Origin of the sequence: Rhodococcus sp. NPDC057297 (genome assembly GCF_042667435.1) — a bacterium.
GTDB lineage: Bacteria > Actinomycetota > Actinomycetes > Mycobacteriales > Mycobacteriaceae > Rhodococcoides.
On sequence record NZ_JBHUZE010000004.1, the window covers coordinates 315,976 to 371,489 of the forward strand.

The 55,514-nt window shown below is 65.1% G+C and carries 57 protein-coding genes and 6 tRNA genes (2 of these 63 only partly in view); 31 read left to right on the forward strand and 32 right to left on the reverse strand.

Features of this window, described 5'->3' with window-relative positions; translation table 11 throughout:
• Window positions 1-228, reverse strand: the 5' end (the start) of a protein-coding gene (locus ACFULT_RS14910; protein WP_378481906.1) for a DUF3093 domain-containing protein. Its footprint begins 243 nt before the window's first position; the window shows 228 of its 471 coding nt (coding positions 1-228); its start codon is at window positions 226-228; its stop codon lies off the left edge, out of view.
• Between the two features lie 227 nt (window positions 229-455).
• Between ACFULT_RS14910 and dut the strand changes: the two genes are divergently transcribed.
• Window positions 456-968 (forward strand): dUTP diphosphatase, encoded by a 513-nt coding sequence (gene dut / locus ACFULT_RS14915; RefSeq protein ID WP_170945370.1) that lies wholly within the window; start codon window positions 456-458, stop codon window positions 966-968.
• A 2-nt stretch (window positions 969-970) separates the two neighbouring features.
• Window positions 971-1,828, forward strand: coding sequence for a DUF3710 domain-containing protein (locus tag ACFULT_RS14920; protein WP_378481801.1), 858 nt, complete (start codon window positions 971-973; stop codon window positions 1,826-1,828).
• 21 nt (window positions 1,829-1,849) lie between these two features.
• Here ACFULT_RS14920 and ACFULT_RS14925 read toward each other — a convergent pair whose 3' ends face one another.
• Window positions 1,850-2,551 (reverse strand): alpha/beta hydrolase, encoded by a 702-nt coding sequence (locus tag ACFULT_RS14925; protein ID WP_378481802.1) that lies wholly within the window; start codon window positions 2,549-2,551, stop codon window positions 1,850-1,852.
• A gap of 175 nt (window positions 2,552-2,726) precedes the next feature.
• Between ACFULT_RS14925 and ACFULT_RS14930 the strand changes: the two genes are divergently transcribed.
• Complete coding sequence (locus tag ACFULT_RS14930; RefSeq protein WP_037113035.1) at window positions 2,727-3,104, forward strand: OB-fold nucleic acid binding domain-containing protein; 378 nt, start codon at window positions 2,727-2,729, stop codon at window positions 3,102-3,104.
• A gap of 103 nt (window positions 3,105-3,207) precedes the next feature.
• A complete protein-coding gene (locus ACFULT_RS14935) occupies window positions 3,208-3,804 on the forward strand; it encodes a DUF3159 domain-containing protein (protein WP_378481907.1) in 597 nt (198 codons plus the stop codon).
• Between the two features lie 18 nt (window positions 3,805-3,822).
• Here the strand turns inward: ACFULT_RS14935 and ACFULT_RS14940 are convergent, their stop codons facing one another.
• Together ACFULT_RS14940 and ACFULT_RS14945 are read right to left on the reverse strand one after the other, a co-directional pair.
• Window positions 3,823-4,491, reverse strand: a complete 669-nt coding sequence (locus ACFULT_RS14940; protein ID WP_037113036.1) for a TrkA family potassium uptake protein — start codon at window positions 4,489-4,491, stop codon at window positions 3,823-3,825.
• Window positions 4,492-4,534: 43 nt separating this feature from the next.
• Window positions 4,535-5,200 (reverse strand): TrkA family potassium uptake protein, encoded by a 666-nt coding sequence (locus tag ACFULT_RS14945; protein WP_026347596.1) that lies wholly within the window; start codon window positions 5,198-5,200, stop codon window positions 4,535-4,537.
• Window positions 5,201-5,392: 192 nt separating this feature from the next.
• On the opposite strand from ACFULT_RS14945, the gene ACFULT_RS14950 reads away from it, so the two are divergent.
• The 3 genes from ACFULT_RS14950 to ACFULT_RS14960 all read left to right on the forward strand — a co-directional run bounded on the left by ACFULT_RS14950 (window position 5,393) and on the right by ACFULT_RS14960 (window position 9,730).
• Window positions 5,393-7,396, forward strand: a complete 2,004-nt coding sequence (locus tag ACFULT_RS14950) for an APC family permease (RefSeq protein ID WP_378481803.1) — start codon at window positions 5,393-5,395, stop codon at window positions 7,394-7,396.
• Window positions 7,393-8,673 carry a class I SAM-dependent RNA methyltransferase gene (locus tag ACFULT_RS14955; protein ID WP_378481804.1) on the forward strand — a complete coding sequence of 427 codons (1,281 nt, stop codon included), beginning with the start codon at window positions 7,393-7,395 and terminating at the stop codon, window positions 8,671-8,673. The genes ACFULT_RS14950 and ACFULT_RS14955 overlap by 4 nt, the downstream gene beginning before the upstream one ends.
• 67 nt (window positions 8,674-8,740) lie before the next feature.
• Entirely contained in the window at window positions 8,741-9,730 is a 990-nt protein-coding gene (locus tag ACFULT_RS14960; RefSeq protein ID WP_037113401.1) for an iron-siderophore ABC transporter substrate-binding protein, read from the forward strand.
• Window positions 9,731-9,745: 15 nt separating this feature from the next.
• Here ACFULT_RS14960 and ACFULT_RS14965 read toward each other — a convergent pair whose 3' ends face one another.
• Window positions 9,746-9,898, reverse strand: coding sequence for a hypothetical protein (locus ACFULT_RS14965; RefSeq protein ID WP_170945345.1), 153 nt, complete (start codon window positions 9,896-9,898; stop codon window positions 9,746-9,748).
• Window positions 9,899-9,924: 26 nt separating this feature from the next.
• Between ACFULT_RS14965 and ACFULT_RS14970 the strand changes: the two genes are divergently transcribed.
• Window positions 9,925-10,449 carry a CGNR zinc finger domain-containing protein gene (locus tag ACFULT_RS14970; protein WP_037113040.1) on the forward strand — a complete coding sequence of 175 codons (525 nt, stop codon included), beginning with the start codon at window positions 9,925-9,927 and terminating at the stop codon, window positions 10,447-10,449.
• A gap of 8 nt (window positions 10,450-10,457) precedes the next feature.
• Here ACFULT_RS14970 and ACFULT_RS14975 read toward each other — a convergent pair whose 3' ends face one another.
• Both ACFULT_RS14975 and ACFULT_RS14980 read right to left on the reverse strand, forming a co-directional pair.
• The gene (locus ACFULT_RS14975) at window positions 10,458-11,294 is read right to left on the reverse strand and encodes an ABC transporter permease (protein ID WP_019664037.1); all 837 of its coding nucleotides are present in this window, start codon (window positions 11,292-11,294) and stop codon (window positions 10,458-10,460) included.
• The gene (locus ACFULT_RS14980; RefSeq protein ID WP_378481805.1) at window positions 11,291-12,283 is read right to left on the reverse strand and encodes an ATP-binding cassette domain-containing protein; all 993 of its coding nucleotides are present in this window, start codon (window positions 12,281-12,283) and stop codon (window positions 11,291-11,293) included. Before ACFULT_RS14980 ends, ACFULT_RS14975 begins: the two co-directional genes overlap by 4 nt.
• A gap of 125 nt (window positions 12,284-12,408) precedes the next feature.
• Between ACFULT_RS14980 and ACFULT_RS14985 the strand changes: the two genes are divergently transcribed.
• Window positions 12,409-13,149: a sigma-70 family RNA polymerase sigma factor gene (locus ACFULT_RS14985; protein WP_037113042.1), complete on the forward strand. Its 741-nt coding sequence runs from the start codon at window positions 12,409-12,411 to the stop codon at window positions 13,147-13,149.
• Window positions 13,146-13,937, forward strand: coding sequence for an anti-sigma factor domain-containing protein (locus ACFULT_RS14990; protein ID WP_378481806.1), 792 nt, complete (start codon window positions 13,146-13,148; stop codon window positions 13,935-13,937). Before ACFULT_RS14985 ends, ACFULT_RS14990 begins: the two co-directional genes overlap by 4 nt.
• Window positions 13,938-13,997: 60 nt before the next feature.
• Here ACFULT_RS14990 and glsA read toward each other — a convergent pair whose 3' ends face one another.
• A complete protein-coding gene (glsA, locus tag ACFULT_RS14995; RefSeq protein ID WP_378481807.1) occupies window positions 13,998-15,824 on the reverse strand; it encodes a glutaminase A in 1,827 nt (608 codons plus the stop codon).
• 254 nt (window positions 15,825-16,078) lie between these two features.
• On the opposite strand from glsA, the gene dxs reads away from it, so the two are divergent.
• Window positions 16,079-17,959, forward strand: a complete 1,881-nt coding sequence (dxs, locus tag ACFULT_RS15000; RefSeq protein WP_037113048.1) for a 1-deoxy-D-xylulose-5-phosphate synthase — start codon at window positions 16,079-16,081, stop codon at window positions 17,957-17,959.
• 5 nt (window positions 17,960-17,964) lie between these two features.
• Here dxs and ACFULT_RS15005 read toward each other — a convergent pair whose 3' ends face one another.
• The 4 genes from ACFULT_RS15005 to ACFULT_RS15020 form a co-directional block, all read right to left on the reverse strand.
• The gene (locus ACFULT_RS15005) at window positions 17,965-18,249 is read right to left on the reverse strand and encodes a YciI family protein (protein WP_378481808.1); all 285 of its coding nucleotides are present in this window, start codon (window positions 18,247-18,249) and stop codon (window positions 17,965-17,967) included.
• Window positions 18,250-18,269: 20 nt separating this feature from the next.
• Window positions 18,270-19,667, reverse strand: a complete 1,398-nt coding sequence (locus tag ACFULT_RS15010) for a sugar porter family MFS transporter (protein WP_037113051.1) — start codon at window positions 19,665-19,667, stop codon at window positions 18,270-18,272.
• Window positions 19,668-19,799: 132 nt separating this feature from the next.
• Window positions 19,800-20,543, reverse strand: a complete 744-nt coding sequence (locus tag ACFULT_RS15015; protein ID WP_094721720.1) for an SDR family oxidoreductase — start codon at window positions 20,541-20,543, stop codon at window positions 19,800-19,802.
• 52 nt (window positions 20,544-20,595) lie between these two features.
• Window positions 20,596-21,564, reverse strand: a complete 969-nt coding sequence (locus tag ACFULT_RS15020) for a helix-turn-helix transcriptional regulator (protein WP_378481809.1) — start codon at window positions 21,562-21,564, stop codon at window positions 20,596-20,598.
• Between ACFULT_RS15020 and ACFULT_RS15025 the strand changes: the two genes are divergently transcribed.
• Window positions 21,563-22,453, forward strand: coding sequence for an SDR family NAD(P)-dependent oxidoreductase (locus ACFULT_RS15025; RefSeq protein ID WP_378481810.1), 891 nt, complete (start codon window positions 21,563-21,565; stop codon window positions 22,451-22,453). The two genes, ACFULT_RS15020 and ACFULT_RS15025, sit on opposite strands and share 2 nt — an antisense overlap.
• A 71-nt stretch (window positions 22,454-22,524) precedes the next feature.
• On the opposite strand, the gene ACFULT_RS15030 is transcribed toward ACFULT_RS15025, so the two are convergent.
• The 4 genes from ACFULT_RS15030 to ACFULT_RS15045 form a co-directional block, all read right to left on the reverse strand.
• Window positions 22,525-24,630 (reverse strand): 3-hydroxyacyl-CoA dehydrogenase NAD-binding domain-containing protein, encoded by a 2,106-nt coding sequence (locus tag ACFULT_RS15030; RefSeq protein WP_378481811.1) that lies wholly within the window; start codon window positions 24,628-24,630, stop codon window positions 22,525-22,527.
• On the reverse strand, window positions 24,627-25,886 hold the full coding sequence (locus ACFULT_RS15035) for a thiolase family protein (RefSeq protein WP_378481812.1): 1,260 nt from the start codon (window positions 25,884-25,886) through the stop codon (window positions 24,627-24,629). Before ACFULT_RS15035 ends, ACFULT_RS15030 begins: the two co-directional genes overlap by 4 nt.
• A 70-nt stretch (window positions 25,887-25,956) precedes the next feature.
• Window positions 25,957-27,228: a ribonuclease D gene (locus tag ACFULT_RS15040; RefSeq protein WP_094721718.1), complete on the reverse strand. Its 1,272-nt coding sequence runs from the start codon at window positions 27,226-27,228 to the stop codon at window positions 25,957-25,959.
• Window positions 27,229-27,292: 64 nt separating this feature from the next.
• A complete protein-coding gene (locus ACFULT_RS15045) occupies window positions 27,293-27,889 on the reverse strand; it encodes a DUF3000 domain-containing protein (protein WP_094721717.1) in 597 nt (198 codons plus the stop codon).
• A 109-nt stretch (window positions 27,890-27,998) separates the two neighbouring features.
• On the opposite strand from ACFULT_RS15045, the gene hemE reads away from it, so the two are divergent.
• The 5 genes from hemE to ACFULT_RS15070 are packed head-to-tail and all read left to right on the forward strand — an operon-like array spanning window position 27,999 to window position 34,123.
• The gene (gene hemE, locus ACFULT_RS15050) at window positions 27,999-29,078 is read left to right on the forward strand and encodes a uroporphyrinogen decarboxylase (protein WP_037113062.1); all 1,080 of its coding nucleotides are present in this window, start codon (window positions 27,999-28,001) and stop codon (window positions 29,076-29,078) included.
• Window positions 29,075-30,436 (forward strand): protoporphyrinogen oxidase, encoded by a 1,362-nt coding sequence (locus ACFULT_RS15055; RefSeq protein WP_037113063.1) that lies wholly within the window; start codon window positions 29,075-29,077, stop codon window positions 30,434-30,436. The genes hemE and ACFULT_RS15055 overlap by 4 nt, the downstream gene beginning before the upstream one ends.
• 5 nt (window positions 30,437-30,441) lie before the next feature.
• Complete coding sequence (hemQ, locus tag ACFULT_RS15060; protein ID WP_037113065.1) at window positions 30,442-31,137, forward strand: hydrogen peroxide-dependent heme synthase; 696 nt, start codon at window positions 30,442-30,444, stop codon at window positions 31,135-31,137.
• Window positions 31,134-31,820, forward strand: coding sequence for an HAD family hydrolase (locus ACFULT_RS15065; RefSeq protein ID WP_037113067.1), 687 nt, complete (start codon window positions 31,134-31,136; stop codon window positions 31,818-31,820). Before hemQ ends, ACFULT_RS15065 begins: the two co-directional genes overlap by 4 nt.
• An 11-nt stretch (window positions 31,821-31,831) precedes the next feature.
• Window positions 31,832-34,123, forward strand: coding sequence for a molybdopterin-dependent oxidoreductase (locus ACFULT_RS15070; protein WP_378481908.1), 2,292 nt, complete (start codon window positions 31,832-31,834; stop codon window positions 34,121-34,123).
• On the opposite strand, the gene ACFULT_RS15075 is transcribed toward ACFULT_RS15070, so the two are convergent.
• The 6 genes from ACFULT_RS15075 to ACFULT_RS15100 form a co-directional block, all read right to left on the reverse strand.
• Window positions 34,113-34,574: a MaoC family dehydratase gene (locus ACFULT_RS15075; RefSeq protein ID WP_275041293.1), complete on the reverse strand. Its 462-nt coding sequence runs from the start codon at window positions 34,572-34,574 to the stop codon at window positions 34,113-34,115. The genes ACFULT_RS15070 and ACFULT_RS15075 overlap by 11 nt on opposite strands.
• 92 nt (window positions 34,575-34,666) lie before the next feature.
• Window positions 34,667-35,479 (reverse strand): polysaccharide pyruvyl transferase family protein, encoded by an 813-nt coding sequence (locus ACFULT_RS15080; RefSeq protein ID WP_378481813.1) that lies wholly within the window; start codon window positions 35,477-35,479, stop codon window positions 34,667-34,669.
• 101 nt (window positions 35,480-35,580) lie between these two features.
• Window positions 35,581-36,018, reverse strand: a complete 438-nt coding sequence (gene msrB / locus ACFULT_RS15085) for a peptide-methionine (R)-S-oxide reductase MsrB (RefSeq protein ID WP_037113069.1) — start codon at window positions 36,016-36,018, stop codon at window positions 35,581-35,583.
• A 15-nt stretch (window positions 36,019-36,033) separates the two neighbouring features.
• Window positions 36,034-37,284 (reverse strand): glycosyltransferase family 87 protein, encoded by a 1,251-nt coding sequence (locus tag ACFULT_RS15090; protein ID WP_037113071.1) that lies wholly within the window; start codon window positions 37,282-37,284, stop codon window positions 36,034-36,036.
• Window positions 37,285-37,385: 101 nt separating this feature from the next.
• Window positions 37,386-38,951: an alpha/beta hydrolase gene (locus ACFULT_RS15095; RefSeq protein ID WP_378481814.1), complete on the reverse strand. Its 1,566-nt coding sequence runs from the start codon at window positions 38,949-38,951 to the stop codon at window positions 37,386-37,388.
• A gap of 129 nt (window positions 38,952-39,080) precedes the next feature.
• Window positions 39,081-39,872 carry a pyrimidine reductase family protein gene (locus ACFULT_RS15100; protein WP_094721712.1) on the reverse strand — a complete coding sequence of 264 codons (792 nt, stop codon included), beginning with the start codon at window positions 39,870-39,872 and terminating at the stop codon, window positions 39,081-39,083.
• A gap of 34 nt (window positions 39,873-39,906) precedes the next feature.
• Between ACFULT_RS15100 and zapE the strand changes: the two genes are divergently transcribed.
• Entirely contained in the window at window positions 39,907-40,923 is a 1,017-nt protein-coding gene (gene zapE / locus ACFULT_RS15105; RefSeq protein ID WP_037113075.1) for a cell division protein ZapE, read from the forward strand.
• A 2-nt stretch (window positions 40,924-40,925) separates the two neighbouring features.
• On the opposite strand, the gene ACFULT_RS15110 is transcribed toward zapE, so the two are convergent.
• The 9 genes from ACFULT_RS15110 to ACFULT_RS15150 all read right to left on the reverse strand — a co-directional run bounded on the left by ACFULT_RS15110 (window position 40,926) and on the right by ACFULT_RS15150 (window position 43,410).
• Window positions 40,926-41,456, reverse strand: a complete 531-nt coding sequence (locus ACFULT_RS15110) for a GNAT family N-acetyltransferase (protein ID WP_037113077.1) — start codon at window positions 41,454-41,456, stop codon at window positions 40,926-40,928.
• Complete coding sequence (locus tag ACFULT_RS15115) at window positions 41,453-41,725, reverse strand: hypothetical protein (protein ID WP_037113079.1); 273 nt, start codon at window positions 41,723-41,725, stop codon at window positions 41,453-41,455. Before ACFULT_RS15115 ends, ACFULT_RS15110 begins: the two co-directional genes overlap by 4 nt.
• 60 nt (window positions 41,726-41,785) lie before the next feature.
• Window positions 41,786-42,442, reverse strand: a complete 657-nt coding sequence (locus ACFULT_RS15120) for an alpha/beta family hydrolase (RefSeq protein ID WP_094721711.1) — start codon at window positions 42,440-42,442, stop codon at window positions 41,786-41,788.
• Entirely contained in the window at window positions 42,435-42,671 is a 237-nt protein-coding gene (locus ACFULT_RS15125) for a hypothetical protein (RefSeq protein WP_037113082.1), read from the reverse strand. The genes ACFULT_RS15120 and ACFULT_RS15125 overlap by 8 nt, the downstream gene beginning before the upstream one ends.
• A 122-nt stretch (window positions 42,672-42,793) precedes the next feature.
• Window positions 42,794-42,868, reverse strand: a tRNA-Val gene (locus ACFULT_RS15130).
• Between the two features lie 21 nt (window positions 42,869-42,889).
• Window positions 42,890-42,961, reverse strand: a tRNA-Gly gene (locus tag ACFULT_RS15135).
• A 107-nt stretch (window positions 42,962-43,068) separates the two neighbouring features.
• Window positions 43,069-43,143, reverse strand: a tRNA-Val gene (locus ACFULT_RS15140).
• A 40-nt stretch (window positions 43,144-43,183) separates the two neighbouring features.
• Window positions 43,184-43,254: transfer RNA gene (locus ACFULT_RS15145), tRNA-Cys, on the reverse strand.
• Window positions 43,255-43,338: 84 nt separating this feature from the next.
• Window positions 43,339-43,410, reverse strand: a tRNA-Gly gene (locus ACFULT_RS15150).
• A gap of 254 nt (window positions 43,411-43,664) precedes the next feature.
• Between ACFULT_RS15150 and ACFULT_RS15155 the strand changes: the two genes are divergently transcribed.
• From ACFULT_RS15155 to pdxS, 9 genes are all read left to right on the forward strand, one after another.
• Window positions 43,665-43,736 (forward strand) — tRNA-Val (locus tag ACFULT_RS15155).
• A 129-nt stretch (window positions 43,737-43,865) separates the two neighbouring features.
• Entirely contained in the window at window positions 43,866-44,258 is a 393-nt protein-coding gene (locus ACFULT_RS15160; RefSeq protein ID WP_176460110.1) for a TIGR02611 family protein, read from the forward strand.
• A gap of 192 nt (window positions 44,259-44,450) precedes the next feature.
• Entirely contained in the window at window positions 44,451-46,472 is a 2,022-nt protein-coding gene (thrS, locus tag ACFULT_RS15165; protein ID WP_371828899.1) for a threonine--tRNA ligase, read from the forward strand.
• A gap of 2 nt (window positions 46,473-46,474) precedes the next feature.
• Window positions 46,475-47,017, forward strand: coding sequence for an HIT domain-containing protein (locus ACFULT_RS15170; protein ID WP_037113086.1), 543 nt, complete (start codon window positions 46,475-46,477; stop codon window positions 47,015-47,017).
• Between the two features lie 25 nt (window positions 47,018-47,042).
• Window positions 47,043-47,729, forward strand: coding sequence for a phosphatidylinositol phosphate synthase (pgsA, locus tag ACFULT_RS15175; protein ID WP_094721709.1), 687 nt, complete (start codon window positions 47,043-47,045; stop codon window positions 47,727-47,729).
• On the forward strand, window positions 47,726-48,631 hold the full coding sequence (locus ACFULT_RS15180) for a phosphatidylinositol mannoside acyltransferase (protein ID WP_378481815.1): 906 nt from the start codon (window positions 47,726-47,728) through the stop codon (window positions 48,629-48,631). The genes pgsA and ACFULT_RS15180 overlap by 4 nt, the downstream gene beginning before the upstream one ends.
• Window positions 48,628-49,752, forward strand: coding sequence for a glycosyltransferase family 4 protein (locus tag ACFULT_RS15185; RefSeq protein ID WP_094721707.1), 1,125 nt, complete (start codon window positions 48,628-48,630; stop codon window positions 49,750-49,752). Before ACFULT_RS15180 ends, ACFULT_RS15185 begins: the two co-directional genes overlap by 4 nt.
• Entirely contained in the window at window positions 49,752-50,777 is a 1,026-nt protein-coding gene (locus tag ACFULT_RS15190; protein ID WP_094721706.1) for an NUDIX hydrolase, read from the forward strand. The genes ACFULT_RS15185 and ACFULT_RS15190 overlap by 1 nt, the downstream gene beginning before the upstream one ends.
• 118 nt (window positions 50,778-50,895) lie before the next feature.
• The gene (pdxS, locus tag ACFULT_RS15195; RefSeq protein WP_052059556.1) at window positions 50,896-51,843 is read left to right on the forward strand and encodes a pyridoxal 5'-phosphate synthase lyase subunit PdxS; all 948 of its coding nucleotides are present in this window, start codon (window positions 50,896-50,898) and stop codon (window positions 51,841-51,843) included.
• Window positions 51,844-51,847: 4 nt separating this feature from the next.
• Here pdxS and ACFULT_RS15200 read toward each other — a convergent pair whose 3' ends face one another.
• A complete protein-coding gene (locus ACFULT_RS15200; RefSeq protein WP_037113407.1) occupies window positions 51,848-52,414 on the reverse strand; it encodes a hypothetical protein in 567 nt (188 codons plus the stop codon).
• 121 nt (window positions 52,415-52,535) lie between these two features.
• Here ACFULT_RS15200 and ACFULT_RS15205 point away from each other — a divergent pair, with 121 nt between their 5' ends.
• The 4 genes from ACFULT_RS15205 to ruvC form a co-directional block, all read left to right on the forward strand.
• Entirely contained in the window at window positions 52,536-53,387 is an 852-nt protein-coding gene (locus tag ACFULT_RS15205; protein ID WP_037113094.1) for an acyl-CoA thioesterase II, read from the forward strand.
• Window positions 53,384-53,986 (forward strand): pyridoxal 5'-phosphate synthase glutaminase subunit PdxT, encoded by a 603-nt coding sequence (pdxT, locus tag ACFULT_RS15210; RefSeq protein ID WP_037113095.1) that lies wholly within the window; start codon window positions 53,384-53,386, stop codon window positions 53,984-53,986. Before ACFULT_RS15205 ends, pdxT begins: the two co-directional genes overlap by 4 nt.
• 101 nt (window positions 53,987-54,087) lie before the next feature.
• Complete coding sequence (locus tag ACFULT_RS15215) at window positions 54,088-54,843, forward strand: YebC/PmpR family DNA-binding transcriptional regulator (RefSeq protein ID WP_019663995.1); 756 nt, start codon at window positions 54,088-54,090, stop codon at window positions 54,841-54,843.
• 92 nt (window positions 54,844-54,935) lie between these two features.
• Window positions 54,936-55,514 carry the 5' portion of a crossover junction endodeoxyribonuclease RuvC gene (gene ruvC / locus ACFULT_RS15220; RefSeq protein WP_037113096.1) on the forward strand. It continues 51 nt past the right edge of the window, so only the first 579 of its 630 coding nucleotides appear in the window; the start codon lies at window positions 54,936-54,938; its stop codon lies off the right edge, out of view.

Genomic DNA, 55,514 nt, shown 5'->3' on the forward strand with positions numbered 1-55,514 from the left:
CTTGCCGACGCGGAGCTCACCGTCGCCTGCTGCGTCCTTCTCGACCTCGACTCGCATGCGGCTGAGCCAGATCAGAGCCCAGATCGGGAACGGTAGGACCAATACGTAGGGGAGCCAGGCCCTCAGTCCTGGGGCGCCCATGTGTACCTCGGCAGCCAGTAGGACCCCGACGGCCATGGCAACCGGCCACCACCACAGCGGTACCCATAGTTTCTCGGAGTGCACCACGCGCCGACCGTCTCCGCGGTCGGGCGAAGCGTCGGGATGCAGGTCGCGGCGAGAGTTCTGTGACACGTACTCCAGAGTAGCTGGCGCCTGCACGGCAAGCGGTCGGTGCTCCACTCGGGAAAGTTGTCGCCGGAACACGTACGAGGCCGCGTTCGGTCGTGGGTCGGCGCGTAGTCTCAGTGCACGTGAGTGACGATTTCAGCAGTGACGGCACGTTCGGTGCCGCGATGTCGGCGGATGCGCCCCTCGGCGCGGTCCGAGTAATCCGTCTGGACAAAGAGTTACCTCTTCCGGTCCGCGCGCACGCAGGCGATGCGGGGGTCGATCTGCACATCACCGCAGACACCTCGATCGCGCCGGGGGAGCGTGTGGTCGTCGGTACCGGAATCGCGGTTGCACTCCCGTTCGGCACTGTCGGTCTCGTCCATCCCCGTTCGGGTCTGGCTGCACGGTCGGGGCTGTCCATCGTCAATGCGCCGGGCACCATCGATGCCGGTTATCGAGGCGAAATCAAGGTCTGCCTGGTGAACATGGATCCGCGCGATGCGATCGACCTGGTTCGCGGCGATCGCATCGCCCAGTTGCTGGTTCAGCGCGTAGAACTGGTCACGTTCACCGAGGTCGAGTCTCTCGACGAGACCAGCAGAGGTGACGGAGGCTACGGGTCGAGTGGTGGTCATTCCAGTCTGACGACCTCCGTGCCGGCGGCAGACACATCGAGTCGAGAGGGAGTGAGCTGATCATGTTCGGACGTCGCAAGAAGGACGCAGACGCAGCGGGTGCCCCCAACGAGGACGCCCAAGGGGCAGACGAAGCGCAGATCGGCTCCACCGGTCGGGATACCGACGACGCACTCGATCCACAGGATCGTGCCGCCGATCAGGGTCCGTTCGACCTCGATGAGCTCGACGAGGACCGCGAGACCCTGGCAGCGACTCGGTTGGACCTCGGTTCGGTTCTGCTGCCGCTTCCTGCCGGCGGGCAACTTCAGGTGGAGATGACGCAGGCCGGTGCGCCGCAGGCCGTCCACGTGGTCACCCAGTACGGCCGCATCACCATCGCGGCGTACGCCGCCCCGAAGTCGCCAGGCCAGTGGCGCGAGGTTGCCGCGGACCTCGCGGGTTCGTTGCGAGGTGATCAGTCGGAGGTCTCCGTCGAAACCGGGCCGTGGGGGCGGGAACTACACGGCGTCACGGCGAACGCGGACCTGCGTTTCATCGGCGTCGACGGGTACCGGTGGATGGTTCGTTGCGTGCTCGCAGGCCCGTCGGGCGCTGTCGGTGCCGATTCGCCACTCGTGGCGATCGCTCGCGACGTGCTGTCGCAGACGGTCGTCGACCGAGGCAGCGATCCCCATCCGGTCCGTACACCCCTCCCGGTCGTTCTCCCGCAGGCTCTGCTGGCGCAGTTGGCTGCCGCTCAACAACAGCAACAGGCCGCTGCACAGCAAGCCGGAGCACAGCAAGCCGGCGCGCAGCAAGCCGGAGCGCAGCAAGCTGGGGGTCAGGCAGCGCCGCAGGCTGGGCCGCCGAACCCCGTCGGTCCGACGGAAGGTCCCCGGCGCGGTACCTCCGGATCCGCGATGCAGCAGTTGGGTTGACGGAACGGTCGGTGGAGCGGCTCACACGCCGATGGTCGACAGCCCCTCCACCGCACGTCGACCGAGAATGGACGGATCCTCACCGATCTCGGCCAGCGTGACCGTCGCCAGCGAGGATCGGGCGATGGTGCCGTGCCAGGCGATCGCCACGTCGTGTGGATGAACTGGATCGTCGACGGCCGCCACGATGGATGTTCTCGTTGTCGATCGGGCGAGTTCGGAGAGCTCCGGGGCCGTGTAGGCAGCAGCCTCGTCGAGGGCCGACGGAAGATCCGGCCACTGCGAAGTCCACGACCGGCGCAGCGTCGATGCGAGCCAGGCAGGAGAGGTGGCCGCCATGGCGTCGACGACAGCGCCGAGCCCGTCCCTCCGCAGCGCTGTCGCGGTGTACACCGCGCTGAGAGCCGCGGGTGCGCCGTGCGCCGAACCGAGCCACGGAGGTAGCGCCGCCAGGATTCCGAAGACGTGCTCGGGATTGCGGAGAGCCCACGCCGCGGCCACTGCCGCCCCGATCGACACGCCTCCGACGATGATGGGGCCGTGCTGGAGGGCGGCCAGTTCGAGGGCGTTTTCGTACGACTCGACTACCCGCGTCGGGTCCGGTTCGACGGCGGTGGTGTGCGTCCCTGCCAAGGCGAGTGCGTCCGCGAACGCCTCGGCGGCGAACGCAGCGTCGGAGCCGGTGCCGGGCAGGACGACGGCGTGCGCGGGCCAGGTATCCATGACTCGGAATTGTCCACGTCCGTCCGGCGTTGTCGACGACCGAGGGTGCTGCACGAGTCAGGAGTCCGAACACGGCACCGCGCGCTTGGACTTAACCGTCGCGCCGGGGTTACAGTGGCCAGGAGCCACGCCGCATGACGTGGCACAACTTCGCAGATGCTTTCAGGAGCGCACCATGGCACCCGCTGCCGCAGGGTATTTCCGCAAACTCACCCGGAAATTGACCGAGGACGTCGACAGCCTCGACGCACAGGAGATGGCGGAGTCGGCGGAGGCATCCGGCGCTCAACGCGCGTGTGACTGTTCCCGCGGTGACGAAGTCACCATGCTCGGACGTCTGCGCAGTGTGGAGGCCTGCTCCAAGGCCGCGAACGCCAACATCGAAGCGGAGTTCTTCGACGGAACCGACCCGGTGACGCTCGTGTGGATCGGCCGTCGCAAGATCCCGGGAATCGAGCCGGGCAAGACCGTGCTGATTCGGGGCAGAGTAGGGGTTCGCGACGGCCGGAAGATCGTCTACAACCCGTACTACGAACTGCGCGACGACTCCTGACGCCCTTGCCGCCGTCCGCAGGTGACGGTGTGGCACCCTCGACATCGTGACCGAGAGCGACAGGCCAGAGGCCGAGGAACGCAAGCAGACCATCCTTGAACAGATGGGTGGGCTGAGCGGCGTGGTGGCGTCCACGCTGCCCGTCATCGCCTTCGTCCCGGCCAACAGTTTCTTCGACCTGACGGTCGCCATCTGGACGGCGCTCGGTGTTGCACTCGCCGTCATGGTGTGGCGACTGGTCACGAAGGCGCCGGTTCAGCCGGCGATTTCCGGGTTCTTCGGAGTCGGTATCTGTGCGTTCATCGCGTACCGCACCGGAGATGCCAAGGGCTACTTCCTGTTCGGCATCTACACTTCCCTTGCCTACGCGGGTGCATTCGTGCTGTCGATGATCGTCCGGTGGCCGCTCGTCGGTGTCGTCTGGGGGTATCTGAACGGCAAGGGCACCGCGTGGCGTCGCAGCAGTCGTGCCGTCGTCTCGTACGACATCGCGACGTTCGCCTGGGCGGTGGTGTTCGGCGCACGGTATGTCGTGCAGTCGCAGCTCTACGACGCCGACCAGACGGGGTGGCTCGCCGCCGCCCGTATCGGCATGGGATGGCCGCTGACAGGCGTCGCGCTACTGGTGACCTTCTGGGCCGTGCGGCGCGCCGACAATGCGCTCGACAACGAGTCCGCCGAGCACCGAGAGATCAAGTAACTCAGCGGGAGTGGCGCGTCACCCCAACTTGGACAGGCCGACGGCTGCGCGTAGTTCGTCCTCGACTTCTTTCGAGGCGACGAACAGCAACTCGTCCCCTCCTTCGAGCGGATCGTCCTGCTGCGGAACGATGACTCGACCGCCGCGCAGAATGGTCACCAAAGCGGCGTCACGGGGCAGCGACAGCTTGCGGACCGGCTTGCCGGCGAGCGCCGTGTTTTCCGGAAGCGTGACCTCCACCAGGTTCGCCTGACCTTTTCGGAATGTCATCAGGTGAACGAGATCGCCCACCGACACCGCTTCCTCGACCAGCGACGCCAGCATTCGGGGCGTCGACACCGCGACGTCCACGCCCCACGATGCGTCGAACAGCCATTCGTTACGAGGATCGTTGACCCGTGCGACAACACGATTGACGCCGAACTCCGTCTTCGCCAGCAGGCTCAGGACGAGGTTGGCCTTGTCGTCGCCCGTTGCCGCGATGACCACGTCGTACTGCTCGAGGTGGGAGGCCTCGAGCAGTGCCAGTTCACAGGCGTCGGCGAGAACCCATTCCGCCTCGGGAATCGCGTCGCGGTCGAGGTGATCGAGTTTGCGTTCGAGGAGCATGACGCTGTGCTCGCCGCGAATGAGTTCGCGAGCAATGGATCTGCCGACAGCTCCGGCACCGGCGATGGCAACTCTCATGGTGTCCTCAGTTTCGTGTCGAGGGCGAATGTCGGGCGAGGCGTCAGTCGTCGGACGGTGGGGGATTGGACGCGAGCGCGATGGCTTCGGCGACCGTGCCGGACACCGCGGCCACGTAGATCTCGTCGTCGGACTGGATGACGGTTTTCTTGTCCGGCAGCAGCCCGGTGCCGAACCGGATGATGAACGCAGCCCGCGACCTCGTCGACTCCTCGAGTACGGATACTTTCCTCCCGATCCACCCCTCGTGGAAATCGAGAAGCACGACGGCGACGTTGCCCGACGGGTCACGCCATTTCGTCGTCGGGTCGTCCCGCAGGAGGTTGTGCAGGAAACGGTCGGTCGCCCACGGGACGGTGGCCACCGTCGGGATCCCGAGCCGCTCGTACACCGCGGCGCGCTTGGCGTCGTAGATCCGTGCGACGACCCGCTCGACACCGAACGTCTCACGAGCCACGCGCGCGGAGATGATGTTCGAGTTGTCGCCGGACGACACTGCGGCGAACGCCTCGGCCTTCTCGATGCCTGCCTTCGTCAGAACGTCGCGGTCGAAGCCCATTCCGATGACTCGGTGGCCGTCGAACGCGGGATCGAGTCTGAGAAACGCCGTCTCGTCACGGTCGATGACGGCCACCTCGTGGCCGATTCTCTGCAGAGCACCGGCCAGCGACGCGCCCACCCGCCCGCATCCCATCACCACTACGTACACAGATCCAACTCCATTCGGATTCTTCTTCTCGGCGCTCGCTCTGCACCAACGTAACGGTCGGGGACGCACGGATCGAGCGTCGGGATGCATCGGCCGTCGCCGAGTTGGACAAATCGGGTTGCGTGTCGAGCAATTCGGCGAGTTCGGGTGCACCGATGTCGTGATTCGATTCGGACGGCTTACGCTTTCACGGTGTCCAAGCTCTCGACCGCCGCGAAGCGGCTCGTGCTCGGTAGACCGTTCCGAAGCGACAAGCTCGGTCACACCTTGCTCCCCAAGAGGATCGCGCTGCCGGTGTTCGCTTCAGACGCCATGTCGTCGGTGGCGTACGCACCGGAGGAGATCTTCCTCGTACTGTCGGTCGCCGGCATCTCCGCGTACGCCTTCACTCCGTGGATCGGGCTCGCGGTGTGCGTCGTCATGGCCGTCGTCGTCGCGAGCTATCGACAGAACGTGCATGCCTATCCGTCGGGCGGCGGCGACTACGAGGTCGCGACGGTCAATCTCGGACCGACCGCCGGACTCACGGTGGGAAGCGCGCTGCTCGTCGACTACGTGCTGACGGTTGCAGTGTCGGTGTCGGCAGCAGCGTCGAACATCGGATCCGCCATCCCGTTCGTAGCTCAGCACAAGGTTCTGTTCGCGGTCCTGGCGATCGTGCTGATCACGTCGATCAATCTGCGCGGCATCCGCGAGTCCGGAGCTGCGTTCGCCGTGCCGGTCTATGCATTCATGATCGGAATGTTCGTGATGCTCGGGTGGGGCCTGTTCCGCGTCTACGTGCTCGGAGACGAACTGCACGCCGAGTCGTCGGGCTTCGAGCTGAAAGCCGAGGATTCCCACCTCTACGGCATCGCGTTCGCGTTCCTGATAGCCCGAGCCTTCTCGTCGGGCTGCGCGGCGCTCACCGGAGTCGAAGCGATCAGCAACGGTGTGCCGGCCTTCCGTAAGCCGAAGTCACGCAACGCGGCGACGACGTTGCTCATGCTCGGTGGCATCGGCATCACGCTGTTGATGGGAATCATCCTTCTGGCCGAGAAGATCGGCATCAAGTACGCGCTCGAGCCGAGCGAACAGCTGGTAGGAGCGCCGGACGGCTACCAGCAGAAGACACTCATCGCGCAACTCGCCGAGGCGGTCTTCCACGGGTTCCCGATCGGGTTCTTCTTCATCACCGTCGTGACCGCACTCATTCTCGTCCTCGCCGCCAACACCGCGTTCAACGGATTTCCGGTGCTCGGTTCGGTTCTCGCCCAGGACCGGTATCTCCCGCGCCAGTTCCACACCCGTGGTGACCGCCTTGCGTTCAGCAACGGAATTCTCTTCCTGTCCGCCGCCGCGATCGCGTTCGTCGTCGTGTTCGACGCCGAAGTGACCAAGCTCATCCAGCTCTACATCGTCGGTGTGTTCGTGTCCTTCACCCTGAGCCAAACCGGCATGATCCGGCACTGGACGCGGTTGCTGCGTGTGGAACAGGATCCCGAACAGCGTCGCCGAATGTTTCGCTCACGCATCGTCAACGGTGTCGGACTCGGGCTCACCGCCACGGTCCTCGTCATCGTGCTCATCACCAAGTTCGCGGCCGGTGCATGGATCGCCATCGTCGCCATGTTCGCGGCGTTCGGTCTGATGAGCCTGATCCGCAAGCACTACGACACGGTCGCCCGTGAACTCGAGGACGAGGAATGGGATGGCGTGCTGCCCAGCCGCACGCATTCGATCGTGCTGGTGTCCAAGCTGCACATGCCGACCCTTCGCGCGTTGGCGTACGCCCGCGCGACCCGCCCGGACACACTCGAAGCGATCACCGTCAACGTCGACGAGCCGGACACCCGCCAACTGGTCAAGGAGTGGGAGGACAGCGATGTCACCGTGCCGCTCAAGGTGGTCGAATCCCCGTACCGGGAAATCACCAAGCCGGTCCTCGACTACGTCAAACGCGTACGACGCGACTCGCCGCGCGACGTGGTCACGGTCTTCATACCGGAATACGTCGTCGGGCACTGGTGGGAGCAGATTCTGCACAACCAGAGCGCACTGCGCCTCAAGAGTCGGTTGCTGTTCCAACCGGGAGTGATGGTGACGAGCGTTCCCTGGCAGCTGCAGTCGTCGGCGAAAGCGAAGCGCGAGAGCATCGAGAACGCGCCCGGTGCGTCCCGCCGAGGCTACGAACCCCCGAGCGGAACCGGGCGATGACCGACAGTTGGTTCGGGTCGACGATCGAGGTCACTCTCGGTGCGCCCGGGCACGGAGGGTTCTGCGTGGCCAGGCACGACGGACGCGTCATGTTCGTTCGACACGGCCTGCCCGGGGAGATCGTGCGAGCGAAGGTCACCGAGGATCGGGGTGGGTCGTACTGCCGCGCTGACGCCGTCGAGATAATTGCCCCGTCGGCCGATCGCATCACTCCACTGTGCCCCATCTCCGGTCCCGGCGGCTCGGGATGCTGCGATTGCTCCCACGTGAACCAGTCCGCGTCGCGGGCCATGAAATCGGTAGTGGTGGAGGAACAACTTCGTCGGATCGGCGGTCTCGACCGAGAGGTCACCGTCGAGGAACTGCCGAACACCGGCGACGGCACCGGCTGGCGGAGTCGTGTCCGATTGGCCGTCGACGCGGGTGGCCGCGCAGGCTTCCATCGATACCGCAGCGCCACCGTCGTGCCGGCACTGAGCTGTCCGCAGGTCGTCGCAGGCGCCTTCGACGGTCTCGCCGATTCGACATGGCGCCCGGGCTCGGAGCTGGTGGTTGCCGTCGGCAGCTCGGGAGAGCGGCACGTCGTCGAGATCTCACCAGCATCGGTGTCGCGCACGGGTCGCCGATCACCCGGTCGACGCGGTGCATCTGCTCGACGGGCCGCATCGTCGGCCCCGCGTCCGGAGCGGGCCGTCGTCGGTAGCGGACGAGTACGCGAATCGGTGTCGGGGCGTGACTGGGAACTGGACGCAACCGGATTCTGGCAGGCACACCGAGGCGCCGCGCAGATCTACTCCGACGTGGTGACCGAGTGGGCCGACGCCAGGCCCGGTGAGGTCGCGTGGGACCTGTACGGGGGAGTCGGCGTGTTCGCGTCGAGCCTGGCGACAGGAGTCGGCGCCACCGGCCAGGTCGTCAGTGTCGAGTTCTCGCGTAAGGCGTCGGCCGACGGCGCCCGTGCGCTCGCCGATCTCGAGCAGGTGCGATTCGTGCCCGGACGAGTCGAACGCACCGTCCGTGCGCTTCCCGCGCCGAACGTCGTCGTGCTCGACCCACCTCGATCGGGAGCAGGCAAAGAGGTCGTGGCAGCAGTCGCGGCGTCGGCACCCGGACGCGTGGTGCACATCGGCTGCGACCCCGCGTCCTTCGCCCGCGATGCCCGGCTGTTCGTCGACGCCGGATATCGACTCGAACAGGTGCGTGCATTCGACGCTTTTCCCCTGAGTCATCACGTGGAGTGCATCGGACTGCTCGTGCGAGAAGGTGGCACACCGTAGAGGTCGTGGGCTCGGTAGATTGAGCCGAGTGAAATCGCCCTTCCCTCGTTTCCGTCTCGTCCGTACCGTGTCGATCCTCGCCGTCGCCGCTGTCGCCGGCCTGGTCGTGTCCTGTTCGTCGACTGCAGACGAATCGACGGCCACCCCCGCAGCTGCGGGCGCCGACAATGCGTTTCCAGTGTCGATCGACACCAAGTTCGGTGACGTCACCGTGCCCGAGCGCCCGCAGCGTGTCGTCGCCCTGGGATGGGCCGACGCGGAAACCGCGCTCGCACTCGGCGTACAGCCGGTGGGCGCGAGCGATTGGCTGGCGTTCGGAGGCGACGGCGTGGGCCCGTGGGCCGACGGCCTGTACGACAGTCCCCCTGAGATCATCGGCACCCAGGAACCGTCCTACGAGGCGGTTGCGGCTCTGGAACCCGACCTGATCCTGGACACCAAGAGTTCGGGGGATCAGGAACGGTACGACAAGTTGACACAGATCGCGCCGACGGTGGCTCTGCCCGACGGCGCGGACAACTACCTGACCACCGTCGAGCAACAGGTGACCATGGTGTCGGCGGCGTTGGGTGAATCGGAGAAGGGCGCCCAGCTGTTGGCCGACCTGGACGGTCGGTTCCGGACCGCAGCGGCGGAGCATCCGGAGTTCGAGGGCAAGACCATCACTGTCGGAGCCTTCAGCGGAACCGGATACGGGGCGTACATCTCCGACAGCACGCGAGTCGTGTTCATGAAGAAGCTCGGTTTCGTATCGAGCCCCGCCATCGACGCGTTGACGGCGACAAGAACCGGCTCGACCGGATTCTCGGTGCCCGTATCGGAAGAGGAACTGAACACGCTCGATGCGGACGTCGTGGTGATCTTCCCGGTACAGCGATCGGCCGACGACGTGACGAGTAATCCTCTGTTCCAACAGATCCCTGCAGTCCGGGACGGACGGTCACTGGTGTTCGACGATCCCGACGTGGCCAAGTCCTACTCGACCAATTCGATTCTGTCGGCGACGTACGCCCTCGACACTGTCGTTCCGATGATCGCGGAGAGGGCCGAACGCTGACGGGTACATGCTCGGTCACCGAGTTTCCACGACGGCGACGGATGTGGTTGCGGCGTGTTTCGGGGCGCGGATGCGCTGGGAGCCGCAGGTGCACCGCTGGTAGGTGACGGTGCCTTCGCTGGTGTTGTGGCTGCTTTCGGTGGTCCAGGTGTGGATGTGTGCGCTCATACCCACGACTGTGCTGTAATGGTCTTGTGCATATCAACCCTTACGGAACGTATGCGGTTCAACTCGGAGTCGAATTGCTCAATTCGCCGCCGATGTCGGCGGACGAGCTCGGTCGCCGGTGCGTCGAGGCAGGACTCGTTCTCGACGCACCGGCGACCGACGCGGACGTCACCGCCACCGTTGCATTTCTCCGCGAGTGGGAGACGGTCGTCGACGCCGATACCGAACAGGCTCGGGCGGACGTCCTCAACGGCCTGCTCGCGCAGGCGTCGGCCTACCCGCGGCTGACCAACCATGCGGGCGACGGCTGGCACATGCACTACCGCGACCCGAACATCGCTCTCGGGTCCGTGGTGCGGGCGTTGGTCAGCGTCGGAACGGCGTTGCATCTGACCGGGCGTGGAATGAACAGGTTGGGCAGGTGCGCGGCGGAGGACTGCGTACGTGTGTTCGCCGACGTGTCGAGGACCGGAAGGCAACGCTACTGCGGCACTGTGTGTTCCAACCGCGACGCCGTACGGCGGCACCGAGCCAGGGCTGCCACCGAGTGACGAGAAGATCAGGTCTTGCGGTTGTACAGACGCATCGTGATCGGCCCGAACACGAGTAGGAAGCCGCCACACATCGCGGCAGTGACGGCGAGCTTGGTGGCGTCCGGTTCCCCTGACATCAACGACCGGATGGACGTGACGAGGAAGCTGACCGGATTGACCTCGACGAACGCGCGGAGCCACCCCGGCATGGTCTGGGGGTCGACGAAGATGTTGCTGGCGAATGTCAACGGAAACAGGATGAACATCGACACGCCCATGACCGCGGCCTCGGTGCGCACGATCATCGCGATCATCGTCCACACCCACGAGAGACAGAACGAGAAGATCAACAGCAGTGCGATCGAGGCGACGACGCCGAGGAGACCGCCGTCGGGCCTGAACCCGATGACGAGACCGAGGATCAGCACGATGACCGACGCCAGTGAGTAGCGGACGACGTCGCCGAGGAGCGCGCCCACCAACGGTGACGGGCGCCAGATGGGTAGTGATCGGAACCGGTCGAACACGCCCTTCTCGATGTCCTTGTTCAACGTCACGCCCGTGTACATCGTGATCATCACGACGGTCTGCACCAGAATTCCCGGCAACAGGAACTGGATGTAAGCGGTGGTGGATCCGGCGAGAGCGCCTCCGAACAAGTACGTGAACAGCAACGTGAACATGATCGGAAACATCGTCACGTCGAACAGTTGCTCGGGGACGTGCTTGATCTTGAGGAGCGCTCGCCACCCGAACGACAGCGAGCTGGCGACGGCGTTCGGCCGCGGGGGTCGTGTTGCGCCGCTTCGTAGTACGTCCGCGACCGCGGCCTGCTCGGACGCGTCCTTCGACAGCGTTGTCATGATGATGTCTCTGTTCTCTCGGTGGCGTTCGTGCGGGCGGACTCGTCGTCTGCGGGGTGGCCGGTCAGCGCGAGAAACACTTCGTCGAGGCTGGGTTGGCCGATGGCGAACGAGGCCACCGCGATTCCCGCGTCCTCGAACGCGGGCAGAGCGGCAGCCACCGAGGACGTCCGGTCCAGGCGAGCCGACAGTGCAACCGGATCTGCTTCCTCGGTCACCGACTCGGACAGGATCGTGCGAAGGATTGCTGCGGCTTCGGACCGTCGAGCGGGATCCAGTACTCGCACGTGCAGCGAGCCCGCGCCGACCGACGCCTTCAGTTCGCCGGTGGTGCCTTCCGCGATGACCTTGCCGCGGTCGATGACCGCGATCCGTCCGGCCAGTTGATCGGCTTCGTCGAGGTACTGAGTGGTGAGCAGAACCGTCGTACCGCCACCGACGAGAGCGCGGACGATGTCCCACACCTGATTGCGGCTACGAGGGTCCAGGCCGGTCGTCGGCTCGTCGAGGAAGATCAGTTCGGGAGTGACGATGATGCTCGCAGCGATGTCGATCCGACGCCGCATACCGCCCGAGTACGTCTTCACCTGGCGAGACCCGGCGTCGGCGATGCCGAACGCGGTGAGCAGTTCGTCCGCTCGGGACCGCGCCGCCGAACGCGAGTATCCGTAGAGCCGAGCCAGCAGGATCAGATTCTCGGTACCGGTCAGATCCTCGTCCAGCGATGCGAACTGGCCGGTCAGTGACACCTTGCCTCGAATGGCGTCCGCCTCGGAGGCGACGTCGTGGCCCAGTACGCGAGCCGACCCGCCGTCGATCGGAAGAAGTGTCGCGAGCATTCGGATCGTGGTCGTCTTGCCTGCTCCGTTGGGGCCGAGGACACCGTATACACCTCCACTCGGAACCGACAGGTCTATTCCGTCCACCGCAGTGTTGTCGCCGAAGCGTTTGATCAGGCCCGATGTCTCGATCGCCGGCATGTGTCCCATTCCTCCAAGATTGTCCGAATCGACCTCGAAGTGCAATCGATTATCCCGCGCAGCCATCCGCGGCGCAGGGTGTACCGAATATGTTGTGCGGCGGGAAAACGCGGAGGTTTCGGTGTGAGAGCAACATGAGCACTACTCTCTTGATCAATGAACGCGATCAGAGTCGAATTCGTTGGGACATCGTCACGGTGAGCACGGACCCCACGCCGGGCTCGCAGTACCAGGGGCCACCGAATTCAGAAGAGGACCCGTCGGCAGAACAAGGTGCGGCCTGTGCCGTGCCCAGTGCGCAGTTGCGCAACTTGCGAGCAGACGAGATGGAGCGGCTCCGCCGGCTGATGGCCGCGGTCGCCGGCGGTGATCAGCGCGCCTTCGGCGAGTTGTACGACGCCACCAGCGCACGCGTCTACGGCATGGTGCTGCGTGTCCTTCGCGACCCGGGGTACAGCGAGGAGACGACGCAGGAGGTGTTCCTCCAGATCTGGAAGTCGGCACCCAACTACGACCCGAACCAGGGAAGCCCCCTGGCGTGGATCATGACGTTGGCGCACCGGCGGGCGGTGGACCGCGTGCGGTCCGAGCAGTCCGGGACCGACCGTGAAGCTGCGTACGGGGCGATCAGCCACACCCCGGAACACGACGAGGTCCTCGAGGCCGTCACCCAGCGACTGGAATCCGACGCCGTGGTTGCGTGCCTCGACACACTGACCGATACGCAACGCGAGTCGGTACGAATGGCTTATTACAGCGGTTGGACATACCGCGAAGTGGCGGAGCGGCTCGGGGTCGCGGTTCCGACGATCAAATCGCGAATACGGGACGGACTGATCAAGTTGAAGACATGTCTGGGGGTGACACCCTCATGAGCGAAGCAACGCGACAGCGGCTGCTCGACTCCGCCGAGGTGTACGCCCTCCACGCGGTGAGCGCCGCCGAGGAAGCCGACATCGAACGTGACCGTGCGGCGGTGGACGACACCGCCCGTGTGCAGTTCAACATCCTTGTCGGCGAGATACAGGAAACTCTTGCGCTGGTGTCCGTGCTGGATGCCGCGGACCCCCCGGCGCAGCTGAGAGACCGCGTGCTGCAGGAAATTCCGCGCATCACGCAGGATGTCGCCGATCCCGCACCCGCAACGGTGACCACGCTGCGCGGACACCGAGATCGGCGCGCCAAGCAGGAGTGGAGCCGGCGGAACGGCCCAGGGGTGGGTCGGTGGCGTACCACGATGCTCGCCGCCGCGGCAGCAGTCGTCGTGGCAGTCGGCGGCGGAGTGGTCGCCACCCAGGTTGTGGGCAACGATCCGGCACCGACCCAGGCGGAACAGATCGTGGCAGCGCCGGACGCACGTGAGACCACTGCCGAGTTCCCCGGTGGCGGCACGGCGAACATCTCCTACTCCCGTGAGTCGGGTTCGCTCGTCGTCACGCTCGACGGCGTTTCCGCACCGGCGGCTGGCCAGGACTACCAGATGTGGTTCGTCGACGGCACGCCTCGGTCGGTCGGTCTGGTGACGGCCGAACAGTTGGTCGACAGCGACGGCACCGTCATCGACGGCATGGGCGCGGCAACGAACTTCGCGTTCTCGCTCGAGCCCGCAGGCGGATCTCCGCAGCCGACGGAGGTTCTGACGATGGTGACACTCGACGCGTGACACTCGACGCGTGACATTCGACGCGTGACACTTGACGCCGATCGAGTTCGATGTGGGGCCTCAGCGCCCCACATCGAACTGCCCGAGAGATTTGATCGCGGTGTTCATCTGCATGTAGGCACCGGTCGCGAGGGTGGTCAGGAGCTCCAGTTTCACCGACGGTGCAGACACGGACAACGCGTCGAAATCTCGAACCGACATCACGGCGACCGACAACGGGGTGTCCGCCCGGAAATCGAGTAGGAACTTCGTTCGGGCCAGAAGGGGCATCTCGCCGAAACTCATCCCAGGAGAGAGCGTCGAGATTCGGTGATGTCGACCTCCCGGTGAGGTGAACGACGACGACACTTGCCCGGCCAGTACGAGAAACAGCCCGGCGGCCGGTTGTCCGCTCGTCACGACGGTGTCTCCCCTGGCGTAGGTGTGCACGGTGAAGGCGGGTTCGACAGCGGCGAATTCAGCCGGGGACAAGCCGTCGAGCACCGGGTGGTCTCGCAGGGCTATGCGGTCGGGTTGTCGAGGTCCGACGCAGTACTTGTCGAGCAGAATTTCCTCGGCCCACTGAATCGCGGAACCCAGGTCGGCGAAGACGCGTCCCGATGCGCCACCGGGGTCGATGCTGGAACTCGTGCGACCGAGAACTCCCGAAGGGTCGACGAGCGATGCTCGGCAACCACGGCTGGACAAGTGGGCAAGCACTCTGTCGAACATTCCGCGTGCCACGTCGCTGACCTCGTCGACGCCGCGGACGTCGATGACCAACGCATCGAGCTGTTCGTCGAGATTGCCGATCTCGCGCACTGCCGTTTCCGCGCCGGAGAACAACAGATCTCCGTGCAGCTCGTACACCCGAGCGCGGCTGCCGAACCGAGCGAGTGCAGCTTGCTCGATCTCGCTTCGTCGGCGCCGTGAGGGGGCCTCACCGACGGTGTACTTGCCGCGGATCGCGGACCGGGCCGCACGAGTGACATGGAGAAAATGCAGTTCGAGCTTGCGCGAGAGTTCGCGGCACGCCGCGACGCCGCGCACGCTGTTTCCGTGCGGATCGAGTCTGGGGGAGTAGACCGCAATTCCCATCTGACCGGGCAGGACGGCCAGAATGCCGCCACCCACCCCGCTCTTCGCGGGCATCCCCACTCGCGCAACCCAGTCGCCCGCACCGTCGTACATTCCGCACGTCGTCATCACACTCAACACACGTTCGACGAGCGCCGGAGCGAGGGCACGTTCCTTGGTGCGTGGGTTGAGTCCGTTGTTCGCCATCGTCGCCGCCATCATGGCGAGGTCGACCGCGGTGACGTCTATCGAGCACTGACGGAAGTACAGATCCACTGCGGCATCGGGATCGTCGGTGATGATGTCGAACGAGCGCAACATGTACCCGATCGCACGATTCCTGTTGCCGGTGCGGGCCTCGGAGAGATACACCGATTCGTTGAATGTCAGCGAGCGACCGGCGTACCGGGAGTAAGCCTGACGGATTCGTTCGAAACGATCCGCCGCCGACTTCCCGGCGATCAGCGACGCCGAGGTGATGGCTCCGGCGTTGATCATCGGGTTGCGTGGGCGTTCGGTGATCGGATCGAGACTGATCTCGTTGAACGGTTCACCCGACGGCTCGATGTCGATCTTCTGCGCGACGGCGTCCTCGCCCCGGTCGGCAAGGGCCAGTCCGTAGGTGAAGGGCTTGGAGATCGATTGGATCGTGAAGGGCGTCGACGTGTCGCCCACCTTGTACACGTATCCGTCGCTCGTCGCCAGGGCGATTCCGAATCCGTCGGGCGCGACCGCGGCGAGTTCCGGGATGTAATCGGCGACGCTGCCCGAGGTGTCGTCTCGGCACGCGTCGAAGACGTGCTGGAGTATCTGATCCACGACGCTCGACATGAGGCAACCCTATGCTCCGACCTCGGTGTTCGGTGTGATCATCGACGCGTGGACGTGATGGTCGTGTTGCCCGAAGGTCACAGTATTGTCGGAGTCGGTACACGATTCGGCGGTGGTCGCGGTACGGCATCGACGGTGTCGGTACGGCGTCTACGTTTCGCTACGTAGACTGTTCTGATCGAAGAAGTGTCGAGCCATCGACATCGAAGTACCGCACGTGTTGCCGAAGTTTCCGGCCGGAGGGAGCGATCTCGTTGGGTGTTCTAGCGCGCGTTCAGTCGCCTGAGGACCTGCGCCGTCTTTCACCGGCGGAGGTGGTGGATCTGGCCGAGGAGATCCGTGAGTTCCTCGTCGAGACGGTGTCGGCCACAGGAGGTCATCTGGGTCCCAACCTGGGTGTCGTCGAGCTGACGTTGGCCGTCCACCGCACGTTCGATTCTCCGCGTGACCCGATCATCTGGGACACCGGCCATCAGGCGTACGTGCACAAGATGGTCACCGGCCGCACCGCCGAGTTCGCGTCGCTTCGCAAGCAGGGTGGACTGTCCGGGTATCCCTCGCGCGCCGAGAGCGAACACGACTGGGTCGAGTCCTCGCATGCGTCCGCGTCGTTGTCCTATGCGGACGGGCTCGCCAAGGCTTTCGAGCTGACCGGTCAGAGCGACCGCCACGTCGTCGCCGTCGTCGGTGACGGTGCGTTGACGGGCGGGATGTGCTGGGAAGCACTCAACAACATCGCGGCCGGCAAGGATCGTTCTCTCGTGATCGTCGTCAACGACAACGGTCGCTCCTACGCGCCCACCATCGGTGGACTGGCCGAACATCTGGCAGCCCTACGTCTGCAACCGGGTTACGAGCGCATTCTCGACAACGGACGCCGTATCGTCCGCAGGATTCCTTTGTTCGGGAAGACGGCGTACGCGATGCTGCACGGCATGAAGGCGGGCGTCAAGGACGCGATCAGCCCTCAGGTCTTGTTCACCGACCTCGGCATCAAGTACCTCGGACCGGTCGACGGTCACGACGAGCAGGCCATGGAGTCCGCGCTGCGCAGAGCCAAGGCGTACGGCGGTCCGGTGATCGTGCACGCTGTCACTCGCAAGGGCATGGGATACGCCCACGCCGAGAACAACGTCGCCGACCAGATGCACGCGACCGGCGTCATCGATCCGTTGACCGGGCTCGCCCGCAAGCAATCGGCTCCCGACTGGACGTCCGTGTTCTCGGCCGAATTGATCGACCGTGCGGCCGAGCGTGAGGACATCGTCGCGATCACCGCGGCCATGGCAGGCCCCACCGGCCTCGCGGCGTTCGGGGAGAAGTACCCCACCCGTATGTTCGACGTCGGGATCGCCGAACAGCATGCAATGACGTCGGCTGCAGGCCTTGCGCTCGGTGGCCTGCACCCCGTCGTCGCCGTGTACTCGACATTCCTCAATCGCGCCTTCGACCAACTACTGATGGACGTTGCGCTGCTGAATCTTCCGGTCACGCTCGTTCTGGACCGTGCCGGTGTCACCGGGGCCGACGGCGCGAGTCACAACGGCATGTGGGACATGTCGTTGCTCGGGATCGTCCCCGGTATGAGGGTTGCCGCGCCGCGCGACTGCGCCTCTCTCCGTGAGGAACTCGGGGAGGCGCTCGCGGTGAACGACGGGCCTACTGCGCTGAGGTTCCCGAAAGGCGCCGTGACGGAGGACATCCCGGCGCTCCGGCGTCTCGACGGCGTCATCGACGTGTTGTCCGAGCCGGATTCTGCGGGCCGAGACGTCCTGATCGTTGCCGTCGGCGCCTTCGCAGGACTGGCACTCGAGACCGCGACCGCCCTGGCCGAGCACGGTGTGTCGGTGACGGTCGTCGATCCACGGTGGGTGCTTCCGGTCCCGGAGGCCCTGCTGAAACTGGCCGAGGAGTACAAGCTCGTCGTGACGCTCGAGGATTCGGGGGTGCACGGAGGCGTCGGATCGACTGTGTCCGCGGCTATCCGTGCGGTCGGCGTGGACACCGCGTGCCGCGACATCGGAGTTCCACAGCGCTTCCTGGATCACGCGTCTCGGGAGCAGATCCACCGCGAACTCGGGCTCACATCGGAGGACCTGACTCGCCGAATCGCCGGGTGGCTCGGGTCCAACTGACGGCGTCAGTCGGAGAGTTCACCGACGGTGGGCGCCCACTGACTGATCCGGACGTCGGCCACCAAGCCGGCACGGTTGAACGGGTCGTGCGCGAACAACCGGGCGACTGCGTCGCGGTCGGGGCATTCGACGATGAACATTGCGCCGCTGTGGTCGGCCAGCGGCCCGGATGACCTGATGGTTTTTCGGCGAACCATCTCGTGGATCCACGCCCGGTGGTCGGTTCGGTGGTCGTCTCGGCCGCCCGACGTTTCCGGCGTGTACGTGTACTCGACGACGAACATCGGCATGACGTGCCTCCTGACCGGAGTTACAGAACCATGTCCTCGAGCTCCATGCCCTTCGTTTCGCGGATCTTGAACTTGACGAAGAAGAAGGACACCAGCGCGAAGAACGCGAAGAACGAGTAGATGAAACCGAGGCCGATCGACTGAGTGAGCGGCGGGAACGCCAACGTGATCGCGAAGTTCGCCACCCAGTTGGCTGCGGTACTGATACCGAGAGCAACTGCGCGCATGTTGTTGGGGAACATCTCTCCCAACATCACCCACATGATCGGACCCCAGGTGGCGGCGAAGAAGATGACGAACAGGTTGGCTCCGATCAGCGCGATCGTTCCCCACGGCGTCGGAAGTGTCAGGTCGTCTCCGGTGCCGACGGCCTGAGTGAACGACACCGCAGCGAGTACCAATCCCACGAACATTCCGACGGAACCGATCTGAAGCAAGTTCTTGCGGCCGAATCGGTCGACGAACAGGATCGCCACGAACGTCATGGTGACGTTGATGACGGACGTGATCACCGAGGTGACGAACGACTGATTCTCGCTGAAGCCCACGGACTTCCACAGCGTCGTCGAATAGTAGAAGATCGCGTTGATGCCCACGAACTGCTGCAGGACCGCCATCGTGATGCCGACCCAGACGATCGGCTGCAGACCGAACTTCGGGCCGCGGATGTCGCCGAAGGACGACTTCGCTTCGCGCCGCAGCGTGAGCCGGATTTCCTTGACTCGCTCATTCGGGTTCACTTCGCCGGAGATCTCCCCGAGAATTCGGGCTGCCTCGTCATCGAGGTGCTTGCCGACCAGATATCGCGGAGACTCGGGAATCAGCGTGGCCAGGAAACCGTAGACGAGTGCGGGTACGACGCCGACGAGGAACATCCAACGCCAGGCCTCCATCCCGAACCACAGATCGTTCGACGGCCCGCCTGCGGCGTTCTGCAATACCGCATCGGACAGCAACGCGGCGAAGATACCGACGGTGATGGCCAACTGCTGCAGCGATGCGAGACCACCGCGATAGCGTGCGGGCGCGATCTCGGAGATGTAGGCAGGCGCGATGACCGATGCGATTCCGATTCCGAGTCCGCCGAGCACTCGCCACAACATCAGGTCGGGGATCGAGAAAGCGAAACCGGAACCCACCGAAGAGATGGTGAACAACGCCGAGCCCAACAGCATGACGCGTTTGCGTCCCCAGCTGTCGGCGAGCCGCCCGGCGAACCATGCACCGACTGCGCATCCGAGCAGCGCGATCGCGACGGCGAATCCAGTGACGAACGAACTGAGCCCGAAGTTTTCCTGGATCGAGTCGACCGCGCCGTTGACGACCGACGAATCGAAACCGAAGAGGAAGCCACCGACCGCTGCCGCGACGGTGACTCCGATGACTTTCGCGGTATGGCGTTCTGCAGGTTGCGTCATGACGAACCCAGCTTTCTGAAGGGCCAGCGTCGGTGGTGGTCAACGACATCATGGACCTGTTCGGGGCAACCGGTGGCTGAAATCAGGGGATTTCATCCGAAGGGTTACCCCGGCGCGCGAGCTCGGGTCCGCTCACCCGAGCCGATCCGCGAAGGTGGTCGACGAGTGGTCCGCACCGGCTCCCGGCACGAGGGTGCCGTCGCGCATGGCTTTGCCGTAGGCGCCGGGCAGGGGGATCTCGACGACCCAGTGTCTGCCGTGGAGTGTGGCCACATGGGCGCGGACCATGTCCACCATGCGTTCTTCTCGTGGTCCGCCGAGGTCCGGGACCTGCCCTGCGGGTGTACCTTCGGCCAGTTCGAGGAGACGCTGCGCAACGTCGCGCGCGGCGACGGGCATGCATCGCATACGTGGTACGACGACGAGAGGGCCGAGCGTGGTTCGCTCGACGAGTTGCTCGGCGAATTCGTGAAACTGTGTCGCGCGCAGGATGGTCCAAGGGATGTCGCCGTCCGCGATCGCATTTTCCTGCGCGACTTTTCCCGCGTAGTACGAGTACGGAGCCTCGTCGACGCCGACGATGGAGAGCGCCACGTGGTGCCGCACGCCTGCAGCTTTCTCCGCACGCAGGAGATGTGCGGTGACACTCGTGAAGAACCGGACGGATTCCTTGGCGGACATGGTTTGCGTCGAGGCAACGTCGACAACGACGTCGACTCCGACGAGGGTGTCGTCGAGGCCGGTTCCGCCGACGAGGTCCACACCGTTGGAGCGGGTGAGCACGAGGACGTCGTGACCGCGTTTTCGGGCGAGGTCGACCACGTGCCTGCCGACGACACCGGTTCCACCTGCCACTGCGATCTTCTTTGGGTTCATGTTCCTCCCGACGGCACAGCCCGCCGAAATGTATCGCGACGTGACGGCAATCTCAGTGTTCGGGTACGGCGGCTCCTGCCGTGACCCGAAGAAAGTCGAGCTTGTCTGCATCTGCCGTGCCCGTCGCAGCGGTGTAGACGACGAGCCGGAGGTCGGTGCCGGGGGCGGTGAGAACGTCGCAGTCGAGGGTGATGTCCCCGACGGTTGCATGGTGGATCGTCTTGCGATCGGTGGCATGCTCGGCGGCGGTCCCCGAGCGCCACAGTGCATCGAAGTACGAGTTCTGCGTCCGTAATTCGGTGATCAACGCAGACAGCGGTGCGTCGCGTGGGAACCGGACGGCTGCGATTCTGAGGTCGGCGACGAGTGCCGTCGCGAGATGCTCCAGGTCTGCCGTCGACGAGGCGGGTGGATAGGCGGCTCGGCCGCGATCGTCGCTGCCGAACATCACCCGGACCAGGTTTCGGTGCGTTACGTCGATCGCCGTCGGATTGCCTTGCAGTGCGCTCCACATAGGGTTCCACGTCAGAAGGTCCCAATCCGCCGCGAACACGGCCACAGGCGTGTCCGCCAAGCGGCCGACGAGGCGCGCAATGCCGGGACCGACGTGTCGATCGATGCTTCCCGGGCCCGGTGGCAACAGGCCCGCGCAGCGGTACAGGTGATCTCGCTCGGCGCCGTTCAACTGCAAGGCTCGTGCCAAGGACGCGGTGACCTGCACGGACGGCGTCGTGGCGCGGCCTTGTTCGAGTCGGATGAGGTAGTCGACGGACACTCCGGCCAGCTGTGCCAACTCTTCACGGCGCAGACCCTCGGTCCGCCGCCTCGGGCCCGTCGGGAGGCCTGCATCGACAGGTGAGAGTCTGTCCCTCCACCCTCGCAGGACTTCACCGAGGTCGGATGCCGTGTCGCTCATCGGTCCATCATCTCCCGCTTCGGCGGATGCATACTGGTACTGCTGATCCCACTGTCTCACCGGGTGCTGGTTGTACTCCTGTGCCGGTACCAGCGTGGGTGCCATGACCCACAGTTCCGCACACACCATCGTCATGACCGGAGTCAGCCAGGGGATCGGCGCCGTAGCAGCCTCGAGGTTGCTTGCCGATGACCCTCACGCACACCTCGTCGTGGTCGGTCGAAGACCTGGCCCGACCTCTCCTCGGGTGACGTTCGTGGACGCCGACCTCGCTGACATCGAGGCGACGAGGACGGCGGGCCGTCACATCGGCACGCTGGCGCAGAACGGTTCGATCCCGAGACTCGACAGGTTCGTCGGAAACGCGGGCATCCAGTACACCGATGCAATCACGACGACGGTCGACGGTCTCGAAGCGACTTTCGCGGTCAACGTAGTTGCCAACCACGTACTTCTGACCCAGCTCCGGTCCCACCTGACGGATTCCTCGCGCATCGTGATCACCGTCAGCGACACGCACTTCGGGGATCTCCGGCACAATCTCGCGCTGGTTCCGGCGCCCGCGTGGTCGGCTCCGGACGTGCTCGCGCGTCCCGGTGCCTTCACCGAACCGGAGTCGGCCGCAGCCGGGAGAACCGCGTACTCGACCAGCAAACTTGCGGCGGTCCACCTCGTTCATGCGTGGGTCGACGCCCTCGAACCGGGAGTCGACATCATCTCGTTCAACCCCGGTCTGGTCCCGGGGACCGGCCTGGCCAGACATGCAGGCAGGGGAGCGCAGCTGATGATGCGAGTGCTGGGTCCTGTGCTTACTCTGACGCCACTGGCCACCACGTCCACGCAGGCAGGTGCGGAACTCGCTGACCTGGTGTCCGGCCGAAAGCTCGCTCGCAGCGGCGACTACGTCGACCGCAACCGCGTTGTGTCGTCTTCCGCGGAGTCCTACGACCCGGCACGCGAAGCGGAGCTCATGGCTTTTCTGGACACGCTGTAACTGACGGCGAGACCGAAGTTGTGTACCGGATTCACGGTGACGACGTACACAACTTCGATCTCGGACGTACATCAGACGTTCGCGACGCCCTGCGTGAGGAACCGCTTGCCTGTCACTGCTTCCGAGGTGCCGGTTCGGTCGAGGTACGGAGTGATTCCGCCGTTCCAGAATCCGAAGCCGCCGCCGAGAAGCAGGCAGAGGTCGATGTCCTCCGCCGCGGCTACGACGCCCTCCTCCAACATGATGTTGATCTCGTCGGCGAACGCTCGCCGGGTTCGATCCAGAACCTGCTCTGCCGTCGACGGTGAATCACCCTGTGGCCACAGTGCTGCCACCTCGGGGTCGACGATCTGGCCTTCGGGTCCGTAGGTCCAGACGCCGGGCTTCTTGGCGTCGACGAGCGCGCGGAATCCGGCGGAGTCCTTGAACCGCTCGGGGTACGCCTCGGCGAGGGTCTCCGCGGTGTGCAGGGCGACGGCCGGTCCGACCAATGCCAGCAGGGTGAGCGGGCTCATCGGCATGCCGAGCTCGGCGACGGCCCCGTCCGCGACGTCGAAGGGCGTGCCCTCGTCGATCGCGGCGATGATCTCTCCAGATGCGCGGGTGACGAGCCGGTTGAAGACGAATCCGGGCAGGTCGGCAGAGAGTACGGCCGACTTCTTGAGCGTCTTGGCCGTGGCGAATGCCGTTGCCAGCGTGGCATCGTCGGTCTTCTCGCCCTTGACGACCTCCAGTAGCGGGAGGACGGCGACGGGGTTGAAGAAGTGGAAGCCCACCACGCGTTCGGGGTGCTTCAGATCGGCTGCCATCTTCGTGATCGACAGCGACGAGGTGTTGGTGGCGAGAATCGTTTCCGGAGAAACGAATTCCTCGACCTCGGCGAACACCTTCTTCTTCACGTCGAGGTTCTCGAACACGGCCTCGATGACGAAGTCTGCCTGTGCGAACGCCGCCTTGTCGATGGAGCCCGACACCAGTGCCTTGAGACGGTTGGCGGCATCCGGGGACAGACGCTTCTTGCCGAGCAGCTTGTCGATCTCACCGTGAACGTAGCCGACGCCCTTGTCGATGCGCTCCTGGTCGATGTCGGTGAGGATCACCGGCACCTTCAGCTGCCGGACGAAGAGCAGAGCGAGCTGGCTGGCCATGAGACCTGCCCCGACGATGCCGACGCCGGAAATCTTGCGCGCCAACGACTTGTCCGGTGCGCCGGCGGGTCGCTTTGCCCGCTTCTGTACGAGATCGAACGCGTAGAGGCCTGCACGCAGTTCGTCTTTCACGAGCAGGGTGGACAGTGCCTCGTCCTCGGCAGCGAACGCGGTGTCCAGAGAAGCCGAGTCGGTGATGTCTGTGTTCTTGGCGAGCTCGATCAGCTCGACAGCGGCGACCGGACCGGGGGCGAAGTTGCCGGTCTTGCCTGCGACGATGCCCTTCGCGCGGGCGACGGCGTCGTCCCAGGCCTGGCCACGGTCGATCTCGGGACGAGCGGGGGTGATGTCGCCCTTGATCACCTGAGCTGCCCAGGCCAGCGACTGCTCGATGAAGTCGGCGCCGCCGAACACGGCGTCGGCGATACCGAGATCGAGAGCCTGCTGAGGCTTGAGCGTTCGGTTCTGGTTGAGCGAGTTCTCGATGATCACCGTCACGGCGTTCGATGCGCCGATGATGTTGGGCAGCAACTGAGTTCCGCCCCACCCTGGAACGAGTCCGAGGAACGCCTCGGGAAGGCCGAGTGCCGCCGCGTTGTCGGCAACGGTGCGGTAGTGCGAGTGCAGCCCGACTTCGAGGCCGCCGCCGAGTGCAGCGCCGTTGATGAACGCGAACGTCGGGATCTCGGACTCGCGCAGGCGCCGGAACACCTTGTGGCCGAGCTGGCCGATCTGAAGTGCCTCGTCCTTGGTCTTGATGTTCGGTACACCATTGAGGTCGGCACCGACCGCGAAGATGAACGGCTTGCCGGTCACTGCGATCGCGACCGGGTTCGCGGCGAACGCCTCGTCGAGTGCGGCGTCGAACTGGGTGAGGCCGCCGGGGCCGAACGTCGACGGCTTGGTGTGGTCGTAGCCGTTGTCCAGCGTCACGAGGGCGATCGAGCCTTCGAGGCCGGGGACGGAGATGATCTTGGTGAATGCGTTCGTGACTACCTCGTCGGTGAACGCAGTGGTGATGTCGCTCATTTGGCTGCTCCTGCCGTCTCGGTCGTTCCTGCAGGCTTCACTCCCGCGTAGTCGGAGTGGTTCGGGTTCTCCCAGATGACAGTTCCGCCCATGCCGAGGCCGATGCACATGGTCGTCAGGCCGTAGCGCACGTCGGGACGCTGCGCGAACTGACGCGACAGCTGCGTCATGAGGCGCACACCGGAGGATGCGAGCGGGTGGCCACACGCGATGGCGCCGCCCCACTGGTTGACGCGGGGGTCGTCGTCGGCGATGCCGTAGTGCTCGAGGAACGCGAGGACCTGAATGGCGAAGGCTTCGTTGATCTCGAAAAGGCCGATGTCGGAGATGCTCAATCCGGTTCGTCCGAGCAGCTTTTCGGTGGCGGGAACCGGTCCGATGCCCATGACGGCGGGGTCGACGCCTGCGAACGAGAAGCCGACCATCCGCATGCCGATGTTCAGCCCGAGCTCGTGCGCAGTGTCTTCGCCCGCCAGAATCGCGGCGGTGGCACCGTCGTTCAGTCCTGCTGCGTTTCCGGCGGTCACGCGGCCGGCAGGGCGGAACGGAGTCTTGAGCTTCGCCAGATCTTCGACGGTGGTGCCCGGACGAGGTGGTTCGTCCTCGGTGGCCAGGCCCCATCCGGCGGCGGACTTCGTGGCGACCGGGACGAGCGTGTCGGCGATGTAGCCGGCCTTCTTGGCTGCGTCGTACTTCTCCTGGGACGCGACGGCGTACGCGTCGGTGCGGTCCTTGGTGATCGACGGGAATCGGTCGTGCAAGTTCTCGGCGGTGTTGCCCATGACGAGGGCGCTCGGGTCGACGAGCTTGTCCGCGAGGAAACGCGGGTTCGGATCGACACCCTCGCCCATCGGGTGACGACCCATGTGCTCCACCCCGCCTGCGATGACGACGTCGTACTGGCCGAAGCCGATGCCCGAGCCGGTGGTGGTCACCGACGTCATCGCACCTGCGCACATGCGATCGATGGCAAAACCGGGGACGCTGCGAGGGAGTCCAGCGAGCAGGGCGGAGGTGCGGCCGATGGTCAGGCCTTGATCGCCGGTCTGCGTGGTCGCAGCGATCGCGACCTCGTCGATTCGTTCGGGAGGGAGGTTGGGGTTCTTGCGGAGCAGTTCGCGGATGGCTTTGACGACGAGGTCGTCGGCGCGAGTGTCGGCGTAGATGCCCTTGGGGCCTGCCTTGCCGAACGGTGTGCGGATGCCGTCGACGAACACGACATTCCGCTGTGAGCTGGTGGACGCGGGTACAGACACGCTTCGATCCTCCCGACAGATGCGGACATAGGCCCGGCCGACGCCGGGCTGACGCCCACTGTAGCCGGTATTACCCGTCGGTAACTTGAGGAGGGGTCAAAGCGGCCGTGAGCACGGGGACGACGAGCTCACGCTGCCAGGGACGGGCGCCGCCATCGGCCAGCTCGTTCTCGATCACCGTGACAGCGTCCTCCGGGGTGGCCGGTTTCCAGTCCCACACGAGTCGGCGCAGCAGATCGGGTAACAGCAGGTTCTCGACGGGGACCGAGACGCGTTCGCTGAGCTCGGTCATCGCGGCCCGTGTCGCGGCGAGACGATCGGCGGCATCCTGGTCGCGGCGAGCCCACCGGTTCACCGGGGGTGGACCGTCGAACGGTGCTGCCTTGGGCGGCAGGTCCGAGGCAGGCAGTGCGCGTGCCCGGCCGAGCGCGCCCAGCCACACTTTCGCGGACCGGCGCTGGCGGGGGCCGCCGAAGACTGGCAACGCCTTCAACTCGTTCTCGTTCTTCGGGTCCGCCGTGGCGGCGGCGACGATGGCCGAGTCCGGCAGAATCCGTCCGGCGGCGATGTCGCGGCGGCGAGCGAGCTCGTCGCGTGCCTGCCACAATTCACGCACCGCAGCGAGGACACGCTGAGATTTCACCGCATGAATACCCGATGTCCGGCGCCAACGGTCGGTCTTCGGCTTCGGCGGACCCAGGGTCAGAATGTGTGCGAACTCCTGCGCCGCCCACTCCGTCTTGCCTTGGCTCTCGAGTTCGGCGGCCATAGCGTCACGCAGCTCCAGCAGTACTTCCACGTCGAGTGCGGCGTAGTTCAACCACGTGTCCGGGAGTGGCCGCGTCGACCAATCGGCAGCGCCGTGCCCTTTCTGCAACGACAGGCCGAGCGTTCTCTCGACGATCGCGCCGAGTCCGACGCGCTCGAAGCCCGCCAGACGGCCGGCAAGTTCGGTGTCGTACAGCGTCGTCGGGACGAGGCCGAGTTCTTCGAGGCCGGGAAGATCCTGGTCGGCCGAGTGCAACACCCACTCCAACGGGTTGATCACTTCAGCCAAGGCGGTGAGCTGCCCGGTGACCGGTATGGGATCCAGCAGTACTGTTCCCGCACCGCGGCGTCGGAACTGCAGCAGGTACGCACGCTGTGAGTAGCGAAAGCCCGACGCACGTTCGGCGTCCACGGCGAGCGGACCGTGACCGCCCGCGAGTGCAGCCGCGGCCTCGGCGACGCCGGCGACGGTGTCGACGACAGGGGGGACACCGTCGGCGGGCGCGAGCAGAGGAACGGCAGGCGGAGGACCGTCCGTTACATCCGACGGTTCACTGGAACTTGTCGCTGACATGAGAGGTGACTCTAAGCCCAAACGAGCGGACCGCGTGCGAACTCACGATCCAGTTCGGGTCGCGTCACCGTTTCTCGGCTGTACTCCGTAACTCGGTGATCCCGGCCGGAGGCAGTCCGGCGGCGTAGGCCAGGACCTCACAGAACGCCTCCACATGTGACGCGAGCTCCACCGAGCCCGCCGTCCACGACGCGCGGAGCTCGAGTTGATGCGCCTTCGGGGGCCCGGCGATGTCCCCGTACCTGACCGAACTGGTCGATGTGACAGTCCCACCCAGCGCGGTCACCGGCTCGGCACGATTACCGAGAGCATCGACCAACCAGCTCCACCCGACCTCGGGAAGCAGTGGGTCCGACGCGAGGGTCTCGTCGACGTCGGCCTGAATGTAGGCGACGAGGCGCATGGTGCCGTTCCACGCCTCGTCACCGTCGGGGTCGTACAACAAGATGAGTCGGCCGAATGCGTCACCGTCGGACTGCTCGCCGACGTCCTCCCCGACGGTATGCTTGACCTCGGCGCCCACCGCATAGCTGTAGGGCGCGAGACGCTGCGGCGGTCTGATCGGGCCGACTTCGATCGAGGGGTGCACGACTGCCCGGTGCATCGCCTCGACAGCCGATCGAAACGGCGCAGGCTCGGCAGCGGATCCGGGTGTGGTCACGTCATCGGACGTTAGACTTCTCACGTTCCCGTTCGTCGGAGGCGCGCCGAAGTACCAGCACGGACCTGCGTAGAGGCGTCGACCGTGAGGCGTGGCAGCATGGACGGCAATGAACACCGTCACGCCCAGCACCGACACGCCGTCCTCGCGCCGCCACCTTCCCGATGCGCCCTTGCTGGCCGCTGCCGCGGGCCGCGTTCCGACTCGTCGACCTGTCTGGTTCATGCGGCAGGCCGGGCGGTCGCTGCCCGAGTACCGCAAGATCCGCGCCGGGATCGGCATGCTGGAATCCTGCTTCGATGCAGAGCTGGTCACCGAGATCACGATGCAACCGGTCAGGCGGCACGGTGTCGACGCCGCAATTCTGTTCTCGGACATCGTCGTGCCGCTCAAGGCCGCGGGCATCGACCTCGACATCGTCGCCGGCACGGGCCCGGTCGTGGCGAACCCGATTCGATCGCGTGCCGACGTCGATGCGCTACCGCATTTGAGCACCGAGCAGGTACAGCCCGTTGCGGACGCGGTTGCTCTGCTGACGAAGGAACTAGGTGAGACAGCGCTGATCGGCTTCGCCGGTGCTCCGTTCACACTCGCCTCGTATCTGGTCGAGGGTGGGCCCAGCCGAAACCACGAGAAGACGAAGGCGTTGATGCGGTCCGACCCGCAGACCTGGCACACGTTGCTGGACACACTTGCGGACACCACCATCACGTTCCTGAAGGCGCAGCTTGCGGCCGGAATCGATGCGCTCCAGCTGTTCGACTCTTGGGCAGGGGCACTTTCGCTTGCCGACTACCGCGAATTCGTCCTTCCGCACTCGACCAAGGTGTTCGACGCGGTGAGCTCGGCCGGTGTACCGAAGATTCACTTCGGAGTCGGTACGGGGGAACTTCTCGGCGCGATGGGCGACGCGGGTGCCGACGTGGTCGGCGTCGACTGGCGGATCCCACTCGACGACGCAGTCACCCGCGTCGGGGCAGGAAAAGCCCTGCAGGGCAACCTCGACCCGGCCGTGCTGTTCGCGGGCTGGGACGCCGTCGAGACCGAAGTACGGCGAATCGTCGGCGAGGCGGATCGGGCGCTTGCGGCGGGGGCCACCGGGCACGTGTTCAACCTCGGTCACGGGGTACTGCCGGATACCGACCCCGATGTCCTCACTCGTGTGGTGGAGCTGGTGCATTCGCTGTGACGGTGTCGGCGCCTCGCGCCGCGGTGGTCGGCGGCGGAATCACCGGACTGGTCGCTGCCTACAGGCTGCGCCGTAGCCTGGGCCCGGACGCGGAGATCACTGTCGTCGAGGCATCCGAGCGGCTCGGCGGAACGTTGCGAACGGCGCGCATCGCAGGCGGTCCACTCGACGTGGGTGCGGAGGCCTTCATCGGGCGACGGCCCGAGGTTCCCGCCCTGCTGAACGAGCTGGGCCTGTCCGAGCAGTTGGTGCATCCGGCGGGGCGGCGACCACTCTTCTACGCGGGCGGTGCGGTGCATCCGATGCCACCCGGCACGTTGATGGGAATCCCGTCGGACGCCGCCGCGCTACGCGGGATGGTCGACGACGAGACCGTGCAGAGGATCTCGGCCGAGTCCGACTCGCCGATGACCTGGCGCGTGGGCGGTGACGTCAGCGTCGCGGAGTTGGTGGGCGGTCGGTTCGGTGAGCAGGTGCTTCGTCGATCCGTCGACCCGTTGCTCGGCGGGGTCTATTCCGGTCTGTCGGACTCGATCGGCGTACGTGCCGCGCTGCCGACATTGGCCGCAGCACTCGACGCAGGAGCGAGCAGCTTGACGGCCGCAGTGACGCGGGCACTGCCCCCGCCCAGCTCCGGACCGGTGTTCGGTGCGCTCCGCGACGGGTACGGAGTACTGGTCGACGCGCTGGTATCGGCGACGAACGCCAGAACTGTCCTGGGTACCGAAGTCGTGTCCATCCGAGGTGAGCGGCGTGGCTGGCGCGTCGACCCCATCGGTCACGTGGATGTCGTGGTCCTCGCCGTACCTGCCCCGGCTCTCGCACGCATCCTCGCGGACACAGTTCCTGACGCCGCGGACGCCGCCGCGGACATCGAACTCGCGTCGTCCGTCGTGGTGGCCATGTCCTTACCGCCGGCCACCGAACTTCCGGACAACTCGGGTGTCCTCGTCGCCACGGACGCGGGACTCTCGGTGAAAGCGTTCACACTCTCGAGTCGTAAGTGGACACACCTGGGCGACCGGGAAACACCGCTGCTGCGTGCGTCACTCGGCCGCTTCGGCGACACCGCAGCGCTGGAGATGACCGACAAGGAACTCGTCGAGGTCGCCACGCAAGATCTGTGTACGGTCACCGGCCTGGACGTCGCACCCGTCGAGACCGTGGTGCAGCGCTGGCGAGGCGGGCTACCGCAATACGCGCCGGGCCACGTCGAGCGAGTCTCCGAGATCGAAGCCGCAGTTCGTGGCGTACCCGGGCTCGCCGTCGCCGGTGCATGGAGCCACGGCGTCGGAGTCCCCGCTTGTGTCGCATCCGCCACCAGAGCGGCCGCCGCCGTATCCGAGGTGGCACGATAGGGCGCATGGCACGCCTCGACTACTCAGCGCTCAACTCCACACTTCGCTACCTGATGTTCTCGGTGTACAAGGTCACCCCAGGAGTTCTGGGCGACGACCGCGCCGCAGCATCGAAGGAAGCCCGCGTGTTCTTCGAGAGCCAGGAAGAGAAAGGCGTCGCGGTGCGCGGCGTCTACGACATCGCCGGAATGCGCGCCGATGCCGACTTCATGGTCTGGACACACGCCGAGCGTATCGAGGACCTGCAGGCCACGTACTCCGACTTCCGCCGAACCACGGCTCTGGGTAGGGCGAGCACTCCGGTGTGGAGCAACTCCGCGCTGCATCGCCCGGCCGAGTTCAACAAGAGTCATGTGCCGGCGTTCATCGCAGGCGAGGACCCGGGCGCCTACATCTGCGTCTACCCGTTCGTCCGATCCATCGACTGGTACCTGCTGCCCGACGAGGAGCGCCGTACGATGCTCGCCGATCACGGCATGGCCGCCCGCGGATACAAAGACGTCCGCGCCAACACCGTGCCGTCGTTCGCGCTCGGGGACTACGAATGGATCCTCGCCTTCGAGGCACCGGAACTCGACCGCATCGTCGACCTCATGCGCGACCTTCGCGCCACCGAAGCGCGACGCCACGTGCGCGAGGAGACACCCTTCTTCACCGGACCACGCGTCGACGTCGAGGCGCTCGTGGCATCCCTGCCATGATCGAGGCGGTCATCTTCGATTTCTCCGGCACGCTCTTCCGCCTGGACGAGGACGATTCCTGGTTCGACGGCGTCACCCACTCCGACGGGGCCCCGGTGGACGGGCATCACGCAGCGGAGTTGATGCGCCGTATGACCGCGCCGGTCGGGGAGGTCGTGCAGTTCGACGACATCACCCGCCACGCGTGGCGGAACCGAGACCTGGACCCGGCGCTGCACCGGCAGGCATACCTTCACGTTCTGAAGGAATCAGGAATAGATCGACCGGAGCAGGCGGAATCCGTGTACGGCCGCGTCATCGACGCGGCCAGCTGGACGCCGTATCCCGATACGGTTGCGGTGGTGAAAGCTCTTGCTGCGAAGTCGATCTCGGTCGGAGTGTTGAGCAACATCCCCTTCGACATCAGGCCGGCGTTCGCGCAGCTCGGCATCGAGGAACACATCGACCAGTTCACGCTGTCCTTCGAGGTCGGCGTCGTCAAACCGCAACCGGAGATCTTCCGCATCGCCGTCGACGGTCTCGGGGTCGATCCGTCGCGAACCCTGATGGTCGGGGACAGCGAAGAAGCGGACGGTGCCGCACGCACGATCGGATGTTCGTTCGCGCTCGTCGATCCCGTTCCGACGGGCGAGCGACCCACCGCGTTGCTGGATGCAGTGAAAAGCCGCGGCATCGACCTGTGAGTGCACAGCACATGGCCCACTGGGGCATGTTCCAGGCCGCGGGCGTGGACGGCGAGGTAACCGAGATCACTCCCGACGCCGGCGATTCCAGTCCGTCCCCCGTCCTGGGTAATCTTCCCGGTTCGGTGCGTCACCGCTCACGCGTGACCGGACCAGCAGTGCGACGAGGGTGGCTCGAACACGGGCCGGGTCCGAGCGAGCGTCGCGGAAGCGATCAGTTCGTGTCCGTCACCTGGGGGGAGCTCACCGACCTCCTCGCCGACGAACTCCGGCGGGTCATCGACCGGTACGGAAACAGTGCGATCTATGGTGGGTCCTACGGGTGGGCCAGTGCTGGCCGTTTCCACCACGCTCAGTCCCAGGTCCATCGCTTCCTCAACTGCCTTGGCGGATACACCCGGTCGGTGAACAGTTACTCGACCGGCGCCACGTCCGTGGTCATGCCACACGTCGTCGGCGCGCATTGGAAATTGTTCTCACGTTCGACATCCTGGAATGTCATCGCGCGCGAGACCGATCTTCTGGTGGCGTTCGGCGGAGTGCCGGTGAAGAACACGTCCGTCAATCACGGCGGCACATCGAATCACCCCACCGAATCTGCACTCGATGCGCTCCGGGCTCGCGGTGGGAAGGTCGTCACCGTCAGTCCGCTGCAAGACGACATGACGGGTGCGGCGACGTGGCTCGCGCCCCGTCCCGGCTCCGATGTTGCGGTGATGCTCGGGCTCGCTCACGTTCTGGCGACCGAAAACCTGCTCGACCGAGCATTTCTGGACGATTACACCACCGGTTACGACGTGTTCGAGCGTTACCTCCTCGGTGCGACCGATGGCACACCGAAGTCGCCCCAGTGGGCGTCCGAGAAATCCGGGTTGGCCCCCGAGGTGATCACCGAACTCGCCAGGTCGATGGCGTCGCAACGCACCTTGCTGACGGTCACCTGGTCGTTGCAGCGAGTCCAGAGCGGTGAACAAGCCCCGTGGATGGGATTGACGCTGGCATCGATGCTCGGCCAGATCGGCATTCCGGGTGGGGGATTCGGCCACGGTTACGGCTCGATGAACGAGCCGGGTCTCGCGCCGGTGCCGTACCCGTTGCCGACCCTTCCGCAGGGGCTGAACCCGGTCACGTCCTTCATTCCGGTGGCCGCTGTCTCGGACATGCTGCTCCGACCCGGCTCCGAGTTCGACTACGACGGCAAACGACTGACATACCCCGATATCAAGCTCGTGCACTGGGCGGGGGGCAACCCGTTCCATCACCACCAGGACCTGGGCCGACTGCGGCGCGCACTGGCGCGCCCGGACACCGTCGTCGTGCACGATCCCTACTGGACGCCGATGGCCAAACATGCGGACATCGTGGTTCCGTCCACCACGTCGCTGGAACGTGAGGATCTCAGTTGCACCCGCAACGATCCGCTCCTCGTGGCCATGCACCGCGCTGTGCCTCGATACGCCGAATCGCGTGACGATTACGACACCTTCGCGGCGCTGTCCGAGAAGCTCGGCGTGGCAGAGGCATTCACGGAAGGTCGGTCGTCCCGGCAGTGGGTCGAGCATCTCTACGACCAGTGGCGCGGTTACCTGCGCGCAGCCGGCGTCGACACCCCGGAGTTCGACGACTTCTGGCACACCGGTTCGTTCCGGATGACCACCGAGGACGACCTCACCCTGCTTGCCGACTATCGGGCGGATCCTCGACGGAACGCCCTGCGTACACCGAGTGGGAAGATCGAGATCTTCTCCGAGACGATCGCGGGCTTCGATTATGTCGACTGCATCGGACACCCGGCCTGGTTCGAACCGGACGAATGGTTGGGCGGCGCACGAGCTGCGACATATCCACTGCATTTGATCGCCAATCAGCCCCGCACTCGGTTGCACAGCCAACTGGATCACGGCGCCACCAGCCAGGCGTCGAAAATTGCAGGGCGAGAGCCGATTCGGATCCATTCCGCTGCGGCTGCCGCGCGAGGGATCGCCGCCGGCGATGTGGTCAGGGTGTTCAACGATCGCGGAGCGTGCCTGGCCGGTGTGATCATCGACGACGCCATGATGGACAGCGTCGTACAACTGTCCACCGGTGCGTGGTACGACCCGCTCGACCCTGCCGATCCCGCCACGCTGTGCAAACACGGTAACCCGAATGTGCTGACCCCCGACGTCGGCACATCGTCGCTCGCGCGAGGATCGACGGGCCAGCACGTTCTGGTGCAGATCGAACGCTACGACGGAGAACTGCCTCCGATCACCGCGTTCGATCCGCCCGAGTTGCTCGACAGAGCAGCTGTCAGAACATGATCCGACCGATCGTCTCCGCCACGAGCGCAGGCTTTGTCTCTCCCTCGATCTCCAGCGTGCTGGTGGCGACGACCTGAAGAGCCCCGCCGGATACTTCGTCCACCGAGGTCAGCGTCGTCTGAAGGCGAACGTGCGAGCCCACCTTCACCGGGTTGATGAAACGAACCTTGTTGGAGCCGTAATTGACTCCGAGCTTGGTGTTCTCGATCGTGTAGATCTGCCAGTTGAGCATCGGAACGAGAGACAAACTCAGATACCCGTGGGCGACCGGCGCACCGAACGGGCTTTCCTTGGTCGCGCGTTCGACATCCACATGGATCCACTGGTGGTCACCGGTGGCGTCGGCGAAGGTGTTCACGCGTTCCTGCGTGATCTGGAGCCAGTCGCTGACTCCCAGATTCTCGCCGACCGCCGCTTTCAACTGCTCGGGTGAAGTGAAGGTGCGCATCATCACAGTATGCATGTGAGGGGACGTGCTCTGCACTTCTTGTACGAACGCGCCTACCGACAGCTAATCGTTGCCGCACTTCGCGGTTGTTCGTTTCATCGTCCGTCGATCGCGGCGTATGGAAACGCGGCGATGAGTTTGTCCTGTATCTCCGTGAGATTCGGAATCGGGCGATACTCGTCTCGGAGAGCCGCGATCCGATCTGCATCCCACGCGAGGTCCGATGAATGCTGAACCGCCTGTCCGTCGAAAGCGGAGTAGTAGTCCTCGAACTTGTATCCCTTGCCGCCGATCTCCTGCGTCAGCTCGATCCACGCATTCGGGATACCGTACGAGTCCGCGACGATGAGTCCGTGGAGACTCGTGGACATCACGAACTCGCACGACGTGATGTCCGCGACGACCTTGGACGGCTTCCTCGACGGATCGATCAGCAGAATGTTTCCCTCACGTGCGAGGGTCTGTACCACTGTGTCTCTCTTGTGCATCCAGTGATAGACGAGGCCGACTCGACCGTGCACCCGTTGCGAAGGCGGGTAGACCTTGTTTGTCAGAAGCCCTGGATCCCCGACTGCGATGTCGCGGTCGGAGTCGATACGGCCCAGAGTGAGTTGCCCACGTACGGCGTAGATGTCGTACCCAGGGTTGCTGAAGTTTCTCTCGGTGGTTCCCTCGCGCACTCCGAAACCGGAACCCCATACCTTCAGGGTCTTCGGCGCGTTCATGAGCTGAACCATCTCGAGCGTCGAACCGGCGCCGGTGAACTCGCTGCACTTCGGGCGCCTCCACGCACACTTCCGACCGAAGAGAGACTTCACCAGCCCCGGAGTCAGCTCGTCCCCGAAGTTCGGGCGAAGGCCTGTGAGTTTGAGCTGACGCCACCAGAAAGTCTTGATCGCCGCAGTCATTGCAGAAAGATACCGCAGAGTTTTGAATACCGTGCGGTACATGAAGCAAGCTGCAGTGGGTACGCGGCGCGAGCTGAACCCGGGGCGCGACTCCGGTGCGACTACTGTGCGTCGACCGCCGGGTTGAAGATCAGCGATATGGAGTTGATGCAGTAACGCTGATCGGTGGGCGTCGGGTAGCCCTCGCCCTCGAAGACGTGTCCGAGGTGACTGTGGCAGTTCTTGCAGATCACTTCGATGCGGCGCATTCCGAGCGAATTGTCCTCGTTGAGGATAACGGCGTCGCTGTCGGCCGGGTCGAAGAAGGAAGGCCAGCCACAGTGGGATTCGAACTTCTCGGTACTGCGGAACAGTTCCGCGCCGCAGGCACGGCACTGGTAAATGCCTTCGGTGGTCGTGTCGGTGTATTCGCCGACGAAGGGTCGCTCGGTTCCGGCTTGCCGTAGAACCGCGTACTCCTCGGGTGAGAGTTTCTCTCGCCACTGCGCGTCGGTGAGCTGTACTGCTGGGGCAGGATTCTTGTCCGTCGCTGAACTCATGCCTTCACGCTAATACTATCCGCCGGACTTCGTCGTCTCCGCTGGTCGCGGGTCGTCCAGTAGATAGTCGGGTTCGATTCCCCGGTCGAGTCGGCCGTCCTGCCGAGCTGCGTAGTAGCGCCCGACGAGCACGCCGAAGACGACGATGATCAGCAGACTCCATCCGAAGGTGGTGCGCATGTAGTCGAAGGCTCGTCCCGTGGTGTAGAACCGGCCGGACAGCCAGCGGTCGTAGCAGGTGAAACCGTAGATGGCGAGCCAGGCCGGCCAGTTCCGGAGCACCGAGTTCTTCAGGACGACCGTCATCAGAAGTGGGAACAGCATCATCGAGTAGTACATCTGGCCCAACGAACCCAGCAGCCAATGTGCAGTGAGGACGAGGCCGGATGTGGTGGCGACGAAGAACAATCGGTCCTCGCGGCAGTACTTGTAGAGGATCCACAACGAGGCGAGAACCATGAGTCCGAGGACACCGCGTATTCCGAGAATCAAGAACTCGGGCAGTCCGTAGTAGCGCCCGTTTCCGACAACGGCGCTGTTGAAGTAGTCCCTGGATTCGAGTAGATACGGCACGGTGCGGTTCACGAAGTCCATGGGGTCGACGGACAGCGGCCATGCGATCGCGGTGAAGATCAGGGGAATGGCGACGGCGGTGACGAACACCTTCCACTGTCTGGTCATGAGCGGAATGATCAGCAGCGGAACGAGAATGGGCTTGACCACGATGGTGAGGCCGATCGCGACGCCTGCCCACAGGTCTTTTCGCTTCAACAGGAAGCCGATGAACGCGACCTCGCCGAGTAACACGAAGCCGTTGAAATTGGTGAACACCAGTGTGTTCGTCACTGTTTCGCTCGCGAACGCGGCAAGGAGCAACACAGGTGCAACGACGGAGTTCAGACCGTAGCCGAAGATGCGCAGCAGAATGTACAGAGCAATCAGGATCGCGAGAGTGCTGGCGAAGATGAACAGCCACCGAGAGCGTTCCGGGTCGATCACGGCGACGGGGGAGAGCAGCATCGTGGCCCCGGGCGGGTACAGGTAGTGCGGATCCACCGAATCGAAGTTCGCCGTGTAGACCGGCTGCCGGTTGAGAAACGCCAGAGCCGCGCGGTACACCGGGGTGAAGTCGTCGGTGATGTCGCCGTTGATCGCTCGAACCAGGACCCGGTTGAGCACCGTCATGACGGCCAACGGCCACAGCGCGAACTTGACTACTTCTGCGGTGGACCGGCCGGTTCGTGGCTCGAGGAAGCTAAGTGACACCTACGGAACGGTACATTGACCGCCCCGTCGGACCGACGTCAGACACCCCGGCCGTCACAACCCCTCCGGACCTTGTTTCCGCCCTCGACCGCCCACGCGTGTCATGCAGGGCACACGCTGCCGTCCGGCGGCAGTGCTGCGTCGGCGACGTAGCCGGCAACCGCGGACTGAGCACACGCCGAACCACCTACCGTGGGGTGACCCGCGCCCTGCCATGTCATCGACGCCGCCTGCGTACCCGTCGTCGCGATCATTCCGGAGACTGCAGCGAAACCGCCGTTGCCGACGACGGGATCCGCGGCGCCGCTGAGCAACAACACCGGAATCGGTAGTTCCGAGGGCAGCGGCGCTGCGGGTGCCGTCGGCCAGGATGCACACGTGAGTGAGGCCAGAGCAGCATCGGTGCCGAAGACGGGATACAGCTCGGACCACGATCCGGTGGCGTCACGCACCGCCTGGGGCGACGGCCACTGCTGTCCGTCGGTGCAGCGGGCGACGAACTGTCCGTCCGTGCCGTAGGCGTCGGCGGCTCGATCGGCCAACTCGGTCAGGGCTGCGGTGTCACCGGCACGTGCCGAGGACAGCGTGTTCGACAGTGTGAGCGCGCGCTGCGTCGGATCGCCTGCCGACGATGCCAGGGCGTAGGCGATTCCGTCGAGCAGCGCGTGGGTGGACAGCGGCCTCAGCCCTCCCGATCGTGCACGCTGCACCAGGTCGGCAACGGCCGCTCGTGGATCGGGGCCGAGTGAACAGTCGAGCGCGATGCATCGCTCGGCGAAGGCGGTGAAGGCAGATTCGCGACCCTGCGTCTTCTGCTCGGCCACGGTCATCTGATCCGCGCCGAGTCCGGTGGGCGAGTCGAGTACGAGTCGGGAGAGGCGGTCGGGGTACTGCGCAGCGAACGCCAGTGCCGTCGATGCACCGTTTCCGGTGCCGATGAGTCCGATGCTGTCGACGCCCCAGGTGAGCCGCAGTCGCTCCAGGTCGTCCGCTGCATACGACGTCGCGAAGGCCAGTTCCTGTGGTTGCAGGAGGTCGGTGCATTCGATGGTCGCGTCCCGGCCTGCGTCGACGGCTCGATCGACCGCGTCACTGCCCCCTCCGGCGAACTGCCCGAGGTCCGCAAGAGCTGCGCGGGCGTCGAACTTGGTGCAGTCCACCGCCGTGGATCGGCCGATACCGCGTCGGTCTACCGCGACCACGGGATTGGTCGCCAGAAGGGTCGCGCCTTGACCTGCTGCCATGTCGGCAAGCGTCTCGATCGACGCGCGGTCCGCCCCTGACGTCAGCACCATCGGGGGAGCGTCGGCAGGCGTCCGATCCAGACGGGCACGCAGTGCACCGACGGAGAAGGACCCGAACATCTCACCCGACGCGTCGACGGGCGCTTCGAAATCCGCGCACTCGAGGATCAGGCCGGGAGTACGGGGTGCGTAGCCGTACCGGCCGAGGGTGTCCGACGTGCAGTCACGCCAGGACAGATCCGTCACCGGAACCTGCAGTGCAGGAGGCTCCGGCGCGGGGTCCGCCGATTCGGTGTCGGCGGGCTGTCCCGGTGAGTTCTGCTCGACCGCCACGTCGGGCCGACCGGACGGCCCGGCCCCGCACGCGGCCGCGAACAGCGACAGACACACGACGAACACCAGCAACGATCGATTCTGCGTCACGCTGCGAGGCTATCTAGTTCCCGCACCAGGCGGTCGGCGACCCATCCGACCGGGCGGTCGGCGACCCATCCGACCGGGCGGTCGGCGACCCATCCGACCGGGCGGTCGGCGACCCATCCGACCGGGCGGTCAGTGTTCGGTTCGGTGCTTGACCCACCTGGTCAGCAGCGTGCCGTCGTCGTCGGCGACGACATGCGCCCTCGTCATGCGCCGGACCGCGCCGGATGCGGAATGCGAGATCCTGCCGGCAGACCCCGCCACGAGAAGCGGCGACACCGTGAGGCAGACGTCGTCCACGGCGTCGTCGGCGATCAGCTGGCCGAACAGTCCCGGGCCGCCCTCGCACAGCACGCGGTGAAGACCGAGGCCGTCCAGCGCGCCGATCAGGTCGACGGTCGTCACGGTAGTCTCACCCGCCTCGACGATCCTGGCTCCGGCGTCGGACAACACCTTCTTGTTGTCGGCGGACGCGGTTGCCGTGGTCACGACGATCGGCGCGACGGTGGTGTCGGTGAACACTCGCGCGTCGGGGTCGAGTTCGGCGGAGGCCGTCACGACCACGACCGGGGGGAGTTCGTCCAACCCGCGGTCGACGCGCGCCTGGCGGGTCTCGTCGGGCAGAGAGACACCGCCGTAGTTCTCGGCGCGAACGGTTCCGGCGCCGACGAGGACCGCGTCGGTCAGGGACCGTAGGACGGCGAAGACTGCCTGGTCGGCGGGGGTCCCGAGACCGGCGGACACTCCGTCGGCCGTCACTGCTCCGTCGATGCTGGCCACGAAGTTCGCCCGAATCCACGGGCGCCTGGGTCGAGGGGGATAGGCGTACAGGCGCGACAGGTCGGCCTCGTCCAGCCGACCCTTCGCAACGCGTGACACATCGCTCTCGGATGTGAAGTAGGTCGCAATATCCAGTAGCTGCATAAGGTAGATAACACCACGTCGCTACGCTCGTTCAATGCCTGCACGTCTTGTCGATCGAAACCCCGTCGTTCCATCCGATCAGTTGATCGCTCAAATGGTTCCGCCGGCCATGTTCGACGACGTCAGCTTCTCGTCGTACATTCCCGATCCGAACGAGCCCAGCCAGGCCGAGGCGGTCGCGAAGGCCGAGGCGTTCGCGCAGAAGGTCACCAAGATCCGCGGGAAGGGTGGCAAGCGCGGCCTGTTCGGCAAGAAGACCCCGGCAACCGGTGCGGGTCTGTACCTGGACGGCGGGTTCGGCGTCGGCAAGACCCACCTGTTGGCGTCGATCTTCCACAGCGTGCCCGAGCCCAAGGCGTTCGGAACGTTCGTGGAGCTGACGCATGTGGTCGGGGCGCTCGGCTTCAACCAGGCACTCGATCAGCTGTCGAACCACAGTGTCCTGTGCATCGACGAGTTCGAGCTCGACGACCCGGGTGACACCATGCTGGTGTCCCGTCTGCTGTCGGAGCTCTCCGCGCGTGGAGTGTCCATCGTCGCGACGTCGAACACTCTGCCCGGTCAGCTCGGCGAGGGCCGATTCGCTGCCGAGGACTTCATGCGCGAGATCAAGAAGCTCGGGTCGATCTTCGAGTCGATTCGTGTCGACGGTCCCGACTACCGGCACCGCGATCTTCCGCCTGCTCCCGATCCCACCTCGGAGTCCGAACTGGTCGAGCGCGCGAACCAGGTCGAGGGCGCAACCCTCGACGATTTCGACGAGCTGCTCGCTCATCTGAGCACGTTGCACCCGTCGCGGTACGGCAAGTTGCTCGACGGCGTCGAGGCGGTGTTCTGGAAGAACGTGCACCCCGCTGCCGATCAGGCGGTGGCACTCCGGCTTGTCGTGTTGGCCGACCGCCTGTACGACGCGAGCATCCCGGTGACAGCGTCCGGCGGAAAGCTCGACGAGATATTCACCGAAGAGATGTTGGCAGGCGGGTATCGCAAGAAGTACCTGCGTGCCACCTCGCGCTTGCTCGCGCTGTCTCGTTTCGCAGCCGTCGGCTGACGTCAGAGAACTCGTTCGAACACGAAATCGTCGTGCACCTCGGCGCCGACGGTGAACGTCTTGGTACCGACACGGTGGAACCCGTGCTTGGCGTAGTACCGCTGAGCTCGGGCGTTCTGCTGGTTCACGCCCAACCAGATTCCGGCGCAGCCGAACTCGATCGCCAGTTGCACTGTCGCCGCCATCAGTGCCGCCGAGACCTCACTCCCGTGATGACCCGGTAGGACGTACATCTTGGACAGTTCCATCGTCGGCGAAGTCGACAGGACCGCGGAGATCGACGGGTCGGCCGGCTCGCCGCGGATCAGCATGGCGTACCCGACGATCGAGTCGTTCTCGCGCGCAGCGAGAATCGTTCGATCCGGGTCGTCCAGGTAGTCGGCGAACCGTTCGTGCGAGAGCACCTCGCCGACGAAGGCCTCGATCGACTCCTTGGTCGACCCGGGTGGACACGCCAGAGGAAACGTCACAGCCGCGACGTCGGCAAGTTGTTCGGCCTCCCAGATTCCGGCTCGGCCCACGGTCACGGTCACAGTCGATCCACCGCCTCTTTGGCTTCACGCAGCGGCAGCCCGGTGCGGGACCGCAGAAGTTTGATCGCTGCGAGCGAGTTCCCCTCGTGTTTGAGCGTTCGAAGGGTCGGTTCGATGTCGGCCCACAGGACCGCCGTCGACGCGAGTGGCGCCGAGGATGCCGTCGATTCCGTGCGCGTGCCCGGTCGCTTTCGAGCCAGCAGCCACGCAGCCAGAACTGCCGCGTCGATCAGGACGAGGGCAACGACGAACCATCCCCAGGTGGGCATGAGACAAGTAGAACATTCGAGCAGTTTCGTGCCGCACGGGGACTCGCCGGTGGGCGAATGTCAGACGATCCCGAGCAAACGTGACGCGTGCTCGAACGATCGCTCTGCGACGCGGTGCTTGGCCGCGGACAGATCGTGGCCTGCACCGTCGATCTCGAGAAATTCCGTCGGGGCGGGAATCGTCGCGATAGCCTGCCTCAGCTCGTCGGGTGTGCCGAATGGATCCTTCGTGCCTGAGACGAACACGGTGGGAATGTGTATCCCAGGCAGGTGCGCAGTACGTGCCTTCTCGGGTTTTCCCGGCGGATGCAGGGGATAGGACAACAGCAGCGCACCGACGGCCGAGAGTCCCTCAGACACCGTCATCGATGCCTGGCGGCCTCCATAGGAGTGCCCTCCCACCACGAGAGGCGCCGCGGTGACGCTGCCGAGGTGATCGACTGCGCGCGCCACACTTTCCCGATCGGCCGCGGACTTCGACGGATGCGGGGGGCCGGACGGCTTCGCCTGACGGAACGCGAGATCGAACCGTAGAACGGTCACCCCGTGCGCGGACCACGCGGTGGCGACGTCGACGAGAAACTTGGCCGTGCAGTCACTACCGGCCCCGTGTGTCAGTGCGAGTGCAGCCACCTCGGGCCCGTCGGCGCGATGAAGATACCCACGCACTCCGTCGACACCGAGTACTTCGTACGTGTCGGTGGGCGCCTCAGGCATCCGGTGTCGAGTCCTCCTTCAGGCCGCCGTCGTCGTCGACCATGTCGGCGAATGCCGTCCCGGATACCATGCCGTCCGTTCCGGGCAGCGTGACTGTCGGCCGTGCTCCGGGTTCGTACTGGGCGTCGATCTCCGCCGCGTCGGACTTCGCCTTCTCCTCCGTGCTCGGGTCCGCGGTCGTTGCGACACCTTCGGCGCCGGTGTCTGCCTCGTTCGTACGGTCGGCCATCGGTGGCTTCCTTCCGGTCGGGGATGTCCCTCCAGAGTGCACGTGTATGACGTGAATCACCACCCCCGGCGCCACCGACTACGAAAATGCCCCTCAGCTCGAGGCTGAAGGGCATTCTCGGATGGTGCGCGATACTGGGATTGAACCAGTGACCTCTTCCGTGTCAGGGAAGCGCTCTCCCGCTGAGCTAATCGCGCAAGCGAACATCGAAACAAACGAGCGGATGACGGGATTCGAACCCGCGACCCTCACCTTGGCAAGGTGATGCGCTACCACTGCGCCACATCCGCATGTGCATCACGCGCCGAATTTCGCACAATTCTGCGGGTGATGCGGTGAAACACCCGACATTTCGTCGGACGAAAAGAACCCCGGCACAAGACCGGGGTTCTTCGCGTGGTGCGCGATACTGGGATTGAACCAGTGACCTCTTCCGTGTCAGGGAAGCGCTCTCCCGCTGAGCTAATCGCGCAGGTACTTGCATCGAAGGCAGTTGCCTCCAACACGATGCGAGGTGGAGACGGGAATCGAACCCGTGTGCACGGCTTTGCAGGCCGTTGCCTCACCACTCGGCCACTCCACCATGGGCCAGGCGTTCTCTCGATTGCCCTTGATCCGAATCGACATCGAATCATGCCGGTTCGGCCCTGAGATTGTTCCAGCCTCGAGCGGATGACGGGATTCGAACCCGCGACCCTCACCTTGGCAAGGTGATGCGCTACCACTGCGCCACATCCGCATGCCCCGCGGAACCGTTACCGTCTCCGTGGTGCGGTGAAAACACTAGACCAACTTCTGGCGAACTCACAAATCGCCTCGTCAGTGCCACTGTCGGCTGCCCGAGTGGCGTCACGAGCGGGTCGGGTGCGAGCGTCGAAACAGGGGAAGGGTGTGCGCGGAACGCTCGACGAACAGGGCGATTCGGGGAACCTGCGAGACACATGTTAATGTTCTGCCTCGTTCGAGAGGCGTGCATCGCGATCGAACGAAGACGGTCCCGTGGCTCAGTGGAAGAGCGTCCGCTTCACACGCGGAAGGTCGCTGGTTCGATCCCAGCCGGGACCACAGAATTCGGTCACGGCGAAAGCCCCACGCGTCCAGCGTGGGGCTTTCGCCGTTTCACGCCGGTAACCTGATGCGGTGACTGCAGACGATCGCGCCGAAACAACCCACGACGACGGCGTATTCGACCGGGTGTCGGAACGGCGACGCCAGTTCCGCGCCAAGATCAGAGCCAATCCCACTCTCGATCTCGCGTACCGGATCACTGTCGGCGTGGTCGGCCTGATCGTCTTGGGGTTGGGAATCCTGGCGATTCCGTATCCGGGCCCCGGGTGGCTGATCGTCTTCGCGGGCCTCGGCATTCTCGCGTCGGAATTCACCTGGGCGCACCGACTCCTGAAGTTCGCGCGCAAGCACTACGACCGTTTCATGGAGTGGTTCTCGCACCAGTCCGTGTTCGTCAAAGGGCTCGGGGTTCTGCTCACGACGGCCTTCGTGCTGGTGACGCTGTGGTTGCTCGGCACGTTTTCGCTCGTCGGCGGATGGTTCGGTCTCGACTGGAGCTGGTTGTCCAGTCCACTGTGACGATCCGTCCACGATTCGACTGTGACGACGCGTCCGCGATGTGACGGCGAACGTGCACCCGACAGCCGATAGGCTGTCCTCGGTCTCACCGACCGCCAGTATCCACTTTTGCCGGGATCTTCCCTGCGAGGATCGACCAAGGAGTACATCGCCGTGACCACGCCCGTAACCGCCGTCTCGCCCGCCCGCATCATGGTGCCGGCCGGAACGACTGCCGGAACGGCACTTCGGGACACGGGCTTGCCCAACAAGGGACCTGACGCGATCGTCGTCGTGCGTGACGCCGACGGCAAACTTCGCGATCTGTCCTGGGCTCCCGACGGTGATGCCGAGGTCGAGCCGGTAGCCGCGAACACCGAGGACGGCCGCAGTGTCATCAGGCATTCCGCCGCGCACGTGCTGGCGCAGGCGGTCCAGGACCTGTTTCCCAGTGCGAAGCTGGGCATCGGCCCGTTCATCAAGGACGGCTTCTACTACGACTTCGATGTCGAGCAGCCGTTCACTCCTGAGGACCTGACCGCTCTCGAGAAGAAGATGAAGCAGATCGTGAAGGCCGGTCAGCGATTCTCGCGTCGCGTCTACGACTCGATCGAACAGGCCCGCGAGGAACTGGCGAACGAGCCCTACAAGCTGGAATTGGTCAACGACAAGTCCGGTATAGACGATCCCGAGATCATGGAGGTCGGTGGCGGCGAGCTGACCGCGTACGACAATCTGAATCCGCGGACGGGAGATCGAATCTGGGGCGACCTGTGCCGCGGCCCCCACATTCCGACCACCAAGTACATCCCCGCGTTCAAACTGACCCGCAGTTCCGCGGCCTACTGGCGCGGCAATCAGGACAACGCCGGACTGCAGCGCATCTACGGAACCGCGTGGGAATCGTCCGAAGCTCTCGAGCGCCACCTGGAGCTGCTGGCCGAGGCGGAGCGCCGCGACCACCGCAAGCTCGGGTCGGAGCTCGACCTCTTCAGCTTCCCGGACGAGCTGGGATCCGGGCTCCCGGTGTTCCACCCCAAGGGCGGAATCATCAGGAACGAGCTGGAGAACTACTCCCGGCAGCGGCACATCGAAGAGGGGTACGACTTCGTCAACACCCCGCACATCACCAAGGGGCATCTGTACGAGGTGTCCGGTCACCTGGACTGGTATCGCGACGGGATGTTCCCGGCCATGCATCTCGACGCCGAGCTCGACGAGAACGGTGCTGTGCGCAAACCCGGCCAGGACTACTACCTCAAGCCGATGAACTGCCCGATGCACAACCTGATCTTCCGGTCGCGGGGGCGCTCGTATCGGGAGCTTCCCCTGCGCTTGTTCGAGTTCGGGACCGTGTACCGCTACGAGAAGTCCGGAGTGATCCACGGACTCACCCGCGTTCGAGGACTGACCCAGGACGACGCCCACATCTTCTGTACCCGTGCGCAGATGCGCGACGAATTGACCACGACGCTCGAATTCGTGCTCGGTCTGCTGAAGGACTACGGCCTCGACGACTTCTATCTCGAGCTGTCCACCCGCAACCCGGACAAGTCGGTCGGCAGCGACGAAGCGTGGGAGGAAGCGACCAACACGCTGGCCGAGGTGGCAGCCGCTTCCGGTCTCGATCTGGTTCCCGATCCGGGTGGCGCGGCGTTCTACGGCCCGAAGATCTCGGTTCAGGCCAAGGATGCGCTGGGTAGGACATGGCAGATGTCCACCATCCAGCTCGATTTCAACCTGCCCGAACGCTTCGAGCTCGAGTACACCGCAACCGGGGGAAGCAAGGAACGCCCGGTGATGATTCACCGAGCATTGTTCGGCTCGATCGAGCGGTTCTTCGGTGTACTCACCGAGCACTACGCGGGTGCGTTCCCGGCGTGGCTGTCCCCAGTTCAGGTCGTCGGTATCCCGGTGGCAGAGGTGCATCAGGATCATCTGTTCGCCGTGGTGGCCGAACTGAAGAAGCGTGGAATCCGGGCCGAGGTCGATGCGTCGGACGACCGCATGCAGAAGAAGATCTTCAACCAGACCGCGCAGAAGGTGCCGTTCATGCTCCTCGCCGGCGAACGCGACGTCGAAGCCGGAGCAGTCAGCTTCCGGTTCCGCGACGGCACTCAGGTCAACGGAGTTTCTACCGACCGTGCTGTCGAGTTGATCGCGGACTGGATCAGCTCACGCAACAATGCATCTCCCACCGCAACCCTCGTCGCCGAGACCTCAGGAGTGAGCTGACCATGCCCGACAAGGACGCGGCGATCGTCGACACCGGCTTCGGTGACCCCGACCGACTCCAACGTCTGTGGACGCCGCACCGCATGTCGTACATCACCGAAGCTCCCGGTGCGACGAGCAAGTCGAGCGAGCCGTTCTCGGACATCCCGAAGATGACCGACGAGGACGGTCTCGTGGTCGCGCGAGGCGAGCAGGTGTACGCGGTGCTCAATCTGTACCCGTACAACCCGGGCCACACGATGGTCGTTCCGTATCGACGCGTCGCTGCGTTGGAGGACCTGACGCCTGCCGAGAGCGCCGAGCTCATGTCCTTCACTCAGCACGTCATCAAAACGATCAAACGCGTGTCGAACCCGCACGGTTTCAACGTCGGCCTCAACCTGGGTGCGGCGGCCGGGGGATCGCTTGCGGAACATCTGCACCAGCACATCGTTCCCCGATGGGGCGGCGACGCGAATTTCATCACGGTCGTCGGCGGAGCGAAGGTCATGCCGCAGCTGCTGCGTGACACGCGCGCGCTGTTGGCGTCGGCCTGGGCCGAATGAACACACGTCGAAAGGGGGGTTCGCGGTGCTGAGCATTCTGGGTAGGACTCCGATGTCCAAGGTGACGGCACCGCTCGGGCGAGCGCTCAACGCCACCGGGCTGACTCCCAATTCGGTCACGCTGATCGGCACCGTCGTGACAGTGGCTGCGGCAGTGACGATGTTCCCGGCCGGGTACCTCTTCTGGGGCACGATGGTGATCACGCTGTTCGTGCTGTTCGACATGCTCGACGGTGCGATGGCGCGCGCACGCGGGGGAGGAACGAAGTACGGCGCGGTACTCGACGCGACGTGTGACCGTGTCGCGGACGGCGCGATTTTCGCCGGCCTGGCCTGGTGGGCGGTCTACAGCGAGCAAGACAAGCTTCTGCTGATCGCCACGCTCGTGTGCCTGGTGACATCGCAGGTCATCTCCTATGCGAAGGCGCGAGCGGAAGCGAGTGGCCTGTCGGCCGACGGTGGATGGATCGAACGGCCCGACCGCTTGGTCATCGTTCTCGTCGGCGCCGGACTGACCGGGATCGGTCGTCACTACGACGTCCCCTGGCTCGACAGCCTCATCTATCCGGCGATGTGGGTTCTCGCAGTGCTCAGTGCGGTCACCGTGTTTCAACGGGTACTCGCCGTGCGCCGCTCCGAGGGCGCCCGCGACATCATCAGCAAGGAATCCTCGCCCACGCCCGACGGCGACACGAAGACCGATACGCCGTGACGCTCGGCGAGCGCGTCGGCGACGCAGGGTACGCCGCGGGCTGGCGGCTCGTGCGATCGCTCCCGGCCGGACTGGCGACCAAGCTGTTCGACGCGGGAGCGGATGTTGCGGCTCGGCGAGGTGGCGGCCCGGTCCAATTACGTCGAAACCTGGCGCGCGTGCTGGGAACGACAGCGGATCAGGTGCCCGACGAACTTATCCGAGCGTCGCTGCGCTCGTACGCCCGATACTGGCGAGAGGCGTTCCGACTTCCGTCGATGGACCTGGACGCGTTGGCGGCCTCGCTCGATTCCAGTATTCACGGCCAGGAGCACCTGAACGCCGCGCTCAACGACGGTCGAGGTGCCGTTCTCGCGCTACCGCACAGCGGGAACTGGGACATGGCAGGAGTATGGCTGGCTCGAACCCACGGCACCTTCGCGACCGTCGCGGAACGGTTGAAACCCGAGTCGCTCTACCAGCGGTTCGTCGCCTACCGGGAGAGCCTCGGTTTCGAGATCTTCCCGCTCAGCGGAGGAGAGGTGCCACCGTTCGCAGCCCTGTCCGACCGTCTGCGGCAGAACAAGGTCGTCTGCCTGCTGAGCGAACGCGATCTGGCGAGGCACGGTGTGCCCGTCACGTTCTTCGGAGAACCGACACGAATGGCAGCGGGACCTGCCCGCCTCGCGATCGACACAGGTGCGCACTTGCTGCCGGTCCACTGCTACTTCGACGGAGATGCCTGGGGCTTCTCCATCTCACCGCGCATCGACGTGGGCGAGGGAGTCGAGACCGCCACCCAGAAGCTCGCCGACCGCTTCGCGGACAACATCGCGGCGTACCCCGCTGACTGGCACATGCTCCAACCTCTGTGGATGGACGACCTGTCCGATTCCAGGCGAGCACGGATCGAGGGCACGTGAAGATCGGGATGGTCTGTCCGTACTCCTTCGACGTGCCGGGTGGCGTTCAGGCACACGTGCAGCAACTCGCCGAGGTGTTCATCGAACGCGGTCACCGAGTGAGCGTCCTCGCACCGGCGTCCGAGGACACCGAACTACCCGACTTCGTCGTCTCCGCCGGTGAAGCCCTTGCCATTCCGTACAACGGTTCGGTGGCGCGGCTTCGATTCGGGCCGGTCACGTACTCTCGTATCCGAAAATGGATCGCCGAGAACGACTTCGACGTCCTGCACATCCACGAGCCGAATGCCCCGAGCCTGTCGATGCTGGCACTCAAGGCCGCCGACGGCCCGATAGTTGCAACGTTCCACACCTCCACCACGAAGTCGTTGGTGCTCAGTACCTTTCAAGGTGTTCTGCGGCCGTACCACGAAAAGATCAGCGGACGGATCGCGGTATCCGAACTCGCTCGCAGGTGGCAGGTCGAAGCGCTCGGCAGCGACGCCGTCGAAATCCCCAACGGCGTCGACGTCCCCGCGTTTCGCCGCGCACCGCTGCTTCCCGGATACCCCCGAGCCGGAGGTACAGTACTGTTCCTCGGCCGCTTCGACGAACCCCGCAAGGGGATGGCGGTCCTGATGCGCGCACTCCCGACACTGGTCGAGCGGCACCCCGACGTGGAAGTGCTCGTCGTGGGACGCGGAGACGAGGACAGACTACGAAAAGAAGCGGGCGCGGCGGCGTCGCACATCCGGTTTCTCGGGCAGGTCGACGACGAGGAGAAGGCGTCGGCGATGCGGAGCGCCGACGTGTACTGCGCCCCGAACCTCGGCGGCGAGAGCTTCGGGATCGTGCTCGTCGAGGCGATGGCGTCGGGGACCGCGGTCGTGGCCAGCGAGCTCGACGCGTTCCGGCGGGTTCTTCGCGACGGTACCGCCGGTCTGCTGGTGCCGATCGACGACGATGTCGCGTTGGCAGACGCTGTCGACTCGGTGCTGTCCTCGGACGACATCAGGGACAGAGTCGTGCAGGCGGCGACTCGTGCTGTCGCCGAATACGATTGGCCCGTCGTGGCGGAGCAGATCATGCGGGTGTACGAGACGGTGACAGTCGGGGGTCAGAAAGTGCGAGCGGCGAGCTGATGACACTGTCCGCGTTGACGATTCTGATCGTCGGCCTCGTCGCGGTCTTGGTCCTCGTGGTCGGGCTGTGGGCGTATGCGACGGCCAATCGGCTCGATCGGCTGCACGTACGATCCGACCTGTCGTGGCAGTCACTCGATTCCGCCCTGGCGCGTCGTGCGGTGGTGGCCAGAGCCGTGGCGTCGGCGACCAGAGCACAGTTGGAGCACAGCCGGCGACTGGCGGCACTCGCCGACGCCGCCGAACGGGCCGACCGCGCACATCGGGAGGCGGCCGAGAACGCGGTGTCGGTGGCGTTGGCCACGCTCGACCCCGACGATCTGCCCCCGCAGCTGGTGGCCGAGCTAGCCGACGCCGAGGCGCGGGTCTTGATCGCACGTAGGTTCCACAACGACGCGGTGCGAGACACGTTGGCGCTGCGCACGACTGCGGCTGTTCGTGCGCTGCACCTGGGCGGAACCGCGCCTCTGCCGACATACTTCGAAATCGCCGAGCGGTCTGCTGCCGATACCTTCGGGTCCGAGGGTCGAGCGGTGCAGCGCACGTCGGCGAGAGTCGTTCTCGTCGACGAACGGGGACGAGTACTGCTGCTGCGTGGCCACGACCCGACGGTTCCCGACGTCTACTTCTGGTTCACCATCGGCGGCGCGGTCGAGCCCGGCGAGAATCTTCGGGAGGCCGCGGTTCGCGAGGTACGGGAGGAGACCGGACTGGGTGTCGCATCGACCGAGCTGAAGGGGCCGATGTGGCGGCGTGTCGCGACGTTCCCGTTCAACGGAGTGCTCCTGCGGTCCGAGGAGCTGTTCTTCGCGCTGAGGACTCAGGAGTTCGAGCCCGAACATTCGGGATTCACCGACTTCGAACGGCGAACGGTGACGGGCCACAAGTGGTGCACCGAGGACGACATCAGGTCACTCGCGGCGACCGGTGAAACGGTGTATCCGCAGGATCTCGCCGAACTGCTCGACGAGGTCAACATCGTGCTCGCGCGCAGAACAGAACCGGACGTACGCGCCATCCGCTGAGGCCGTCGGACACAGCAGGACGAAACGCTCCGACAGGGGGTCCAGCAATTCTCCACTGGCTATGGGAACGAAAGCCAGTTCGGTCTACTGTCGGGCACGCCTCGACCGAGGCCGTCCCGTGTTCCCACAGCTGCAGGAGAGTCCTTTGAGTACGCCCATCGTTCCGGCATCAGACGTCGAAGACAACGGCCGGGGGACAGCACGCGTCAAGCGCGGCATGGCCGAAATGCTCAAGGGCGGCGTCATCATGGACGTGGTGACCGCCGATCAGGCCAAGATCGCCGAGGATGCAGGCGCCGTGGCGGTCATGGCACTCGAACGCGTTCCCGCGGACATCCGCGCGCAGGGTGGTGTGTCGCGGATGAGCGATCCGGACATGATCGACAGCATCATCGCCGCCGTGTCCATTCCCGTCATGGCGAAGGCAAGGATCGGGCACTTCGTCGAAGCGCAGATCCTGCAGAGTCTCGGCGTCGACTACGTCGACGAATCGGAGGTGCTGACCCCGGCGGACTACGCGAACCACATCGACAAGTGGAACTTCACGGTCCCGTTCGTCTGTGGCGCGACCAACCTCGGCGAAGCGCTGCGTCGAATCACCGAAGGCGCGGCGATGATCCGGTCCAAGGGCGAGGCCGGAACAGGCGACGTGTCCAACGCGACCACGCACATGCGCAAGATCCGCGATGAGATTCGCCGGTTGACGTCGTTGCCCGAGGATGAGCTGTATGTCGCCGCGAAGGAGCTTCAGGCGCCCTACGACCTTGTTGTCGAAGTTGCTCGTGCCGGCAAGCTGCCCGTGACACTGTTCACGGCCGGCGGCATCGCGACTCCGGCGGACGCTGCGATGATGATGCAGCTCGGCGCCGAGGGCGTCTTCGTCGGATCCGGAATCTTCAAGTCCGGCAACCCCAAGGAGCGCGCCGAGGCGATCGTCAAGGCAACGACCTTCCACGACGATCCCGACGTCCTCGCCAAGGTCTCGCGTGGGCTGGGTGAGGCCATGGTGGGAATCAACGTCGACGATCTTCCGGTTGCTCACCGTTTGGCCGAACGCGGCTGGTGACGTCTCAGGCCTGGAGTATCGCGGGCCTGTTCGGGTGATCCCAGCGGACCACCACGTCCGCGGTCGGTGCACCGGCGTAGAACTCGAGCAGCGGCGCAACAGTCCACGCGTCGGCCTCCGGGGTCCGACGCCGCATGGTGGCTTCGCTGATCTTCAGGTGCACCGTCACCGCGACATCGGGAATCCGGCCGAGGGTCATCGGACCGGCGATCAGCAGAACATGATCGGGAGCCGCGTCGACGAGGCTCGCTCTCGCGGACCGATCGGCCGACTCGTCCCACAGCCGAGGGAGGAATGTCCCTCGGCCTCCGGCGCGCATCGGTGCAACGATCTCCCGCTCCACTGCAGCGAAGTCGAACCAGGCTGTGCGGTAGGTCGATTCGTCGGTCCGAGAGTACTCGAACCTCAGTGAGGCAGGCCGCACGTAATCGTGGAGATCGATCACGTCACAATGCCGTCCGGACGCGCCGACGAGGTCACGGACCGACCCGGCGAATTCGACCGGACGAGCGGCGTCCACGCCGTCGATGACACCGATTGCGCGGCAGCCGTTCGGAATTCGGTCGGCCACTGCCTGGGCGAGTAGTTCCGGAAAAATCGGCACAGGCGTCGGCAGGTCGCGGTTCGGCACCGGTTCATCTTGCCTGTCTCCGCGCTTGTTAGCCTTCACCAGCAGCGACGAGAGGTGAACAATGGCCAGTATCGAGGACATTCTCGAATTGGAACGTATCGAGAACGACATCTTCCGTGGTCGAACCTTCCCGAGCATGTTGCAGCGGACGTTCGGCGGGCAGGTCGCCGGGCAGGCTCTGGTGTCGGCCGTGAACACGGTCGGCGAGGACTACCGCGTGCACTCGTTGCACGGCTACTTCATCCGCCCCGGCAAGCCCACGGAGCCGACCGTCTACATGGTCGATCGAATCCGTGACGGCAGGTCCTTCTGTACCCGCCGCGTCACCGGAATTCAGGACGGCAAGGCGATCTTCACCATGTCCGCGTCGTTCCATGTCGACGACGACGGCATCTCGCACCAGGACACCATGCCCCGCGTCGTAGATCCGGAGACCCTGCCGGACCCGCGCACACTCCCGGAGTTCGACAATTCGTTCTACGAGGAGTGGAAGGAATGGGATATCCGCAGAGTCCCGGACGAGCAGACCGAGAAATACGCGAGCCTCGCCGCCCAGCAGCGGGTGTGGTTCCGTTACCGCGACCGTCTGCCGGACAACCAGGTGTTCCACGTCTGCGCGCTCGCGTACATGTCCGACATGACCCTGATCGGTTCGGCGAAAGTTCCGCACCCGGGGGTGGCGACTCAGACGGCGTCACTCGACCACGCGTTGTGGTTCCTGCGCCCGTTTCGTGCCGACGAGTGGCTTCTCTACGACCAGACGTCGCCGTCCGCCGACTTCGGGCGGGCTCTGGCCCAGGGCCGAATCTTCGACCGGCAGGGGCGCATGGTCGCTGCCGTCGTGCAGGAGGGCTTGATGCGCTTCGAGCGTGACCAGTCGAAATCGGCTACTGATTCGTTCAAGCCCACGTGAGCGGGCCCAGGATCGGCGTCCTCGCGTTGCAGGGTGATGTCCGAGAACACCTCGCTGCTCTGAGTGCCAGCGGCGCCGATGCAGTCGCGGTTCGGCGGCCGGCGGAACTGGGTGCCGTCGACGGACTCGTCGTTCCTGGCGGTGAATCGACGACGATGAGCAGGCTTCTGACGGTCTTCGAACTGCTCGAACCGCTGCGTGCCCGGCTGCGTGACGGGCTGCCCGCATACGGATCGTGTGCGGGCATGATCATGTTGGCGAGCGAAGTTCTCGATACCAGAGAGGACGCCCAGCATCTGGATGCCCTCGACATCACCGTGCGGCGCAATGCCTTCGGTCGTCAGGTCGACTCCTTCGAAACCGATCTCGAGTTCGCCGGACTCGAGGGTGACCTCATGCGGGCCGTGTTCATTCGAGCGCCGTGGGTGGAACGCGTCGGCGACGGTGTCGAGGTCCTCGCCACGGTTCCCGACGGCCCTGCGGCGGGGCGCGTCGTCGCAGTGCGTCAGGGCCGGGTCATGGCAACCAGCTTTCATCCCGAGGTCACCGGGGACCGCCGCGTGCACGGCCTCTTCGTCGACCTCGTGCGCGAGCTCTGAGCCGCGACGTCGGCAGGTCCATCGACGTGTACGGAATCGGTGCGGCTGAAGCACGCGTAAACTACGAACACTTGTTGTAAGTACGAAAGGGGCTCCATCGCATGAGCGGCCACTCCAAATGGGCCACCACCAAGCACAAGAAGGCGGTGATCGACGCCAAGCGTGGCAAGTCGTTCGCCAAACTCATCAAGAACATCGAGGTGGCGGCCCGCACCGGTGGTGGCGATCCCACGGGTAATCCGACGCTGTTCGACGCTATCCAGAAGGCGAAGAAGACGTCGGTTCCCAACGACAACATCGAGCGTGCGCGCAAGCGTGGCGCGGGCGAAGAAGCCGGCGGCGCAGACTGGCAGACCATCATGTACGAGGGCTACGGACCCAACGGTGTGGCGGTGCTCATCGAGTGCCTCACCGACAACCGTAACCGCGCTGCGGGTGAGGTCCGAGTGGCGATGACCCGCAACGGCGGCAACATGGCGGACCCAGGATCGGTGTCGTACCTGTTCTCGCGCAAGGGTCTGGTGACGTTGGAGAAGAACGGTCAGTCCGAGGACGACGTTCTGATGGCGGTTCTCGACGCCGGAGCCGAGGAAGTCACCGACAACGGTGACACCTTCGAGATCGTCAGTGAGCCAACCGATCTTGTCGCGGTCCGGACGGCGCTGCAGGAGGCCGGGATCGACTACGACTCGGCCGAGGCCAGCTTCCAGGCGTCGGTCAGCGTTCCCGTCGACGTCGACGGCGCACGCAAGGTGTTCAAGTTGATCGACGCGCTCGAGGACAGCGACGACGTTCAGAACGTCTACTCCAACGTCGAACTGTCCGACGAGGTTCTCGCGCAACTCGACGAGGACTGACCCGTCGGAGGCCGGTCGGGTGTCGCACACGCCCGCTCGGCCTGCCCTCCGCTACGCTATCGAACAACAGTTCGTAAGCGGAAGGTGAACACGTGCGAGTGATGGGCGTCGACCCAGGCTTGACCCGGTGCGGGTTGAGTTTGATCGAGGGCGGTTCGGGGCGCAGTGTCATCGCATTGGACGTCGATGTCGTGCGTACTCCGGCGGACATGGATCTGGCGCAGCGGTTGCTCCGAATCTCCGAGGCCGCGGAGTACTGGCTCGATACTCACAAGCCTGACGTCGTCGCCGTCGAGCGCGTGTTCGCGCAACACAACGTGCGCACCGCGATGGGCACGGCGCAAGCCGGGGGAGTGATCGCGCTTGCCGCAGCCCGCCGAGGTATCGACGTCTGCTTCCACACTCCCAGCGAGGTGAAAGCCGCGGTCACCGGCAACGGTAGTGCGGACAAAGCGCAGGTCACAGCCATGGTCATGCGGATTCTCGGACTGCAGACCGCCCCTACTCCCGCCGACGCGGCCGATGCTCTCGCTCTGGGTATCTGTCACTGCTGGCGCGCGCCGATGATCGCGAGGATGGCGAAGGCCGAGGCGATGGCCAAGGAACAGCGGCGCAAGTACGAGGTACGGCTGGCCGAGGAGCGTAGAGCACGGGCAGCCGCGGCGAAGAAG

What these genes read in the sequence shown, in the direction of transcription:
- dut (WP_170945370.1), top strand. Translation starts at nt 456, where the DNA reads ATGTCGGCGGATGCGCCCCTCGGCGCGGTCCGAGTAATCCGTCTGGAC.
- ACFULT_RS14920 (WP_378481801.1), top strand. Translation starts at nt 971, where the DNA reads ATGTTCGGACGTCGCAAGAAGGACGCAGACGCAGCGGGTGCCCCCAAC.
- ACFULT_RS14925 (WP_378481802.1), bottom strand. Translation starts at nt 2,551, where the DNA reads ATGGATACCTGGCCCGCGCACGCCGTCGTCCTGCCCGGCACCGGCTCC.
- ACFULT_RS14930 (WP_037113035.1), top strand. Translation starts at nt 2,727, where the DNA reads ATGGCACCCGCTGCCGCAGGGTATTTCCGCAAACTCACCCGGAAATTG.
- ACFULT_RS14935 (WP_378481907.1), top strand. Translation starts at nt 3,208, where the DNA reads ATGGGTGGGCTGAGCGGCGTGGTGGCGTCCACGCTGCCCGTCATCGCC.
- ACFULT_RS14940 (WP_037113036.1), bottom strand. Translation starts at nt 4,491, where the DNA reads ATGAGAGTTGCCATCGCCGGTGCCGGAGCTGTCGGCAGATCCATTGCT.
- ACFULT_RS14955 (WP_378481804.1), top strand. Translation starts at nt 7,393, where the DNA reads ATGACCGACAGTTGGTTCGGGTCGACGATCGAGGTCACTCTCGGTGCG.
- ACFULT_RS14965 (WP_170945345.1), bottom strand. Translation starts at nt 9,898, where the DNA reads ATGAGCGCACACATCCACACCTGGACCACCGAAAGCAGCCACAACACC.
- ACFULT_RS14975 (WP_019664037.1), bottom strand. Translation starts at nt 11,294, where the DNA reads ATGACAACGCTGTCGAAGGACGCGTCCGAGCAGGCCGCGGTCGCGGAC.
- ACFULT_RS14980 (WP_378481805.1), bottom strand. Translation starts at nt 12,283, where the DNA reads ATGGGACACATGCCGGCGATCGAGACATCGGGCCTGATCAAACGCTTC.
- ACFULT_RS14985 (WP_037113042.1), top strand. Translation starts at nt 12,409, where the DNA reads ATGAGCACTACTCTCTTGATCAATGAACGCGATCAGAGTCGAATTCGT.
- ACFULT_RS14990 (WP_378481806.1), top strand. Translation starts at nt 13,146, where the DNA reads ATGAGCGAAGCAACGCGACAGCGGCTGCTCGACTCCGCCGAGGTGTAC.
- glsA (WP_378481807.1), bottom strand. Translation starts at nt 15,824, where the DNA reads ATGTCGAGCGTCGTGGATCAGATACTCCAGCACGTCTTCGACGCGTGC.
- ACFULT_RS15005 (WP_378481808.1), bottom strand. Translation starts at nt 18,249, where the DNA reads ATGCCGATGTTCGTCGTCGAGTACACGTACACGCCGGAAACGTCGGGC.
- ACFULT_RS15010 (WP_037113051.1), bottom strand. Translation starts at nt 19,667, where the DNA reads ATGACGCAACCTGCAGAACGCCATACCGCGAAAGTCATCGGAGTCACC.
- ACFULT_RS15015 (WP_094721720.1), bottom strand. Translation starts at nt 20,543, where the DNA reads ATGAACCCAAAGAAGATCGCAGTGGCAGGTGGAACCGGTGTCGTCGGC.
- ACFULT_RS15025 (WP_378481810.1), top strand. Translation starts at nt 21,563, where the DNA reads ATGACCCACAGTTCCGCACACACCATCGTCATGACCGGAGTCAGCCAG.
- ACFULT_RS15020 (WP_378481809.1), bottom strand. Translation starts at nt 21,564, where the DNA reads ATGGCACCCACGCTGGTACCGGCACAGGAGTACAACCAGCACCCGGTG.
- ACFULT_RS15030 (WP_378481811.1), bottom strand. Translation starts at nt 24,630, where the DNA reads ATGAGCGACATCACCACTGCGTTCACCGACGAGGTAGTCACGAACGCA.
- ACFULT_RS15040 (WP_094721718.1), bottom strand. Translation starts at nt 27,228, where the DNA reads ATGTCAGCGACAAGTTCCAGTGAACCGTCGGATGTAACGGACGGTCCT.
- hemE (WP_037113062.1), top strand. Translation starts at nt 27,999, where the DNA reads ATGAACACCGTCACGCCCAGCACCGACACGCCGTCCTCGCGCCGCCAC.
- hemQ (WP_037113065.1), top strand. Translation starts at nt 30,442, where the DNA reads ATGGCACGCCTCGACTACTCAGCGCTCAACTCCACACTTCGCTACCTG.
- ACFULT_RS15065 (WP_037113067.1), top strand. Translation starts at nt 31,134, where the DNA reads ATGATCGAGGCGGTCATCTTCGATTTCTCCGGCACGCTCTTCCGCCTG.
- ACFULT_RS15070 (WP_378481908.1), top strand. Translation starts at nt 31,832, where the DNA reads ATGGCCCACTGGGGCATGTTCCAGGCCGCGGGCGTGGACGGCGAGGTA.
- ACFULT_RS15075 (WP_275041293.1), bottom strand. Translation starts at nt 34,574, where the DNA reads ATGATGCGCACCTTCACTTCACCCGAGCAGTTGAAAGCGGCGGTCGGC.
- ACFULT_RS15080 (WP_378481813.1), bottom strand. Translation starts at nt 35,479, where the DNA reads ATGACTGCGGCGATCAAGACTTTCTGGTGGCGTCAGCTCAAACTCACA.
- msrB (WP_037113069.1), bottom strand. Translation starts at nt 36,018, where the DNA reads ATGAGTTCAGCGACGGACAAGAATCCTGCCCCAGCAGTACAGCTCACC.
- ACFULT_RS15100 (WP_094721712.1), bottom strand. Translation starts at nt 39,872, where the DNA reads ATGCAGCTACTGGATATTGCGACCTACTTCACATCCGAGAGCGATGTG.
- zapE (WP_037113075.1), top strand. Translation starts at nt 39,907, where the DNA reads ATGCCTGCACGTCTTGTCGATCGAAACCCCGTCGTTCCATCCGATCAG.
- ACFULT_RS15115 (WP_037113079.1), bottom strand. Translation starts at nt 41,725, where the DNA reads ATGCCCACCTGGGGATGGTTCGTCGTTGCCCTCGTCCTGATCGACGCG.
- ACFULT_RS15120 (WP_094721711.1), bottom strand. Translation starts at nt 42,442, where the DNA reads ATGCCTGAGGCGCCCACCGACACGTACGAAGTACTCGGTGTCGACGGA.
- ACFULT_RS15125 (WP_037113082.1), bottom strand. Translation starts at nt 42,671, where the DNA reads ATGGCCGACCGTACGAACGAGGCAGACACCGGCGCCGAAGGTGTCGCA.
- thrS (WP_371828899.1), top strand. Translation starts at nt 44,451, where the DNA reads ATGGTGCCGGCCGGAACGACTGCCGGAACGGCACTTCGGGACACGGGC.
- ACFULT_RS15170 (WP_037113086.1), top strand. Translation starts at nt 46,475, where the DNA reads ATGCCCGACAAGGACGCGGCGATCGTCGACACCGGCTTCGGTGACCCC.
- ACFULT_RS15190 (WP_094721706.1), top strand. Translation starts at nt 49,752, where the DNA reads ATGACACTGTCCGCGTTGACGATTCTGATCGTCGGCCTCGTCGCGGTC.
- ACFULT_RS15205 (WP_037113094.1), top strand. Translation starts at nt 52,536, where the DNA reads ATGGCCAGTATCGAGGACATTCTCGAATTGGAACGTATCGAGAACGAC.
- ACFULT_RS15215 (WP_019663995.1), top strand. Translation starts at nt 54,088, where the DNA reads ATGAGCGGCCACTCCAAATGGGCCACCACCAAGCACAAGAAGGCGGTG.